58 protein-coding genes and 1 tRNA gene (1 of these 59 running past the window's edge) are annotated in these 56111 nt (G+C 62.9%); 44 read left to right on the top strand and 15 right to left on the bottom strand.

What is annotated here, in order from left to right:
• The 15 genes from sucD to ccsA all read left to right on the top strand — a co-directional run.
• Positions 1 to 645 carry the 3' portion of a succinate--CoA ligase subunit alpha gene (sucD, locus tag VGM51_18610; protein HEY3415051.1) on the top strand. The gene continues 228 nt to the left of window position 1, outside the view, so only the last 645 of its 873 coding nucleotides appear in the window; the start codon falls outside the window, past its left edge; it ends in the stop codon at positions 643 to 645.
• Positions 646 to 765: 120 nt separating this feature from the next.
• A complete protein-coding gene (locus VGM51_18605) occupies positions 766 to 1776 on the top strand; it encodes a malate dehydrogenase (protein HEY3415050.1) in 1011 nt (336 codons plus the stop codon).
• A 64-nt stretch (positions 1777 to 1840) separates the two neighbouring features.
• Positions 1841 to 2941, top strand: a complete 1101-nt coding sequence (locus VGM51_18600; GenBank protein ID HEY3415049.1) for an AAA family ATPase — start codon at positions 1841 to 1843, stop codon at positions 2939 to 2941.
• Complete coding sequence (locus VGM51_18595; GenBank protein ID HEY3415048.1) at positions 2932 to 3585, top strand: hypothetical protein; 654 nt, start codon at positions 2932 to 2934, stop codon at positions 3583 to 3585. Before VGM51_18600 ends, VGM51_18595 begins: the two co-directional genes overlap by 10 nt.
• A gap of 90 nt (positions 3586 to 3675) precedes the next feature.
• Complete coding sequence (sdhC, locus tag VGM51_18590; GenBank protein ID HEY3415047.1) at positions 3676 to 4104, top strand: succinate dehydrogenase, cytochrome b556 subunit; 429 nt, start codon at positions 3676 to 3678, stop codon at positions 4102 to 4104.
• Complete coding sequence (locus VGM51_18585) at positions 4104 to 4496, top strand: succinate dehydrogenase (protein ID HEY3415046.1); 393 nt, start codon at positions 4104 to 4106, stop codon at positions 4494 to 4496. The genes sdhC and VGM51_18585 overlap by 1 nt, the downstream gene beginning before the upstream one ends.
• Positions 4497 to 4573: 77 nt before the next feature.
• Entirely contained in the window at positions 4574 to 6316 is a 1743-nt protein-coding gene (gene sdhA, locus VGM51_18580) for a succinate dehydrogenase flavoprotein subunit (GenBank protein ID HEY3415045.1), read from the top strand.
• A gap of 43 nt (positions 6317 to 6359) precedes the next feature.
• Entirely contained in the window at positions 6360 to 6551 is a 192-nt protein-coding gene (locus VGM51_18575) for a hypothetical protein (GenBank protein ID HEY3415044.1), read from the top strand.
• A complete protein-coding gene (locus VGM51_18570) occupies positions 6548 to 7072 on the top strand; it encodes a mismatch-specific DNA-glycosylase (protein ID HEY3415043.1) in 525 nt (174 codons plus the stop codon). Before VGM51_18575 ends, VGM51_18570 begins: the two co-directional genes overlap by 4 nt.
• Before the next feature lie 47 nt (positions 7073 to 7119).
• Complete coding sequence (locus tag VGM51_18565; GenBank protein ID HEY3415042.1) at positions 7120 to 7593, top strand: peroxiredoxin; 474 nt, start codon at positions 7120 to 7122, stop codon at positions 7591 to 7593.
• Positions 7594 to 7753: 160 nt separating this feature from the next.
• Positions 7754 to 8137: a hypothetical protein gene (locus VGM51_18560; GenBank protein HEY3415041.1), complete on the top strand. Its 384-nt coding sequence runs from the start codon at positions 7754 to 7756 to the stop codon at positions 8135 to 8137.
• Positions 8138 to 8147: 10 nt separating this feature from the next.
• Positions 8148 to 8846: a succinate dehydrogenase iron-sulfur subunit gene (locus VGM51_18555; protein ID HEY3415040.1), complete on the top strand. Its 699-nt coding sequence runs from the start codon at positions 8148 to 8150 to the stop codon at positions 8844 to 8846.
• A 23-nt stretch (positions 8847 to 8869) separates the two neighbouring features.
• A complete protein-coding gene (locus VGM51_18550) occupies positions 8870 to 9481 on the top strand; it encodes an ABC transporter ATP-binding protein (protein HEY3415039.1) in 612 nt (203 codons plus the stop codon).
• Entirely contained in the window at positions 9478 to 10137 is a 660-nt protein-coding gene (locus tag VGM51_18545; GenBank protein HEY3415038.1) for a heme exporter protein CcmB, read from the top strand. Before VGM51_18550 ends, VGM51_18545 begins: the two co-directional genes overlap by 4 nt.
• Positions 10125 to 10817: a cytochrome c biogenesis protein CcsA gene (gene ccsA, locus VGM51_18540; GenBank protein ID HEY3415037.1), complete on the top strand. Its 693-nt coding sequence runs from the start codon at positions 10125 to 10127 to the stop codon at positions 10815 to 10817. Before VGM51_18545 ends, ccsA begins: the two co-directional genes overlap by 13 nt.
• Before the next feature lie 280 nt (positions 10818 to 11097).
• Here ccsA and VGM51_18535 read toward each other — a convergent pair whose 3' ends face one another.
• A complete protein-coding gene (locus VGM51_18535) occupies positions 11098 to 12708 on the bottom strand; it encodes a DUF4127 family protein (GenBank protein HEY3415036.1) in 1611 nt (536 codons plus the stop codon).
• An 82-nt stretch (positions 12709 to 12790) separates the two neighbouring features.
• Positions 12791 to 13972 (bottom strand): AGE family epimerase/isomerase, encoded by a 1182-nt coding sequence (locus VGM51_18530; GenBank protein HEY3415035.1) that lies wholly within the window; start codon positions 13970 to 13972, stop codon positions 12791 to 12793.
• Positions 13973 to 14181: 209 nt separating this feature from the next.
• On the opposite strand from VGM51_18530, the gene VGM51_18525 reads away from it, so the two are divergent.
• From VGM51_18525 to VGM51_18500, 6 genes are all read left to right on the top strand, one after another.
• Positions 14182 to 15546 (top strand): replication-associated recombination protein A, encoded by a 1365-nt coding sequence (locus tag VGM51_18525; GenBank protein ID HEY3415034.1) that lies wholly within the window; start codon positions 14182 to 14184, stop codon positions 15544 to 15546.
• 62 nt (positions 15547 to 15608) lie between these two features.
• A complete protein-coding gene (gene mnmA / locus VGM51_18520) occupies positions 15609 to 16688 on the top strand; it encodes a tRNA 2-thiouridine(34) synthase MnmA (GenBank protein ID HEY3415033.1) in 1080 nt (359 codons plus the stop codon).
• A gap of 104 nt (positions 16689 to 16792) precedes the next feature.
• Positions 16793 to 17221 (top strand): YtxH domain-containing protein, encoded by a 429-nt coding sequence (locus tag VGM51_18515; protein ID HEY3415032.1) that lies wholly within the window; start codon positions 16793 to 16795, stop codon positions 17219 to 17221.
• Positions 17222 to 17298: 77 nt separating this feature from the next.
• Entirely contained in the window at positions 17299 to 17655 is a 357-nt protein-coding gene (locus VGM51_18510) for an STAS domain-containing protein (GenBank protein ID HEY3415031.1), read from the top strand.
• Positions 17652 to 18080 carry an ATP-binding protein gene (locus VGM51_18505; protein ID HEY3415030.1) on the top strand — a complete coding sequence of 143 codons (429 nt, stop codon included), beginning with the start codon at positions 17652 to 17654 and terminating at the stop codon, positions 18078 to 18080. Before VGM51_18510 ends, VGM51_18505 begins: the two co-directional genes overlap by 4 nt.
• Complete coding sequence (locus tag VGM51_18500; protein ID HEY3415029.1) at positions 18077 to 18886, top strand: SigB/SigF/SigG family RNA polymerase sigma factor; 810 nt, start codon at positions 18077 to 18079, stop codon at positions 18884 to 18886. Before VGM51_18505 ends, VGM51_18500 begins: the two co-directional genes overlap by 4 nt.
• A gap of 7 nt (positions 18887 to 18893) precedes the next feature.
• Here VGM51_18500 and VGM51_18495 read toward each other — a convergent pair whose 3' ends face one another.
• Complete coding sequence (locus tag VGM51_18495) at positions 18894 to 20714, bottom strand: ABC transporter ATP-binding protein (protein HEY3415028.1); 1821 nt, start codon at positions 20712 to 20714, stop codon at positions 18894 to 18896.
• Positions 20715 to 20810: 96 nt separating this feature from the next.
• Between VGM51_18495 and VGM51_18490 the strand changes: the two genes are divergently transcribed.
• Positions 20811 to 21551 carry a PD-(D/E)XK nuclease family protein gene (locus tag VGM51_18490; protein ID HEY3415027.1) on the top strand — a complete coding sequence of 247 codons (741 nt, stop codon included), beginning with the start codon at positions 20811 to 20813 and terminating at the stop codon, positions 21549 to 21551.
• 7 nt (positions 21552 to 21558) lie between these two features.
• Positions 21559 to 22347, top strand: a complete 789-nt coding sequence (locus VGM51_18485) for a mechanosensitive ion channel domain-containing protein (protein HEY3415026.1) — start codon at positions 21559 to 21561, stop codon at positions 22345 to 22347.
• Between the two features lie 24 nt (positions 22348 to 22371).
• Here the strand turns inward: VGM51_18485 and VGM51_18480 are convergent, their stop codons facing one another.
• Complete coding sequence (locus VGM51_18480) at positions 22372 to 24972, bottom strand: alpha-L-arabinofuranosidase C-terminal domain-containing protein (GenBank protein ID HEY3415025.1); 2601 nt, start codon at positions 24970 to 24972, stop codon at positions 22372 to 22374.
• Between the two features lie 186 nt (positions 24973 to 25158).
• Here VGM51_18480 and VGM51_18475 point away from each other — a divergent pair, with 186 nt between their 5' ends.
• The 3 genes from VGM51_18475 (at position 25159) to VGM51_18465 (ending at position 27585) form a co-directional block, all read left to right on the top strand.
• The gene (locus tag VGM51_18475; protein HEY3415024.1) at positions 25159 to 26031 is read left to right on the top strand and encodes an anhydro-N-acetylmuramic acid kinase; all 873 of its coding nucleotides are present in this window, start codon (positions 25159 to 25161) and stop codon (positions 26029 to 26031) included.
• 206 nt (positions 26032 to 26237) lie between these two features.
• The gene (gene rpmE, locus VGM51_18470; GenBank protein ID HEY3415023.1) at positions 26238 to 26450 is read left to right on the top strand and encodes a 50S ribosomal protein L31; all 213 of its coding nucleotides are present in this window, start codon (positions 26238 to 26240) and stop codon (positions 26448 to 26450) included.
• Positions 26451 to 26673: 223 nt separating this feature from the next.
• Positions 26674 to 27585 carry a DUF1385 domain-containing protein gene (locus tag VGM51_18465; protein ID HEY3415022.1) on the top strand — a complete coding sequence of 304 codons (912 nt, stop codon included), beginning with the start codon at positions 26674 to 26676 and terminating at the stop codon, positions 27583 to 27585.
• A 33-nt stretch (positions 27586 to 27618) separates the two neighbouring features.
• Here VGM51_18465 and VGM51_18460 read toward each other — a convergent pair whose 3' ends face one another.
• From VGM51_18460 to VGM51_18450, 3 genes are read right to left on the bottom strand one after another with little or no spacing between them, the layout of a single operon-like run.
• Positions 27619 to 27891, bottom strand: coding sequence for a DUF5655 domain-containing protein (locus tag VGM51_18460; GenBank protein ID HEY3415021.1), 273 nt, complete (start codon positions 27889 to 27891; stop codon positions 27619 to 27621).
• 37 nt (positions 27892 to 27928) lie between these two features.
• A complete protein-coding gene (locus tag VGM51_18455) occupies positions 27929 to 28252 on the bottom strand; it encodes a CPBP family intramembrane glutamic endopeptidase (GenBank protein HEY3415020.1) in 324 nt (107 codons plus the stop codon).
• 24 nt (positions 28253 to 28276) lie between these two features.
• Entirely contained in the window at positions 28277 to 28870 is a 594-nt protein-coding gene (locus tag VGM51_18450) for a hypothetical protein (GenBank protein ID HEY3415019.1), read from the bottom strand.
• A 154-nt stretch (positions 28871 to 29024) separates the two neighbouring features.
• Between VGM51_18450 and prfA the strand changes: the two genes are divergently transcribed.
• The 14 genes from prfA to VGM51_18380 all read left to right on the top strand — a co-directional run bounded on the left by prfA (position 29025) and on the right by VGM51_18380 (position 42756).
• Complete coding sequence (gene prfA / locus VGM51_18445) at positions 29025 to 30092, top strand: peptide chain release factor 1 (protein HEY3415018.1); 1068 nt, start codon at positions 29025 to 29027, stop codon at positions 30090 to 30092.
• Between the two features lie 5 nt (positions 30093 to 30097).
• Positions 30098 to 30460 carry a preQ(1) synthase gene (queF, locus tag VGM51_18440; protein ID HEY3415017.1) on the top strand — a complete coding sequence of 121 codons (363 nt, stop codon included), beginning with the start codon at positions 30098 to 30100 and terminating at the stop codon, positions 30458 to 30460.
• A gap of 4 nt (positions 30461 to 30464) precedes the next feature.
• Entirely contained in the window at positions 30465 to 30734 is a 270-nt protein-coding gene (locus VGM51_18435; GenBank protein HEY3415016.1) for an acylphosphatase, read from the top strand.
• A gap of 146 nt (positions 30735 to 30880) precedes the next feature.
• The gene (locus VGM51_18430; GenBank protein ID HEY3415015.1) at positions 30881 to 31678 is read left to right on the top strand and encodes a PEP-CTERM sorting domain-containing protein; all 798 of its coding nucleotides are present in this window, start codon (positions 30881 to 30883) and stop codon (positions 31676 to 31678) included.
• 449 nt (positions 31679 to 32127) lie between these two features.
• Positions 32128 to 32637, top strand: a complete 510-nt coding sequence (locus VGM51_18425; GenBank protein ID HEY3415014.1) for a TadE family protein — start codon at positions 32128 to 32130, stop codon at positions 32635 to 32637.
• A gap of 2 nt (positions 32638 to 32639) precedes the next feature.
• Positions 32640 to 33701 carry a Tad domain-containing protein gene (locus VGM51_18420; protein ID HEY3415013.1) on the top strand — a complete coding sequence of 354 codons (1062 nt, stop codon included), beginning with the start codon at positions 32640 to 32642 and terminating at the stop codon, positions 33699 to 33701.
• A gap of 12 nt (positions 33702 to 33713) precedes the next feature.
• Complete coding sequence (gene cpaB, locus VGM51_18415) at positions 33714 to 34622, top strand: Flp pilus assembly protein CpaB (GenBank protein HEY3415012.1); 909 nt, start codon at positions 33714 to 33716, stop codon at positions 34620 to 34622.
• Positions 34623 to 34672: 50 nt separating this feature from the next.
• Positions 34673 to 36289 carry a pilus assembly protein N-terminal domain-containing protein gene (locus VGM51_18410; protein HEY3415011.1) on the top strand — a complete coding sequence of 539 codons (1617 nt, stop codon included), beginning with the start codon at positions 34673 to 34675 and terminating at the stop codon, positions 36287 to 36289.
• A 64-nt stretch (positions 36290 to 36353) separates the two neighbouring features.
• Positions 36354 to 37664 carry an AAA family ATPase gene (locus VGM51_18405; GenBank protein HEY3415010.1) on the top strand — a complete coding sequence of 437 codons (1311 nt, stop codon included), beginning with the start codon at positions 36354 to 36356 and terminating at the stop codon, positions 37662 to 37664.
• Positions 37665 to 37690: 26 nt separating this feature from the next.
• Positions 37691 to 39025: a CpaF family protein gene (locus VGM51_18400; GenBank protein HEY3415009.1), complete on the top strand. Its 1335-nt coding sequence runs from the start codon at positions 37691 to 37693 to the stop codon at positions 39023 to 39025.
• A 39-nt stretch (positions 39026 to 39064) separates the two neighbouring features.
• Positions 39065 to 40018, top strand: a complete 954-nt coding sequence (locus tag VGM51_18395) for a type II secretion system F family protein (GenBank protein HEY3415008.1) — start codon at positions 39065 to 39067, stop codon at positions 40016 to 40018.
• Between the two features lie 4 nt (positions 40019 to 40022).
• Positions 40023 to 40958 carry a type II secretion system F family protein gene (locus VGM51_18390; GenBank protein ID HEY3415007.1) on the top strand — a complete coding sequence of 312 codons (936 nt, stop codon included), beginning with the start codon at positions 40023 to 40025 and terminating at the stop codon, positions 40956 to 40958.
• Positions 40959 to 41140: 182 nt separating this feature from the next.
• On the top strand, positions 41141 to 41341 hold the full coding sequence (locus VGM51_18385) for a hypothetical protein (GenBank protein ID HEY3415006.1): 201 nt from the start codon (positions 41141 to 41143) through the stop codon (positions 41339 to 41341).
• Complete coding sequence (locus VGM51_18380) at positions 41257 to 42756, top strand: transposase (GenBank protein ID HEY3415005.1); 1500 nt, start codon at positions 41257 to 41259, stop codon at positions 42754 to 42756. Before VGM51_18385 ends, VGM51_18380 begins: the two co-directional genes overlap by 85 nt.
• A 54-nt stretch (positions 42757 to 42810) precedes the next feature.
• On the opposite strand, the gene VGM51_18375 is transcribed toward VGM51_18380, so the two are convergent.
• From VGM51_18375 to VGM51_18350, 6 genes are all read right to left on the bottom strand, one after another.
• On the bottom strand, positions 42811 to 44139 hold the full coding sequence (locus VGM51_18375) for a DUF4434 domain-containing protein (GenBank protein ID HEY3415004.1): 1329 nt from the start codon (positions 44137 to 44139) through the stop codon (positions 42811 to 42813).
• Between the two features lie 76 nt (positions 44140 to 44215).
• Entirely contained in the window at positions 44216 to 45220 is a 1005-nt protein-coding gene (locus tag VGM51_18370; protein HEY3415003.1) for a substrate-binding domain-containing protein, read from the bottom strand.
• Positions 45221 to 45240: 20 nt separating this feature from the next.
• The gene (locus VGM51_18365; GenBank protein HEY3415002.1) at positions 45241 to 46386 is read right to left on the bottom strand and encodes an ABC transporter permease; all 1146 of its coding nucleotides are present in this window, start codon (positions 46384 to 46386) and stop codon (positions 45241 to 45243) included.
• 6 nt (positions 46387 to 46392) lie between these two features.
• Positions 46393 to 48729, bottom strand: coding sequence for a beta-L-arabinofuranosidase domain-containing protein (locus VGM51_18360; GenBank protein HEY3415001.1), 2337 nt, complete (start codon positions 48727 to 48729; stop codon positions 46393 to 46395).
• A 141-nt stretch (positions 48730 to 48870) separates the two neighbouring features.
• Positions 48871 to 48945 (bottom strand) — tRNA-Ile (locus VGM51_18355).
• Between the two features lie 35 nt (positions 48946 to 48980).
• Entirely contained in the window at positions 48981 to 50261 is a 1281-nt protein-coding gene (locus VGM51_18350) for an LptA/OstA family protein (protein ID HEY3415000.1), read from the bottom strand.
• 71 nt (positions 50262 to 50332) lie between these two features.
• Here VGM51_18350 and ispE point away from each other — a divergent pair, with 71 nt between their 5' ends.
• Together ispE and VGM51_18340 are read left to right on the top strand one after the other, a co-directional pair.
• Positions 50333 to 51217, top strand: a complete 885-nt coding sequence (gene ispE, locus VGM51_18345; GenBank protein ID HEY3414999.1) for a 4-(cytidine 5'-diphospho)-2-C-methyl-D-erythritol kinase — start codon at positions 50333 to 50335, stop codon at positions 51215 to 51217.
• Entirely contained in the window at positions 51214 to 51975 is a 762-nt protein-coding gene (locus VGM51_18340) for a nucleotidyltransferase family protein (GenBank protein HEY3414998.1), read from the top strand. The genes ispE and VGM51_18340 overlap by 4 nt, the downstream gene beginning before the upstream one ends.
• Here VGM51_18340 and VGM51_18335 read toward each other — a convergent pair.
• Entirely contained in the window at positions 51972 to 52952 is a 981-nt protein-coding gene (locus VGM51_18335; protein HEY3414997.1) for a PHP-associated domain-containing protein, read from the bottom strand. The two genes, VGM51_18340 and VGM51_18335, sit on opposite strands and share 4 nt — an antisense overlap.
• Before the next feature lie 6 nt (positions 52953 to 52958).
• Positions 52959 to 53636, bottom strand: coding sequence for a hypothetical protein (locus VGM51_18330; GenBank protein ID HEY3414996.1), 678 nt, complete (start codon positions 53634 to 53636; stop codon positions 52959 to 52961).
• Positions 53637 to 53858: 222 nt separating this feature from the next.
• On the opposite strand from VGM51_18330, the gene VGM51_18325 reads away from it, so the two are divergent.
• Together VGM51_18325 and VGM51_18320 are read left to right on the top strand one after the other, a co-directional pair.
• Positions 53859 to 54470, top strand: coding sequence for a sigma-70 family RNA polymerase sigma factor (locus VGM51_18325; protein ID HEY3414995.1), 612 nt, complete (start codon positions 53859 to 53861; stop codon positions 54468 to 54470).
• A 44-nt stretch (positions 54471 to 54514) separates the two neighbouring features.
• On the top strand, positions 54515 to 55927 hold the full coding sequence (locus tag VGM51_18320) for a zf-HC2 domain-containing protein (GenBank protein ID HEY3414994.1): 1413 nt from the start codon (positions 54515 to 54517) through the stop codon (positions 55925 to 55927).
• The last annotated feature ends 184 nt before the right edge of the window (positions 55928 to 56111 follow it).

Raw genomic sequence — 56111 nt, 5'->3', positions numbered from 1 at the left:
CGCTTTGCCCCGGATGCGGTGCTCGAAGCCGTGGACGCCGACATTCCCCTCATCGTGCTCATCACCGAGGGTATCCCGATCAACGACATGATCATGGTGTACAACCGCGTGCAGCGGTCGAACTCGCGCCTGGTCGGCGGAAACTGCCCCGGTGTCATCTCATCCGGAAAATGCAAGATCGGCATCCTGCCCGGCCATATCCACTCCGTCGGTCCTGTGGGGCTTGTCTCAAGGTCGGGAACGCTGACGTACGAGATGGTCAAGCTCATGACCGACGCCGGGCTTGGCCAGACATCCGTCGTTGGCATCGGCGGCGACCCCATCCTCGGAACGTCCTTTGTGGACGTCCTCCCATTGTTTGAGGCCGATCCGGAAACCAAAGTCGTGGTGATGGTTGGCGAAATCGGGGGTTCCGATGAAGAGGACGCGATGGACTACGTTCGCACAATGACAAAGCCGGTCATCGGCTTCGTCTCCGGGCGCACTGCGCCGCCCGGCAAGCGCATGGGGCACGCGGGCGCCATCATCAGCGGCAAGACGGGCACCCCGCAGGCTAAGGTCGATGCGCTGAACACGGCAGGGGTACGCGTTGCGGACACCATACAGGAGATTCCTGTGTTCGTGCGGGAAGCTCTGTCCTCCTGAAATGTCAAGGTCGATAAACACCCGAAAACCTCCTTCCAATTTGAACGGTGCGGCGGAATGTTCCAACAATTGATTACAGTAATATCGATTTACGCTTAATCAGCAAAGGGGCACAGGGAAATGTATCTGACGGACAAGAAGGTAGCTATTATGGGTGCGGCCGGGGCCATCGGCTCGAACCTCGTGCAGGACCTGCTGTCTACCGGAACCGCGAACAACATCTCGATGTACGATCCCTTCGCCCAGGGGTTGGAGGGCGCGGCGGAAGAAATATACCACTGCGGATACGCCGGCGCGCGCGTCACTTACACGACCGATGTTGCGGAAGCGCTCTCAGGGGCGGCGTATATCATCTCGTCGGGTGGCGCGCCCCGCAAAGAGGGCATGACCCGCGAGGACCTTCTGAGGGGCAATTGCGAGATCGCCAAGGGCTTGGGCGAGAATATCAAGCAATACTGCCCAGCCGCCGAATTCGTCGTGGTGATCTTCAACCCGGCGGACATCACCGGGCTGACCACGCTTGTGTATTCCGGGCTTCCGGCGGGCCACGTCAGCACTCTAGCCGCGTTGGACAGCACCCGATTGCAGACGAGGCTAAGCCAGCATTTCGGCGTGGCGCAAGATGATGTCACCGGATGCCGGACCTATGGCGGGCACGGTGAGCAGATGGCGGTGTTCAAAGGCGGGATCGCGGTGCAGGGCGTTTCATTGCCGGCCATCCTGGCCGGCGCAAAGGTCAACGGCAAAGCGCTTTCGGCGGCGGAGTGGGCCGGCATCCAGGAACACACGCGAACCGGCGGCGCGCGCATCATCAAGCTGCGCGGCAGATCATCCTACCAATCCCCAAGCCACCAGAGCGTTGAGATGCTGCGGGGCCGCATCAATGTGGGCGGCTACCCCTGGCCATGCGGTGCGTATTTCCGCGACGGCGAGTTCGCCAAGGTGATGATGGCGGCGGATGTGAAATTCACCCCGTCTGGTATCTCTCCCGTGGCGCCCCAGGGGCTGGACGACGATATGGCGGCTCTCCGGGAGTCCTACAAGCACGTAGCGGCGCTGCGGGACGAAGTGATCGCCGCGGGCGTACTGCCCCCGGTGAGTGAGTGGGGCAAGCACAACCCGAATCTGTAGTCAGGAGAAGGCTGCAGGGGCGGGGCAAATGGCGCCCGGCCCGTTCCCCGATTCCTGGACGTTCATGAATATATACGTAGCGGCAACTCGGCAGAACGATGGCAAGACGGTGACCGCGCTGGGCCTTGTGCTCGCGCTGCAGAAACGCGTGTCCAAGGTGGGCTACGTGAAGCCCGTCGGACAGCATTACCTGGAAGTGAACGGTGAGCGGATTGACAAGGACGCCGTTTTAATTCAGGAGGCGGCCGGGCTGGATTTCGCACTGCAGGACATGAGCCCTGTCGCTGTGCCGCGCGGGTTCACCGAGGCATACCTGGACAATCCCCACCGCGATGACCTGATTCGACGTATCCGAGACTGCTATTCGCGGGCGTCGGCGGGTGCGGATATCACGGTCATTGAGGGAACGGGTCACGCGGGTGTTGGCTCCGTATTCGATCTTTCCAACGCGGACGTGGCCAAATTGCTGTGCGCGCCGGTACTGATCGTTTCGGCGGGCGGGATCGGCCGGCCGATCGACGAGATATGCCTGAACAAGGCGGTATTCGATCGCGAAGGCGTCCCAATCGCCGGCGTAGTGGTGAACAAGGTCGAGCCGTCGAAATACGTCAAGATCAACAGGTATGTCACGATGGGGCTCCAGAGGCACGGGTTGAAGGTCTGGGGCGTCCTGCCGTACAACGAGGTGCTGTCCAGTCCAAGCATTGAGCAACTGGTAGGTGACCTGAGCGCTGAAGTGTTGTCCGGCGCCGCCGAAATGAAGACCCCGGTCCGGCATTTTGTAATCGGAGCGATGCCGCCCCACGCGGCGCTTGATTATTTCCTCCCAGGTTCGCTGCTGATTACGCCGGGCAACAGGGATGACCTCATCATGGCGGCCCTCAGCCAGCGCGCGGCCGAGCATGAACAGAGCATGGCGGGCATAATCCTTACATGCGGAGAGCACCCGCATCCATCCGTGATGAACCTGGTCCGAAAGTCGGAGATCCCCATCGTCGTCGTGCAGGAGGATACGTTCGAAACGGCCAGCCGAATGCACGGCCTGATCGTCAAGATCCGGAGCGGCGATACCGAGAAGATCGCCGAACTGGAGCGGTTGACGGAGCAGTACCTGGACGTGGATGGCTTGCTTCAGTGGCTGGGAGACCATCCGGGGTGTCCGTAAGCGCAGAGGCGACGATCGAGACAGCCGAGCTTGTGTTGCGCAGGATCGCCGACAACGTATCGGCATTGGACGGAACCCAGCCGGGCGGTGCATTGCTCGGCCCCAGGCTGATGATCGCTGTCGCCTCCCGATTGCCGGATGCCGATCGGCTCGTCCGTGCAGGCGTCGCCGTCGAGTTGCTTCGGCGCGCGATTCTGATACACCGCGCCCCGCAGTCTGAGGAAGGCTGGCGTGCGCGGGATGTAACGTGCCTTTCGGGGACCCTGCGCGGGGACATGCTATTCGCGGAATCATTCCGCTTGCTTTCCGAGGACGGCGAGCCGCGCCTCGGCACCGTATTATCCCGGGCGATGGCCGCTGTGTCCGAGAGCGAAGCCGTGTCCGGGTCCGGCGGCGATCCCGCGTTCCGGATCCGGCGCGCCGCCGAATACTACCGCGGTGCAGCGGCCACCGGCGCCATCCTGGGCGAAGTGGACGCGACTGACGCGGATGCCCTGGCCGAATGGGGCCATGCGGTGGGGGAAGCGCACGAGCGAGCGCTACTGGGCGAATCCGTGATTTCCCCGCCCGGCCCAGCCGTGGTGTCGTGCGAATTGTGCGAATGGGTGCTTTCCGCGGTTGGCGCCCGGGATCGCGTGCCATGATGCGGTATTCGCGCCCGCCGAAGCGCTATCGTGGATTTGGCGCAAGCGGCGCCATTAGAATACTGTAGCGTCTGTCGAGGAGAGCCTCTTATGTACAAGCCCCGCGAAGGGCAGTTGTCCTGGTTTGGTCACCGCATCAGCGGGCTGGCCATATTCCTTTTCCTGTTCGGCCATATTCTCAGCACGTCTGTCATCGTGTGGGGGCCGCACGGACCGGATATGCATGCCAAACTGGACGCATTTTACCGATTGCCCATATTCACACTCGTCTTCCATCCCCTCCTGTTCGCCGCCGTCGCGTTTCATGCCCTGAACGGCATCCGCATCGTGATCATCGACTGGTGGAGCAAATCCACCGGGGTTCAGCGCAAGCTGTTCTATGCTGAGATCGTCCTCTTCGCCGCTCTGATGCTGACGGCGGTGAGGTTGATGATCGTCCCGGAATGGAACGCTTATCAGAACGCGAAGGCCGGCGGCGTTGCCACTGCCAGCGCGCAGGTTCAGGGAGGGATCCGATAATGGCCACTACAACCCGGACACAGCGGCCCAGACCGAGCGGCGCGTTCGAACTCCAGGCTTGGTTCTTCATGCGGGTCAGCGGCCTCGCGCTCGTTCTTCTCGCCCTGACTCACTGGACCCTGATGCATTTCATTAACCGGTTGAGCACGGAAAACGCAGCGTGGATCGTCGGGCGGTATCAGAATGTGGCGTGGCCGCTGTTCGATGCGACGATGCTTCTGTTCGCCATGCTTCACGGGACGAACGGTGTTCGCTATGTGATCGAGGAGTACATTCACAACCGCCCGCTGAACGTCCTAGCGAAGGCTGTTCTTTTCACGGCTTCGTTTGTGTTCATCCTGTTCGGACTCATCACCATCTTCATGCTTCCGCACGTAAAGAACGTGGGCTAGGGACGCCACGAGTGTATATTCACGCCGCCGCCGGAGGGTAGCAGGGCCGGACGCAGGCTGAAGGCTGAGAGTATAATATGGCTTTAGATACGTATCACAAATTCGACGCAATCATCGTCGGAGCCGGCGGCGCCGGATTGTATGCCGCCCTTGAATTGAGCCGCCAGGGCGTCAATGTCGCCGTCCTCAGCAAGCTCTATCCCACACGGTCGCACACCGGTGCCGCGCAGGGTGGAGTGAGCGCCGCCCTCGGGAACCTCGAAGAGGATTATCCCGAGTGGCACATGTTCGATACCGTAAAGGGTGGCGACTACCTGGTGGACCAGGACGCCGCGCGCATCCTCGCCGAGGAGGCGATCGTCACCGTCTACGACCTGGAGCACCTCGGGCTCCCGTTTGACCGCACGCCGGAAGGCAAAATCGCCCAGCGAAGATTTGGCGGCCACTCCCGGAATTTTGGCGAGGCCCCCGTGCGCCGCGCGTGTCACGCAGCGGACCGAACGGGGCATATGATCCTCCAGACGCTTTACCAGCAGTGCATTAAGAACAACGTTACCTTTTTCGACGAGTATCAGGTCACGGACCTGATCCTGAAGGACGGGGTGACGGCCGGCGCGGTGGCGATTTCCGTCTACGACGGGCAGATACACCGGTTCCACGCGAAGGCGGTGCTGTTCGCCAGCGGCGGGTTCGGCCGTATGTGGAAGGTCACCAGCAACGCGCACGCTCTCACGGGCGATCCGGTCGCCGTGTGCTATCGCCGCGGGATTCCGCTGGAGGATATGGAGTTCTTCCAGTTCCATCCCACCGGGATGTACAAGATGGGCATCCTGCTGAGCGAGGCGGCGCGCGGCGAAGGCGCCATCCTCCGCAACGGCAAGGGCGAGCGGTTCATGGAGCGCTACGCGCCGACGATGCTGGACCTCGCTCCGCGCGACATGATCTCCCGCTTCATTTACCTGGAAATCCGGGAAGGGCGCGGAATAGACGGCAAGGACTTCGTTCACCTTGATATGACCCACCTCGGCGCGGAGGCACTGGAGGCCAAACTGCCGGACATCACCGAATTCGTTCGGACCTATTTCGGCATCGATCCCGCCAAAGTACCCGTTCCGATCCAGCCTACCGCGCACTACGCGATGGGCGGAATCCCGACGGACGTCGAAGGCCGCGTGATCATGGACCCGAAGAACACCCCGTTGCCGGGAGCGTTTGCCGCCGGCGAGTGTGCCTGCGTAAGCGTGCACGGCGCGAACCGCCTGGGCACCAACAGCCTTGTGGACATCCTCGTATTCGGACGGCGGATGGGAATCGCCGCCGCGGAGTACTGCCGCGGCGCGGACTGGGCGGCCCTTCCTGAATCGTCCGACGAGGACACTCGAACTCAGGTGGAGCGCCTCCTGAGCAATACGGGTCAGGAAAGCGCCGGCGACATCCGGACGGAGATGCAGCGCGAAATGATGGACAAATGCGGCGTCTTCCGGAACGGAAAAGATCTCGAAGCCGTACGCGGCACCGTGAAGGACCTTAAGGATAGGTACCGGCACATCAGCGTCGGTGATAAGGGGCATACCTTCAACACGGACCTGCTGGAGGCCCTGGAACTCGGCTACATGCTGGATCTGGCCGAGGTCACGATCGAAAGCGCGCTGGTGCGCACGGAAAGCCGCGGCGGACACGCCCGTGAGGACTACCCGAACCGCGACGATGCCAACTGGCTCAAACACACGCTGGCCTATAAACAAGCGGACGGCAGTATCCGGATGGATTACAAACCGGTAGTCCTTGGTACGTTTGAACCGAAGGAACGGAAATACTGAGAGCGGGTTGAGGACCGCTGCTGGAGGGCGTGAAGAGACCGCAATGGCAGTTGAGCGTCGGGCAAAATCACCGCGACGGGTGGCGGGTGTCATCGGGCTGTTCTTCCTGGCATACGGCGCGTATGCCAGGTGGTTCACAGCGGATCAGCATACGTTGTACGCGGTGGCTTCGTGGGCGCTAGGGCTGGTCTGGCTGATCCTGGCGATTATGTGGAGCGATTCTGACCGGCCGTGACTGAGATACGGACACTGCCCGATGTGATAGCGCCCGGGTTGGATATCCTCTTTGTGGGGATTAATCCGAGCACTTTCAGCGCGCAGGTGGGGCACCACTTTGCGCGGAATACGAACCGATTCTATCGCGCGCTGTTTGAAGGCGGGCTCACGCCGCGACTCTACGCGCCCTCCGAAGATGGGGCTCTGCTGGACGTGGGCATCGGCATCACGAGCATCGCCGAGAGGCCGACCGGGATGGCCCAGGAGTTGAAGGGCGGCGAGTTCGCTGCGGGGCGGGAACCGTTGCGGCTGAAGGTGCGGACCTATCGACCGCTCATCGTCGCCTTTGCGGGCCGCATGGCCGCTACCGGGTATTTCGGCGCGCCCAGACCTGTCGGCGCGCAGGATGATATGATCGAAACGGCGCGGGTTTTCGTGGCGCCTTCGCCGAGCGCTGCAAACAAGGCGCATCATCCGGATGCGGACCTCTTCGCGTGGTATGCGCGTTTGAGGGAGTTTCGCGATCAATTGAAGATATAGCATCTCCCGTTAAGAGTGGCGGGAGCGTGACAGGAGGAGAGGACATTATGGCAATAGCAGTTGGCGCGAATGCGCCGAAATTGGCGATTTACAGCGATTCTCGCGAGGTGGTAAACCTGCCCCTCCCCGGTGAGGTTGCCGTGCTGGCGTTCTTCCCGGCGGCATTCACGGGTGTCTGCACAACGGAGATGTGTTCTTTCCGCGACGCGATGGCGCAGTTCAACAGCCTGAACGCGAAGGTATTTGGGGTGAGCACGGACCCGCCGTTCACATCGGCCGAGTTCAAGAAACAGAATTCGTTGAACTTCGCCCTTCTATCGGACTTCAATCACGAGGCCATCGAGGCGTACGGTGTCGAGTTCCCTGAACTCGCCGGCATCAAGGGCTACACTGTGGCCCGGCGCTCCGTGTTCGTGATCGGCAAGGACGGCAAGATCGCGTGGTCATGGCTTTCCGATACGCCGGCGAACGAACCGGACTACGATGCGGTGAAGAAGGCGGTCGAGGCAGCGTCGCGCTAACAGGATCACTATGCCGACGCAGTTCTGTACGACGCACAAGAATGTGGAGACCCTGCGCATCTGCGGACGATGCGAGCGGCCGTTTTGTCCGGATTGCCTGGTCGTCACTCCGGTTGGAGGGCGCTGCCGGGAATGTGCCCGAGGTCCGCGGATTGCGCGGTTGAAGATTGAGCTCTGGCGGTGGCCGCTGATTGCTTTGACGGCGGCCATCGGCGGGGTGGCCGGCGGCCTGGTCGTCGGTCTCGGCGGATTCTTCATCCTGCTCATCCTGTGGTTCGGCGGGATGTGGCTGGCCGGCGTGATCCTGGCGGTCTCCGGCCGGAAACCGGGGTGGCCGCTTGCCGCTGTGGCCATCGCCTTCATCGTGCTGGGCGTTCTCGGATCGGGCGCGGTGGACGGGGCAATGGGGTCGCTGAGGAATCCCGCGGATTACGCGTCTCTGGGCGCCGCGGTAAGGGACGGATTGGTCGATGGAGTGCTGACGCCGTTGAATTGGATCGCGGCGGGGATTATGGCGGTTGCGGCGTACAACAGGCTGCGGTAGGAAGGTTATTATGCAAGTTACTTTGAAGATTAAGCGGTTCAACCCTGAGAAGGACAAGATAGCCGCGTTCAAGGAATATTCCCTTGAAGTGGATCCCACGGACCGCGTCCTGGATGCGCTCAACGCCGTAAAGTGGTATCAGGACGGTACTCTCGCCTTCCGCCGCTCGTGCGCCCACGGGATCTGCGGCTCGGACGGTATGCTCATCAACGGGCAGAACCGCCTCGCGTGCAAGGTCCTCATCAAGGATATGGGCAGCAAGATCACCATCGAACCGATGCGCGGTCTCAGGGTTGTGAAGGACCTTGTGGTGGACATGGAGCCGTTTTTCGACAAGTACAAGTCCATCAAGCCGTACCTGATCGCGGACGATCCCGCGCCGGTGGTGGAACGCAAGCAGAGCATCGAGGACCGCGCGGTTTTCGATGACACCACGAAATGCATCCTCTGCGCTTGCTGTACCACCGGGTGCCCGGTCTTCTGGGCCGATGGCCGATACCTGGGGCCGGCGGCTATCGTCCAGGCGCACCGGTTCATCTTCGACAGCCGCGACGACGCCGGCGCCGAGCGGTTGGAGATTCTGAACGATCGCAGCGGCGTGTGGCAATGCCGCACCATCTTCAACTGCACCGAGGCGTGCCCGCGGGGAATCGACGTGACAAAGGCGATCGAGGACGTAAAACGGACGCTTCTGTTCAACAAGATATAGCGGGCGGCGGGCGCGGCGAACCCTTGGTTCCCGCGCCCGTTCTGCACGTTTCCGACCTGCATAAGCGGTTCACCGGGCGTCGCGTTCTGGATGGGTTGTCGTTCCAGGTAACCAGCGGGGAAGTTGTGGGAATAAGCGGCCCCAACGGCTCCGGAAAGTCCACTCTGCTGCAATTATTATGCGGGCTCCTGCGCCCCTCAAGGGGCGGCATCACGTACCGCGGCGCTTCCCAGTTGACGGCACTGGAAGCGCGGCCCCTCATCGGCTTCTCTTCCCCCGCGCTCAGCCTCTATGACGACCTCAGCGCCGCGGAAAACCTCCGTTTCTTCGCCGATTGGCGCGGCGTCCCTTGCGATCCCGCAGCCCTTCTGGCGCGTGTGGGGCTGGACCCCGCGCGGCGCGATCCATTGCGCGCCTATTCCTCCGGCATGCGCCAGCGCGTCAAACTGGCCTGGGCAATTCAGCACAACCCGCCGATCTTGATGCTGGACGAACCCGGCTCCAACCTCGACGAACCCGGGCGCGCCGTTGTGGCATCGCTTGTTGCCGAATGGAGCCATCGCGGCTGGGTGATGATTGCCAGCAACGATGAAGAGGAACTGGCGCTCTGCACGCGGAGGGTATCACTGGGATGATGCGCGCGGCGCTGGCGTTGGTGAAGAAGGATGCGCTGGCGGAGAGCCGCAGCCGAACGGCGCTCAACGCGTCGCTCCTGTTCGCGGTGACCTCGCTGGTAGCCGTCGCGTTTTCGCTGGGCCCCAGGCGGGTCGCGCCATCCATCCTCGCGAGCATCCTGTGGGTGGTGATTTTCTTTGCGGCGACGGCGGGCCTGGCGCGCTCGTTTGTAGCGGAAGAAGAGAGCGGAACCGCACTCGCGCTGCGTATGGCCGGCAAGGCGCACGCGGTCCTCCTGGGGAAGCTTTTGGCCAACCTGGGCCTGATGCTGGTGCTCGAAGCGGTGGTGCTGCCGCTTTTCCTGCTGCTGATGGCGCTGCCGATTGCGAACTGGCGGGGATTTGCGTGTGTACTGTTGCTGGGTACAATCGGATTGAGCGCTGCGGCGACGGTTTCGGCGGCGCTGGTCGCGAAGGCGCGCGGACGAGGCGAGTTGTTCGCGGCGATCGCGTTTCCGCTGCTGATCCCGGCGCTCATAGGCGGCATTCGTGGAACGCAGGCGTGCCTGCCCGGCTCGCGCGCCGCGCTCGACGGTCCGATCGAGCTGCTGATCGCATTTGACGGCCTGTTGCTGACGGTCGCCTTTCTTGTCTTCGAGGTCCTATGGGAAGAATGAACGCGGGCCTGCGCATGGCGCTGGCGCTTCTGCTGCTGGCGGGCATGGCGGGCGTTATCGTGATGGCGTTTTTCGTGGTGAAGGCGCCCCCGTCGCCGGCGGACGGAGGGCAGTTCAACGCGCCCGATGCGACACGCATTCTGTTTTTCCATGTGCCATGCGCCGAGCTTTGCTCCGTGGGGTTCCTGCTGGCTCTGTTCTATGCCGTACGATACCTGATGACGCGCGATCCGAGGCATGACGCCCGTTCCATGGTGGCCGCCCGTCTGGGGCTGTTCTTCGGCGTTATGGCGCTTCTGATGGGGATGGTCTGGGCGAACGCCGAATGGGGCGCGGCCTGGAACTGGGACCCGCGGGAAACCGGGCTGGCGCTGGCCCTGCTTACGTATATGGCCTATTTCGCTCTGCGGAGCGCGGTAGACGACCCGGAGCGCGAGGGCGCCCTGGCGGCGGTTTATGCGGTGCTGGCGTGCCCGACCGCGCTGTTCCTGATTTTCGGCCTGCCGAGGATGATGCCGTCTCTTCACCTGCGGCCCGGCGAGGCGAGGCTTCCGGGCACGTTCGGGATGACCATCGGCCTGAGCATAATGGCCTTCATAGGCCTGTTCTTCTGGGTTCACACGCTTGAGACCCGCATCACACTGCTCGCCTGGAAGCGGGAAGGGAGATTGGAAGGATGAACGCAGCACTTTCGGCTTTCGGCGCGGCGTGCCTGGTCGTGTGGATCGGCCTGTGGGCGTACATAGTGGCCCTCCAGAAGCGGGTGGACCGGCTCGAAGACCTGGAGTAATCCGGCATTCAGGGTGAGGCGACGCGATGCGTCCCTCAATCCCCGATGCTCATTACGATCTCAGGCAACGGCTTGCGAGCCATCGGCTGAAGCCGACGGCTGAGCAGTGCCGGCGCCGCCGCCGAAGAGCGAACGGCCGACGTTCAGCGTTGAATCCTGAATACCATCCCCTAGTCCGCGGCGTGTTGTTGAGCGGTGCTGCCCTCGACGCCAACGCATACGTCCAGACCGACCTCGAACGTCCGGTTCCAGGGCAGTGTTACACGCCGCAGTTCCCAGCCTTCGGGGCGCAGCGTCGGATCCGGGCTGCTGCCTTGGCCGGCAAACCACTCGCTGAACGCGTGTGAGCCAAGCATCTCCAGGCGGCGCTCGGCCTCGGCGCGGAGGGTCTCAACGGCGGCCGGCGTCAGTTTATCCCAGTCTTCCGATCCGGCGCGGGCGTTCTCGATCTCCGTGCGGATGACGGTCTGGTAGCCCCAGTCTTCCAGCAGGCGGTGGAAAAGGAAGGTCTGGTGCGCTTCCTCGCGCTTCAGCGGATCGCCTCCCTCAACGTGATGCAGGCCCAGTGTGCGCATCGTCGCGTGGGCAACCACGGTTCCGATCGTATTCGCAGCGGTATTCCACCCGCCGTACGCGGCGAGCTGCGGATATCCGATGAATTTGGGCAGCAGCGGAACCAGAGCCGGATCCGCGCCGTTGCAGTAGGCTACGTCAGCCACGGCGACCTGCATGTAGCCGGCGTAGAATTTCAGCGCGGCCAGAAAATCGGGCAGGTTACGCGCGGGTGTTTCCACCGTGCGCGCGGTGGCCGCCCACGGCGGATAACTCTGCGCCTCACCGGGCGTGTTCACAAAGAGCATTACGTCGGCGTCTCTTGGCCCTTCGACTGTCACCCCGCCCACGCAGTAGATCTCGCCGCGAACCGTCTGACCCAGCGGCCGGTCCTCGAACAGCGCGATGATCTCGTCGCCCCGGGTGGAGGCATACCGCGGGAAAAAGCGAGGCGTGTAGCCCGCCAGTTGGCACGCCGCGCGCGCCAGCAGTACAAGGCCCACTTCGTCCGCGCCCGGGTACACCACAACCTTGTCGTTGATGTTCAGCGACTGGATATCGGAGCGAAGGGTGCGCTGCTCGCGGGCCGGCACCCCGTATTCGCTGGCGTCGTCCTGGCTCAGGAAAAGGAAATCGAGAACCCCTTCGGCGGCCATCCGGATTGCGGAACGGTTGACCTTGTGATTGCGGTCGCGCCGGTCGAAGTAATCCGCCACCATTTTCGAGTCAAGTTCGGCCTGAAGCGCGGCCAGTTCGGCGCACTCTTCCGGAATGTTGAGGCGCTCCACGCGATCGAGCAACTGCGACACCCGGAATATCTTCTTGCCGTATGCGCTCCAGTATTCGGGCTCCTCCGTCGCGGAGTTGGAGTCGGAGGTTCGCATGATGATGTTGAACCCCAGGAGCGGGATGTCCGGCTTGCGACGCTTCGCCTCCCGGATGACATCGAGCCGGCTGATGACCTCCTCCGCCGTTTCATATCCAATGCGGCTGGGGATGAGGCCTCCATAGCCCAGCATGTCGATGGACACCACGGCTGCATCCACGGAGTCGATGTTTGCGAGGAACCACTGCGCCATCGCTTCGGGGTTGCCGGGCGAGCGGAACGTGGGCATAAACTCGGCCGGCGGCATGACGAGTTCCACTCCGCCGATGGGAGCAACGTAACGCGGATACCAGGCGTTGCAGGGGCGCTCGTCGAGCGGCATCAACAAGATTCTGTTTGGCATAGTGCGATTTCCGGTGGGGCTGTAGTTTGCAGACCCGGGGACAGGCGTTGCGGCCGTTTTGCCCCCACGTCCGCGCGATTCGCTATTTCCCAAGGTGTCCTTCCAAGAGTTGCCAGCAGTACCACTGCATGCGCGGGAGGTGGAACGGTCCTTTCCACATGTTGCCCTTCAAGCGCGTGGAAACGGTCCCGTCGCGATGCAGGTATCCGAACCAGTCGCCGTGCAGACTGTCCGGGAAGTGAGCATACGCCCAGTTGTGCACGGCCTCGTGCCAGCGAGCGTACCTGGAATCGTCGGTTAGTTCGTAAGCCAGCAGCGTGGCGATGACGGCCTCGTTGTGCGGCCACCAGAATTTCATGTCGTGCCAGTACTCGGTGGCCGGAGCGCCCTTCGCGTCGCGGTAATACAGGATGCCCCCGAATTCCTTATCCCAACCTATCTGGTACGACCAGTCTATTATCTTTGTACCTAGTTCGATGAGGTGAGCGTCCTTGCTTCGCAACCGCGCTTCCTCAAGGATAAACCAACCACACTCCAGCGAATGGCCGGGTGTCACCAGGCGGCCGTCGAAGGTGTCGATAAACTCGCCATTTGGCCCCACGGCTTCGAGGCAGCACTTGAACTCCGGTTTGAGAAAATCCCTTTCGATTTCGGCGATGGCTTCATCGATGACCTGCGTACAGATGGGATCGTTGACGGCTTTCCGCAATTCCTGGGCTGTTACGATCAGAACCATCGGCATCGCAAGGCCCTTCATCGGCCGCGTATCAGTGTTCGTTTTCGGTTCCAGAAGTCCCGGAGTGCAGTGATAATGCAGCATCAGCTTGAAGAGGTCAAGAGCCTGCTGCTTGTACTTGTCGTCGTTGCATGCCGTGCCGTAGGCCGCGAGGGCGATGACGGCGAACGACTCCGAAAACAGGTAGCGCCGCTTGCGGAGCGGTTTGCCTTCACGGGTCACCGAGAAGAACATGCGGCCGTCCGTGTCGAAGCAGTGGTCGTTGATGAAGTCGATGCCGAGCTTGGCCAGTTGGAGCCATTCCGGCCGGCGCTCGACGGTGTTGTACAGTGTCGAGAGAAGCCAGGCGAACCGTCCCTGAAACCAGACGGATTTGTCGCTCTGGAGAATGGCGCCGTCCTGGTCCAAAGACGTGATGTAGCCGCCGTATTCGCGGTCTACGGCGTTCTTGATCCAGAACGGCAAAGTATCTTGTAGAAGACCGTCACGGTAGGTTGCGACGAGGGCCTGCCTGCGTTCAGGGGTCATGGATGCGTCCCTCCCAAACTCTGTGCGCGCTTCAAAGGATTGGCGGCCTCGCGCACCTGTGCACGCTCAGTTTAAGGCGGCGGCCCGCGGCGAGTCAACCGCGCGGGCCGTATTCGGGGATTCCGGAACCGGGAATTGGCTCGCTCGACGGGCCCGGGTTGTTTGGCGGTTCGGCGGGTGATGCGTGCGGACAGGGCTATAATCAGCGTGTGAGAGCTGTCGAAACACCGGAGGACAGAGGCTTATACACCAACGACGCGGATGCGCCGTTGGCGGCCCGCCTTCGTCCGCGCACACTGGACGATTTCGTGGGGCAGGACGACGTCCTCGGCCCCGGGCGCTGGCTCCGCCGCGCCATCGAAACCGACCGCCTTCACAGTGTGATCCTCTGGGGCCCGCCCGGCACCGGCAAGAGCACGCTCGCGGGGGTAGTCGCCAACCTCACCAATCACGCGTACGAACCATTTTCAGCGGTCACGGGCGGCGTTCCGGAGCTGCGCAAGATCATCGAGCGGGCGAAAGGCAGGCGCTTCCACGGGCAGCAGACAATCGTCTTCATCGACGAGATTCACCGCTTCAATAAGGCGCAGCAGGACGTCCTGCTCCCCCACGTGGAGGACGGGACGATCACGCTGATCGGCGCGACTACGGAGAACCCGTTCTTCGAGGTGAACCCGCCGCTGCTCTCCCGCGCCCGCCTCGTGCGATTCAACGCGCTGAGTGACGCTCACATCCGCCAACTGGTGGAGCGTGCGATAGCAGACGAGGAGCGCGGACTGGGCGGCGAACACGTTGACCTGGACGCCGACGCGATGGAACACCTGGTGAACGTGGCGAACGGGGACGCGCGCGTCGCGCTGAGCGCGCTCGAGGCGCTGGCCGACGCCGCGGATACCGATGCAGATGGCCGCCGCATGGTGCGCCTTGCCGACGTTGAAGAGGCCCTTCAAAGACGGATGCTGCCGTCCGGGAAGAACGGCGACGCCCATTACGACGCCATTTCGGCGTTCATCAAGAGCATGCGGGGCAGCGATCCGGACGCCACGGCGTATTGGCTGTTGCGCATGTTGGAAGCGGGTGAAGATCCCAAATTCATGATGCGCCGCATCCTGGTCCACGCGGCGGAAGACGTGGGGCTGGCGGATCCACAGGCGCTGGTGGTGGCCTCGGCGGCGGCGCACGCGCTGGAGATGGTGGGGTACCCCGAAGCGCGTATCCCGATGATGGAGGCCGCGCTGTATATCGCTTGCGCCCCGAAAAGCAACAGCGTGGTGGTTACGATTGGGCGGGTGCTTGAAGATCTGGAGAACCAGCGGCACGAACCGGTCCCTCCGCACCTGCGCGGCACCGGTTACAAAGGGGCCAAAGCACTGGGCCACGGGGTCGGCTACAAGTATCCGCACGATTTCCCGGAGGCGCAGGTGGAACAGCGCTATCTACCGGAGGGTCTACCCTCTAGTGAGCCGTATTATGCGCCGAACGAGCGAGGGTTCGAAGCGCGCGTCAAAGCGAGGTTGGACGAGTGGCGTTTGCTGAAGTCACCGCGAAGCCGCGAAGACCAGAAGAACGACTGATAACGCTCCGCATGACGGTTTACGGTGGAATGACGCTGTGCAGCGGAAATAGGTGGAGTTGAATGGCGCGGATAGTTTGCGCGATGAGTGGCGGGGTGGACAGTTCGGTGGCGGCGGCTTTGCTGGTTCAGCAGGGGCACGAGGTCATCGGGGTGACCATGCAATTATGGCCGGAAGGCGTCGAGGGGGCGGAGCAGGGTTGCTGCGGCCTTTCGGCGGTCGATGACGCGCGCCGCGTGGCGGCCAAACTGGGCATCCGGTATCACGTCACCAATTTCCGCGAGCTTTTCAACGAGCGCGTGATCACCGATTTCATAGACGAGTACCGCCGTGGCCGAACGCCAAATCCCTGCGTGCGGTGCAACCAGTTTGTTAAATTCGACGCCCTTCTCGAACGTGCGAAGCAACTCGGCGCCGATTACGTGGCGACGGGGCATTATGCGAAGGTGAAGTATGACGGCGACCGGTCCCGCTGGACGCTGGAGCGGGCGGCGGCCCGCGCGAAGGACCAGACCTACGCGCTCTACAATCTAACACAAGACCAGTTGGCCCACACCCTGCTTCCCCTCGGCGATCTGCCTTCGAAGGATGATACGCGACGGCTGGCGGCAGACCTGGGGCTGTCTACCGCGGACAAGCCGGACAGCCAGGAGATCTGCTTCATCCCGGGCAATGACTACAGGGAGTTTCTGCGGACGCACGCGCCGGACGCCCTCGTTCCGGGGGCAGTGGTGGACCTCAGCGGCGCCGTCGTCGGGGAGCACGAGGGCGTGGCGATGTATACGCGCGGCCAGCGAAAGGGCATCGGAGCCCACGGTCCCGAGGCCCGCTATGTGATCGACGTCCGACCGGAATCCAGGGAAGTCGTCATCGGCCTCGCCCCGGCCCTGATGGCATCGTCCTTCGTGGTGGAGGGCATGAACTGGTTATCGTACGGCGGCCCGGACGATCTGCCCGAAGGGATCACCGCCAAGATTCGATACAACATGGCCGACCGTCCATGCCGGCTCACTCGCGGAGATAACGGGCTGGAGGGCGAATTTGTCGAGCCGGAACGCGCGATTACGCCCGGACAGAGCGCTGTATTCTACCACGGTGACGTCGTTGTGGGCGGGGGAGTTGTGGCAAGCGTGGGCGCTTGATGACCTGTGCCCGGTTGCCGGAATCCGCGCCGGATTGGTAAAGTCTCTATAACCCCAATTAGGATTCCGGCGGGCAAAACCGCCATTTACGGAGGCAATCACCTATGAATCCCGAAGACAATTTTGAGTTTGGGCCTCTGCCAAGTGATGATTTCGAGGTTAGTCAGTTCCTGGCCGGTTTGCTGGCGGGAGCCGCGATTGGAGCGGGGCTTGCCCTGCTCTTCGCTCCCAAGCCGGGAGAGGAAGCCCGGCGAGACGTTGCGAGCGCGTATGCTTCGGTAGCGGATTGCGCCGCGGAAGCCGTTGATACGGTTCGCGATCGGGTGGCCGCCTCGCTGGTCGAGGTTCGCGAGAAGACCGCGGAAGTGGTGGAAGAGGCACGTTCGACGGTTGAGGAATGGATATCGAAAAGCAAGCAGACTATTCTGGAGACGCGCGAACGCCTCGATGGCGCCGTTGACGCCGGGCGGGAAGCGTATGAGAGCCGTCGGGCGGAACTGGACGCGCAGTTGGAGTCCTCTCCGGAGGACTGACCTGGGGCCGCTCGGGATGGGCGGCGCGCGAAAGATACGAGAGATCAATCAGCATACACACGGGAGCAGAAGGCGCTATGGATTTTACCGTTATTGCACAGCCCCCCAACGAGGGCGTATCCGTTGTCACGGTTCAGGGTGAGGTTGATGTTTATACAGCCCCGAGGCTCAAAGAAGAGATTCACCACAGCATCGATGCCGGGTGTACCCACCTGGCAATAGATCTGTCCGGTGTGGCATATATGGACAGTTCCGGCCTGGGAGTCCTCATCGGGGCGCTCAAGCGCGTTCGGGAAGAGGGAGGAGATCTCATCCTCTCGGCGCCGAACCCGCGCATCGCGCGCATCATGGACGTGACAGGGCTTTCCAGAATTTTCAACGTACACTCTGCTACAGATGAGGCGGTCGCAACGCTGAAGGGCACACTGAAATGAGCGAGCCCGTATCTGAAACCCCTCTTGTTGTTACGCTGAGCATCCCATGCCGCGCCGAGTACGTTGGCGTTGCGCGTTTGGCCATCCTGGGTGTGGCAAGCCGCCTCGATTTCAGCTATGACGAAGTCGAAGACTTGCGCCTGGCGGTCGGCGAAGCGTGCGCCGGTGCGATTGACCACCTCGGTGACGGCGGCAGCGACGCCACATCTATTAACCTCCGGTGCGAAATAGCCCCTGCCGAGCTAACCGTGGTGGTTGGTTACAGCACCGGTTCGAGTGGCGAGGGGAGCAAGGTCGAGAAAGCGGATCCCGAGAACATCGGGGCGTTGCTGATGGAGATCCTGGTGGACTCCGTGGACATTTCCCACGATCCCGAGGGCGGCACTTCCATTCGCCTGGTTAAGATGGTACACCCATCATCATGACGGACAGCACCCAAGAACGTCCGACAGCCGTGAGGCCGGATGCCGCAGCGCCCGGTTCCGCGGTTTCTCGTGGAAAGGATGTCGGCGATCTATTCGCCGAATACTACCAGACGAGGGATCCGGGGCTGCGAGACAGGCTAGTGGTGCTCCACATCAGCCTCGTCCGTTACCTCGCCGGCAAATTCGCAAACCGGGGCGAGCCGGTTGAAGACCTCATCCAGGTCGGAACTATCGGCCTGATCAACGCCGTGGATCGATTTGACCCCTTGCGAGGGAACAGGTTCAGCACATATGCCGCGCCGACCATCGTCGGCGAGATCAAACGTCATTTCCGCGACAAAGCGTGGAACCTGAAAGTCCCTCGGCGGCTCCAGGAATTGAACCTCGCCACCGCCAGAGCCGCGGAAGCCCTCACACAGACACTCGGACGGTCGCCCACGATTGCCGAGATCGCGAGACACCTGAACGCATCCGAAGAGGAAACGGTGGAGGCGATCGAACTCGGTAACGCATACGAGACGATCAGCCTGGACAGCCGCATGGAAAACCAGGGCGAATCGACCGCGCTGACCCTCGCGGAGTTCATCGGCGGCGAAGATGAAGCGCTTCTGGACGTTGAGGCGTTCGACGATCTGCGCGAGGCCATTCGAAACCTGGACGAACGCGAACAGAACATCATCGCGCTGCGTTTCTTCAGCGACCTTTCGCAGACCGAGGTGGCGCACCACCTGCGCATCTCCCAGATGCACGTGAGCCGTTTGCAGCAAAGGGCCCTGAGGAAACTGAAGACGCTGCTGGCGAAATGAGCGTGGGTTACAGCTCGGAGATTCCCGGCTCGTTGTAAGGCCGTCTCACGGGAGGCGCCTCGAACTGCGTGTGGTACAACCGCGCATAGAGTCCGTTCAAGGCCATCAGGTCCGAATGGCTTCCCCGTTCCACGATGCGCCCATCGTCGATGACGATGATGGCATCCGCCCGCTGGATGGTGCTGAGGCGATGCGCGATGACGACGGCAGTTCGGTGCTCCAGAAGGCGGTCCAACGCCGACTGGATGAGCCGCTCCGATTCCGAATCCAGCGACGATGTCGCCTCGTCCAGGACCAAGATGGGAGGGTCCCGAAGTATAGCCCGCGCGATGGCGATGCGCTGACGCTGTCCACCACTCAACCGAACCCCCCGCTCTCCGACTTCGGTCTCGTATCCCTGCGGGAGCCCACTCAGATAGTCGTGGATGTTCGCGGCGACCGCCGCCGCCTCGATCTCTTCATTCGTGGCGCCCTCGCGGCCAATGGCGATATTGTCCCGCGCGGTCCCGGAGAACAGGAACGTGTCCTGCAGCACGAGGCCGATCTGCCTGCGCCAGGACTCGAGGGTCCAGGCGCGTATGTCGGCGCCATCCACGCGCACGGCGCCTTCGGAGGGGTCGTAGAAACGGGCGAGGAGATTGGCCATCGTCGATTTTCCCGCGCCGGAAGGCCCGACCAGCGCGACGGTGCTGCCGGGTGGCACTTCAAGCGAGACGCCGTGAAGAACGGGCTGCCCGTGGTCATAGGCGAAGGAGACATTGTCAAAGGTGATCGTCCCACGCGGCCGTGGCGCGTCAGTCGAGCCGGGAAGAGACCGGACGTCCGGCTGAGTGTCCAGTATCTCGAAGACGCGCTCCGTTCCCGCAAGGCCCCTCTGAAGGGTGTCGTTGAAGATGAACAGCCGTTGAAGCGGCGTCCTCATGAACATCAGAAGGTAAGTGAACAAGCCGATCTGCGCAATGTCCAACCGTCCCTTCACAATCTCACGGATGCCGGCCACCGCCAGGATGACCATCGCGATCTGAACGCTGCTTTCCGCCGAGACCGACCAGAGCGTCTGCAATCGCAAGCGCTGCAGGCCGAGCCGAAGCGCTTCGCTGTTCTGAGCGCGAAAGCGGTCCTGCTCGCGCTTTTCCGCGGAGAACCCCATCACCACACGGATCCCGGAGATAGTCTCCAGCATCTGCGCCGACACCGCGCCCAACTGGGCCTGTACCGCCCGGCTGACCGTGCGCATCCGTCGCCCAAACAGAGCGGTGCCAAGGAAAAGAAGCGGCCCCATTACCGCCGCAACGAGGGCCAGACGGGGGCTGATCCAAAGGAGCACCGAGCCCAGGACTAGAGTCTGGATAACGTCGGAAGGGAAATCAACCGTGGACGACGTGACGAGCAGCTGCATTGCATCCACGTCCGCGGTGATCCGGCTCATCAATTGGCCGGTGGGATGCGTTTCATAGAAGCGGAGTGAGAGGTTGGTGAGATGCTCCATAACGCGGTTTCGGACGTCGAAAACCGCGCGTTGGGAAACCGCGCCCGCCACTACCGCGCGCAATGCGTTAAGGCACGAGGCAGCCACAGCCACCACGACAACGACAGCCCCCCAGAACAGCGTATCCAGGACCACGCCGTGGGCATATTTCGCTCGCGCGGAAAGGTCGTGTGTGACGGCGGCGAAATCCTTCCAGGTGTCGAATTCGGCGAAGATGTGCTTGAACACGCTTCCGGAAACGAGGATGAGTCCGGTGGACGCGAAAACGAGCGCCAGCGCCAGAAATAACTGAGCGCGGTAGGGCCGCAGAAACGAAAGGAAACGGAGGAACAGACGCACAGGCACCCCTTCAGGCCGGCTGGCCACGCTTGATTGTATGTCACGCGGCTTGTGGCGTCAAGCCTCGGCGCCATGGCCGTCCTATAATGAGCGAGTATGGCCGGACCTACAAAACTGACACTCAGCCCGACGAAGATATCCGCGTATCTGCGTTGCCCGCGGTTCTACTGGTTCCTGTACCATAAGAAGTATCGGCGGCGGCCGCACGGAGCGCTGTCGCTGGGCGCTAACCTGCACCGGAGCCTCGAACTGATCCATGCCGGGCCGGAACGACCATCACTGGACGATCTGCTGCTCCATTTCCAGAGCACCTGGACAGGCGCCGGGTTCCAGACGGCCCAGGCGGAGCGTGAAGGGTATGCTGCCGGGCAGGCGATGCTGGAGAAGTACCTTTCCGAAGCCCCACCGCCGGAAGCGATGCCCGAAACGTTGCTGCGCGAAAAGATGCTGCGCCAGGACCGCGGGGCGTATATTCTCACGGGCCGGGTGGACCGGGTGGACGAATGGCCGGACGGAAGCCTCGACATCGTGGACTACAAGAGCGGTCGGAGCGAGGTAACGGATGAACAGGTCCGCGCCGATATCGGCCTGATGGTTTATGAAACCCTTGTGCGGTCGATGTACCCGGGCCGGCCAATTCGCGTTGCGATACACGCGCTTCGTCCGAACCAGCGCGTCGACGTGATGCGCACGCCGGAGGAGTCCGCGGCGGTTTGCGAATTGCTGGACGACGTTGCGCGCGCCATCGCGGGGGAGACCATGTGGACCGGGGTGAACGTGGAGGAACGTTGCGTGGGCTGCGACTTCGAGGCGTTCTGCCCGGATTGGAGGCACTGAACAAACGATGAGATGGCCTTTCGAATCCTCACCGAAGGCGGTCCTGGAGATCGTAACGGGGCGCGGCCTGCATATCTTCGTGGTGTTCGTCTTCGCCTTCGTGCTGAATGCGCTGCTGCGCAGGGCAATTCTGGCCGGCATCGAGCGTGCCACAGGGGCTGCCGATGACGCGGTTCGCTCTGCCCGGCTGCGTACGCTGGGCGGCCTTGCGTCCAAAGCGAGCGGCCTCGTCATCTTCTTCGTCGCCTCGCTGATGGTGCTGGGCGAGTTCGGCGTGGACACAAAGGCCGTCGTGACGGCGACCGGTGTGTTCGGGGTGGCGATTGCCCTCGGCTCCCAAAAGCTCGTTCGAGACGTGATCGGCGGGTTCTTCATCCTGGTGGAGAACCAGTTCAGCGTGGGCGAAACCGTCACCCTGGGCGGGCCCGCCGCGACCGGGGTCGTGGAGGATATGGGGCTTCGCGTCACGCGCCTGCGCGATGACGTAGGCCGCCTGGTTATCGTTGGGAACGCGGACATAACGTCGGTAACCAACCATTCGCGGGGCCCGCTCACCGTCGTCGTCGATATCCTCCTTCCGGAGGACGTGGACGTCCCCGCAAGACAGGCGGCCATGGCAAAAACGGTGGCCGCGCTGCCGCAAGACGACTGGGCGGAGGCGCCGCGCGTCCTCGGCCTCGTCGATCCGCCCGCCGGAATGGTGAAGATACGCGTTTCGGGCCGCGCCGTTCCGGGCCGGCAGAACGACGCGGAACGTCAGATTCGCGCGGCGCTGCAAGGCGTCAAAGAGGCGTAAGTTCGGGAATCCCGACTACGGCCGTCATGCGTCCAACCCCAGCGCTATGCGAGCCACGCGGACCGCGTCGATGATGTCCACCCTCCCTGCCGACGCCCCGGTTGAGACGGCGTCCAGGCGGCGTATGTTGTCCGGCGTAGCGATCGCCAGGCCGCCGACCAACCGGAGCGCGAGTATCGCCTCGTCAACCGTGTAGGCGGGCCCATTGATCGCGTCCACGCGGATGACCGACACCGAGTATGCCGGGAAGTCGTGGGTAAAGGTCCGCGCGACTCCCGAGATGCTGATGGCTTGTGGTGCGACCTTCGTCGGCGTCGCCACCGTGTTGATGTCCGCGGGGAGCCCGGTCAGTATCTGCCCCGTCGCCAGCCCCGCCACACCGACGGCGCCCGGCAGGTTAACGCTCAGTTGTTGCACGTCCGCACCGGTATTCACAACTTTCAGGATCACATCGCCGTTGGACAGATCCCGGCTTGCCGAGGCGAAGATTGGAACAAGGGCCGGATTGTCATCGGTTGCCTGGTTCACCAGAACTCCGTCCAAATAGCATTTGATGCTCGTTCCGCTGACTTCGATTCGGATGTCATACCATTGGCCCGTCTGCACGGTGACGGGCGCCGATTGGCCCAGTTCCGACTTCGAGCCGTTGTACGCGCGCTCTATCGTCGTGCGGGTGTTCGACCAGCCCCCGATGTTCCACCACAGGAAGTTGTTGTGGTCCCGAACGTGGAACATGATGAGAAAGCCCTCGGAGCCGCCCGTTTTCATCGCCTGCAAAGTGTAAGTGTAATCCGTCCACGCCGTGCTCCCCACGGTGTCCCGACAGTCGATTGAATTGCTGGACTGCTGAAGCACCCCGCCGGCCGTCGACCATGTTCCCCCGTCCGGCGTCCAATCGGAGGCGCCGTTCGCGAAATCGGTCTGATACAGCACGTTCGTGCCGTTGGTGACCTTGACGTTCCGGTATTGCGCCTGCGTGACCCACGTTCCCACTCCGATGGCGCCCTGGGGCGGACCGGGGGTGGACGGAGTCTGTTGCGCGACCACCTCCACCGGCAGCACCACGTCTCCCAGGTTGCCGGCGAACATCGTCTGCATGTAGTACGATGGCGAACCGAAACTCGTCAGCGCGTCGTAGCCGATGAGATTCGTGCCCCACTGGCTGGCCCCCGGGTTGACGTTCACCAGTAGCGGCGCATAGCTCGCCATCGTCACGACGTCGGCGTTGCGCTCGAGTCCGGTCAGGTAGGCCGCGTCGCTGAGCGCGGATTTGAGTGTCGGAGTAGGGCTGCCCTCCGTGGTGGCCCACTCGCCGACAAAGACTTTCGGGGCGGTGCGGGGGTAAGCGTCGTAATTGCGGGAGGCCCCGAGCATGTTCGCAAAAGACGCATAGATGTGATCGTCCACGAGGTCGGGCGTCCGACTCGGAACGTCGCGTCGCGTCGCGATGATTTGCAGCGTTGGATACTTGGCCCGGATAGCGTCGTAGAACTTGGCGAATCGCGCGCTATAGGTGGATTGAGGGTCGAAAAAGTCCTCGTTGCCGATTTCCACGTAGCGCAGGGTGAACGGCGCCGGGTGCCCGTCTGCGGCACGGCGGGCGCCCCACACCGTTCCGGTGTCGCCTGTAACGTATTCGATCTCGTCGAGCGCATCCTGCACAAGAGGCGTTACGTCGCCGGTGGCGGCCAGCCAGTCGCGCCCGTCCGAGACGCCCAGCAACGGTTCCATGCCGAGGTCTTCGCACCATTCGAGAAATTCCAGGAGTCCCAGTCCGTCACTCGAACGGTAGCCCCAGGCGCCGGGGTGCCCGGAGCGCAGGTCGATGGGGCCGATCGTCGTCTTCCATTGATAGTGCCCGGGATCGAGGTAATTACCGCCCGGAAAGCGCAGAAAAGACGGTTTCATGGCGGCCAGCTTGTCCATCAGGTCGATGCGGTTGCCGTTTGCCCTGTCCTTATAGGTGGGCGAAAAAAGGGAGACCAGGTTAAGCCAGACAGTGCCCGGGTTCCTGGCCGAGATCACAAACCGGGCGGCCGAGGTTGGCGCGACGCTGGCGGTGTTCAGCGTGACCGTATACTTCCGCCACACAACGTCTATGCTGGGCACCTGTGCGCTGGCAAACACGATGGACCCATTGGGAGACTCTATGTCCACGGTCAAGGGACCGGTAAACCCGCCGCCCGCCTTGGCGTAGAAGGACGCGCGGTAAGACGTGTTCGGTTTCACCGGGATGCCCCACCAGCCGTCGTTGGCGGCGCCGACGCGAGTGCCCGGGGCGGCAATCGCCAACTTGAGGCACGTCGTGAGCGACGTGTTGATCGGTTGTACCGTCTCGAGGGAAATGGATCCCGTTCCGCCGCCATCCTGGACCGCGGACCAGTGGACCGGGCTTGCGGTGTCGTCCTTGAAGATGCGGTTTTGAATCAATTCCGCGTACAACCCGCCGTCGTACGCGTGATTGATCTCCTCGGTCATCAGGCCGTAGAAGCCCGGATTTATGGCCGCGCCGGGGCGGTCTACGTGCACGGTGAGGCTCCCCGGCGGCGTTTGGGCCCCGGCAGCCGTCGGAACCAGCAGCGTTAGAGCGAGCAGATAACGTCTTCCTATGCGAATACTTGCCACTTCAGCATCCTCCCATCCACGAACGCAGTGAGCCCGCGAACCCCTGCAGCCTGCAATTACCTCTATTGTATCGCTCTCAACACTCGGGATTGGAGGCGTCGTTGCCGGCGCCCGATGCAGCGCGGTATGATTCGGATGCATCGTTACCCGACGTAATCGCCGGCCGGGCGCCAAAGGAATACCCTCATGCCGATATATCGAGAAGAGCAACTCAGGGGGCCGCGGCGGGTTATCGGACTTTCGTTGAGCGGCGACGGCGGGGCCATTCTCGCGAGCGCCGTAGTGATTTCGGGCCGGGGTGACGAGATTCAGGCGCACCCGGCCGCATTCGTCAGCGTTCCGCTGGACCCTGTGATGACCGCCGCCGTCCGAGATGCCTGCCCCTCCGCGACGACTGGCGCGGCCACGCTCACGGTTCTCGACGCGGCGCTTGGCCTGGCGTATGCGGATGCCGCCGTGCAGGCGAGGGCCGAGGCGGGCTGGACGCGTAAGGATGTGGACGCGGTGGGTTCGCGTGGGGCCGCGGCCTGGGTGCAAGTATCGCCGGCGGAACTCGCGGGCGCCTTCGTGACAGGCGTAATGGAATTGGGAGATGCAAACGCGATCGCCGAATCGCTCGGCGCGCCCGTTGTGAGTGGCTTCGCAGCCCGCGACATCGCCGCGGGAGGACGCGGAGCGCCGATTGAGGCGCTGGCGGACTACCTCGTCTTTCGGGATGACGCGGTGAGCCGCTATATTCAGCGGGCGGAACAACCCGTTGCGGGTATCTGGCTCCCGGCCGGCTGCGGTCTTGACGATGTCGGCGTCGTGGCGTCGGGTTCGCTTCCGGCGCTTCCGGACGAAGGAGTCCTAATCCATGGAGACCCGGACATGCCCCCGGACGCGACGCAGTGGCGGCGGCAGGCGCCCGTTTCCTTCGGGTGGGTCGGCGAATCGTATGATGCCGCCGTCTACGCTCTGCTGGCGGACCGGACGTTGCAGGGGCTGCCGGGAAACCTCCCTCAGTTGACCGGGGCGGGACGCGCCGTTCCGCTGGGTAGCGTAACGTTCGGACGCTAGCGCTAAAGATGGCCTGACGGCGGGGTAGGGAGGGCTGGGCATGAGGTTCCCGGCCCGCGCGGTTGGCAAATCGATCGCGTTCGTGTTAGAATGGGAACACCGTGGCTGCCGTGAGCGTCTATCTATATGGGCGTTACGGAGGACACTTCGTTTTGTGTACGCCCGGTGTACTGGTGGGCTGATACCCACCGCGAAAGGACACAACAATGCCTAGAGAGGGGATTCACCCCAAGTATCACACTGTGATGGTTCACTGCGCTTGCGGAAGCGATTTCGAGACGCGTTCCACCATCGCGGGAGACAAGATAAACACGGAAATCTGCAGTTCCTGCCACCCGTTTTACACCGGCAAGCAGAAATTGATGGATACCGAAGGCCGCGTAGACAAGTTCCTGCAGCGCTACGGCCTGAAGAAATAACAACCAGTGTACTATCCCTTGCCAGGGTGGAATATCCTGGTAGGCGGGCCGAGAGGCCCGGACACGCCGCAGAGTAGGCCGCCAACGTGATGATGCGAATCCCGTCACGTTCGGTATGTACCCTCTGCGGCTCCTGTTTTTGGCGGAATCACTCAGCCACGAAGGCACAAAGACACAAAGTCGATCTTTGCGTCTTTGTGCCTTCGTGGTTATTGGAGCAGAGATGGCGAAACCGGTATTCTACGGTGGGCAGGCGGTCATCGAGGGTGTCATGATGCGCGGGCCGCGTCACGTCGCCGTTGCCGTTCGGCGTGAAAGCGGTGAAATTGACACCGTTGTCCGCGAAGCGCAGCCGTGGTTGACCGCGCACCCGGCCTTCAATAAAGTGTTCCTGCGGGGCGTGTTCGCGCTCGTGGACTCACTGCGCGTCGGGGTTTGGGGCCTGCGCTGGTCAGCCTCACGAGCCCTGCTTGACGCTAAGCCCGCCGACGCGGCCGCGCCGAAAGCGGTGGAAGGCGATCCCGCCATTAAGGGCACTATGGGTATCGGGCTGCTGATCGGCGTGGCCCTGTTCATCGTTCTGCCAACCGTGCTTGCCGGCGCCCTCCGCCATACGACGAACCCGTGGACCCTCAACCTCGTTGAAACGGTGGTCCGCCTCGCACTGTTCTTCGGCTACATCGGCCTCATCGGCTTCATCCCCGGAATCCGGAGGGTGTTTCAGTTTCACGGCGCGGAGCACCGGACGATCAACGCGTGGGAGGCGCATGCGCCGCTGACGGCGCAATCCTGCGGGCAATTCAGCGTTGTGCACCCGCGGTGCGGGACCTCCTTCATCATGTTCGTGCTCATCCTCGCCAGCGTCGTGTACGCATTCCTGGGCTGGCACACTCCGCTTGTGCGCCTGGCTATTCGCCTCGGCACGCTGCCGATCGTGGCGGGCGCTGCGTACGAATTGCTGCGCCTGGCGGGCACGTTGAGGGGCAGTGCCGTGATGGCGGTGGTCACCTGGCCGGGGCGCTTCACCCAGCGGTTCACCACCCGGGAACCGGATGATTCGCAGACCGAAGTGGCCATCGCCGCGCTGAACGCGGTGTTCGACGCGGAACGGGAAGGCGAGCGCTCATTGGCCTAGGTGGCGCGCCGACGGCGTAACACTCGCCGGAGGTCAGCCGGCGCTGTCGTATGCCTTTCGGATCCACGCGAGCAGTAGAGCGTCGACCTGCCCGGGATCCGTCAGCTTCACCAGGTGGCTGCACATTCCTCCGGGGGGCATTTCCACCAGTCGCTCCGTGCCCGGAACACCCTTCATGTTCAGTCCGACCTCGACCCGTGTGTTTGTCGCGGGGCCGATCATGGCGAACTGCTTCTTCCGCCGAAGCGCGAGATAGGTCTTCTTGGGAGCGATCTCGAAATCGCCGAATCCGTTGATCTCGGCCATTAACCGGTCGTCCTCTGTCAAGTCCATGGTGTACGAATTACCGCCCGCCCGCGACCACTGCTCCAACGGCCAGGAAGTAGAAGATCATCACGTCCTGCAGGAAGTGGATGAACCACGGCCAGAAGAAGCCTTTCGTCTCGACCATGCATTTCCCGAGGAACCAGCCGAGCAGGGTCGACATCGCCACGCCAACGATCCCATTCGGAACGCCATAGTAATGGCCGATACCGAAGAATGCCGCCGTAAGCAGGATGGCGTGCCGCGTGCCGACTGCGGGGATCAAGGGGGCCAGAAGCCCGCCCCGATACATGGCTTCCTCGCCAAAAGCATTCATCGCCGCCAGCACGAGGATCATCGGCAGGACCCAGGCGGCTCCCGCAAGCGCCTAGGCCGCAGGTCGCCCGGCGATGACGAGAAATGCCAATGTACCGAGGCTGACACACAGCGCCGAGATAGCTCCGAGGCGGTTCCAGCCGATTGGCTTGTCGATACCCAGCCACCGCACGGGCGCCGCGGGAGCGTTAGGATGGCCTCTTACCAGAAAGACATCCGCCGGCCGGAAGCGCAGCAGGAACAGCACGGCAATCATTGCGCCGGCGGCGCCGACCCGAAGGATCTGCTCGCCCAGCATCTGTCGGCTGAACCCTCTACCTGAAAACAGGCCTTGCCACCACCCCGAACCGCCTATGACGGCGCTCAGGTATCCTGCCGAGAGCAGCGCGAAGAGCATCACGCAATACAACCTGAGGCGACGGGCGGGCGTGAGGACGTAACCGGCCAGGATAATGGCCGCCAATACCCCCAGTTTGGCCGTCAGAAGCCAGGCTGGTCGGCTGCCCGCGACGCTCTGGTAGATAATGTCGGGCAGGATGGAAACAGCCAGGGTAACCGCCCAGGCGGCTATGACGGATTCGCCGTTGGCCGGGGGGCTGTTGCCGGATCCGGCCGGGCTGACGCTGTCGGGTGGAACTAAGCGCATTACGTATACCCTCAAACTCACACACTGCAGCCAGCAATCTGACAGTATGATAGTCATTACCGGCGCCGGAAGGGGCGAAGCTCCCATCAGACCGGGTCCACTGTTCTTGCCCAGTACGTGTACAATACATACGGAAGGAATGGTGTAGTCCGTTATGTATGAGCGTCTTGAAGAGGTAGTAGCTAAATACGAGGAACTGGAGGCCGCGCTGGGCGACTCAGAACTCACGCAGGATGTTGCTGAGTACCAGAAGGTTGCCAAGCAGCATGCAGACCTCGAACCAATAGTGTCGACGTATCGGGAGTACCGCTCGCTTGCCCGGCAGCTTGAGGAAGCGCACGAGATGTCCGAGGCGGACCCGGAAATGCGGGAGATGGCCGAATCGGAAGTCGAATCCCTGCAGCCCCGCATCGAAACGGCGGAACGGGCGCTGCGCCTCATCCTGCTGCCGACGGACCCAAATGATGACAAGAACGTGATCATGGAGATACGGGCCGGCACGGGTGGCGAGGAAGCCGCGCTGTTCGCCGGCGACCTCTTCCGCATGTACGCAAGGTTCGCGGAGCGCCGGCGCTGGAAACTGGAGATCATGGACCAGCAGGAGACCGGCATCGGCGGGTTCAAGGAAGTGACGCTGAATATCCAGGGCAAGGGCGCCTACAGCCGTCTCAAGTTCGAGAGTGGCGTACACCGCGTCCAGCGTGTGCCGGCGACCGAGAGCGGAGGCCGCATCCACACCTCGGCGGCCACCGTGGCGGTATTGCCCGAGGTCGAGGACGTGGAAGTCAATATCAACCCGGACGATATCCAGATCGACGCGTTTCGGGCCAGCGGAGCGGGCGGACAACACGTCAACAAGACGTCGTCGGCGATTCGCATCACACACAAGCCATCCGGGATTGTGGTCGCATGCCAGGACGAACGCAGCCAGTTCCAGAACAAGGACAAGGCGATGCGCATGCTGCGGGCAAAACTGTACGACGCCCAACTGGCCGAGCGTGACGCCGCGCATTCCCAGCAGCGGCGACTGCAGGTGGGTTCCGGCGACAGGAGCGAGAAGATTCGCACGTACAACTTCCCGCAGGGACGCGTTACCGACCATCGCATCAACTTCAGCATCCACAATCTGCCGGCGGTGCTCGACGGCGACCTGGAAATGATGATCGACCGGCTTGTGGCGGAGGACCAGGCGGACCGGCTGCAGGGAAACGGGGAGGAGTAAAGAGCATGCCGAGCGAACCACAATTGTCACTTGACACTTTTCCGAACCCTTATCCGGAGCGGGATTACAATATCGACTTCACCTGTCCCGAGTTTACGTGCCAGTGTCCGATGACTGGGCAGCCGGATTTTGGCACCATCCATATCTCGTATACGCCCGACGAGAAATGCGTTGAGCTGAAGTCCCTCAAACTCTACCTCTGGTCGTATCGGACCGTGGGAGCGTTCCACGAGAAGGTCACGAACCAGATCATGGACGCGCTTGTCGATGCGGTCCACCCGAGAAAGGCCCGGGTGGTGGGCGATTTCTACGTTCGCGGCGGGATCAAGACGGTGGTCACGGTGGAGCACGCCGGGAACGGGGCGTGAGCGCGTGGAGCGCCTGCACGCCATCGTCCGGGGGCGGGTCCAGGGGGTCGGGTTCCGATACTGGGCCTTGCGCGAGGCGCGTTTCCTGAACCTCACCGGCTGGGTGCGCAACACTCCCGGAGGCGCGGTGGAGGTCATGGCGGAAGGCGCGCGCGATTCTCTGCTAAGCCTGCTCGCCAGCCTGAGGGATGGGCCGTCCAATGCCGATGTAGAGTCCGTAGAGCCTCGGTTTGGCCCGGCCACCGGCGAGTTCAGCGACTTCAGGATCGTTTGAAAGCGATGATTGCCTGCTTGGTTGGCAGGATTCTTGCACGTAATGAGGTGTACTACCCTGGATTCAGGATAAAGGCAATCCGTAGGCTCGTCGGCCCTTGGGCAGGCCGTATCAGCCGCGGAGCTCAGACCGGAAGGCATAGAAGTATGATTCGTACCATCACAGGATGCGTGCTTGGCGTCATGATTATCGCTGCATCGCCGGCGCGCGCGAACTCCGTATTCGACACGGGCGGCTTCGAGGCTTACGCCCTCGGCCCCGTGGCGGGCCAGAGCAACTGGCAGAATGACTCTTCCGCGTCGCAGCCGGCGCCGACTATCTATGAGGATGCCTTCACAGAGCAGGAATATGCGCCGGGGAAACGGCACAACAAGGTCCTCAAAATCGATCCGACCGGGCTGACCACCGGTGATTTTTCCGGCGCCTACCTGCCGTTCGGCGAGGACATCTACGCCGCCGGATTGCACCAGATCCCGATTGAGTTCGATCAGTTCCGTGGAACGCTCAGCCAGGAAGTCTACGTACTGGAGGCGGCCGGTTCACTGTTCGACTCCAGCTACCTGGCCGACGAATACGGCCTGGAGACGACCCCCAACCTGCATCCAACGGGCGATGTGAGCGACAGGGGCATTCCGCTCACCGCCGGAAGCTGGCAGCATGTGAAATTGCTGATCGACATGGATGCCCAGCAGGTATTCGCTTCCGTGGACGGCCTGCCCCCGACAACCAATCCGCAGCACTTCGACTTGGGCGTCCCGCCGGTAAAGCAGTTCCGGGGCATCGGGTTCCGCGTCTACGGTACGAACCGCGGCACGCCGAACGGACCCAACTACTTCGACAACGTTGTGGTCGGCAACACGGCTGTCCCGGAGCCGTCAACCCTGGCGCTCCTCGCCGCGGCGCTCGGGCCGCTCGGTTTCATACGGCGGCGCCATCGCGTGTAGCGAACGACAATTCCGAATATTGAAGCCCTGGGCGCCTCTTGCAGGCGCCCAGAGTGTCTTTTTGGGTATATGGAGTCGGAAAGAATTGCGACTACGCCCGAGTTGGATTTGGTACTATTGTCGTAATGCTTCGCTGTGGCGGCAACGCAAAGATGTGTTATACCGATTCGCGTGGAAACTTGTACAGTCCTTGTGGCCGCCGGCCCGGATGACAGGTGACTCCCGGCGAACGGCGTGATGGGCGACGCCATGGGCTGCGGGGTAGAATTGGCAGTATCTTTGTGACGCCTGAAAGCGCCGAAGGGGCGGGCGCCCGGCGGACTGACATCCGCAACAGCTTTCAGAACAGATGGGTCCCTCGATGGTCGAAAGAGAGTCCTGCGCGCTGGCGACAGCCGCCGGAACGGCCATCATTCACTGGCTTACGGCTGAGCGGGGTGGAAACTGGCATGAAACATTCCGAAATTCGCGTAATTGAAAAGCGGCGAGGCTCGCGCGGAGCCGCAATCGTGGAGTTCGTCCTAGTGGCGGGCCTCCTTATATTCCTGATGTTCGGGATCATGGAGATGGGCTTCATGATGTCCAACTCCCTGACCGTGTCGTCCGCGGCGCAGCAGGGTGCGCGCGCCGCAGCCCTGGGGGGAAACGGCAAGGCGATAGAGACGTCCATCTACAATGCCGCGAAGACCCTTCGCGAACCGCGGGATTTCTCGGTGGCATCCGGAAACACCATCCTGGAATATGCGCCGGAAGACAGCCAGGACTGGCAGGCCTGGGATCCGAGCAAGGCTCCCCCCGACGCAAACAAGGATCAAATCCGCGTCACCGTGACGTACGAGTACAAGTACATTACCGGCAATCTGCTCGGCGGACTGGGTAATCTGCTGAGCGGCAAATCCGGGCAACCAACGGACCACCGCACCCTGACCGGTGTGTCGGTGGTGCGTTACGGAGGGTGATAATGGCTACCCTGGCTACCCGACGAGGACCGATCCGCGCCGCCATCCTGATTCAGGTTGCGATGCTGATGGTCGTGATGCTGGGCTTTGCGGCCCTGACGACGGACTACGGGCTACTTCTCATACGTCAGCGCGCGCTCCAGAACGGGGTTGATTCGGCAGCTCTTGCGGCCGGCCCGGAGCTGGGGGATCCCAATACCGGCGCGGTGTCCATGCAGCACGTTTACGATTACGCGGCCGCGAACCGCATTCCGGTTTCATCCGTGGTCATCAACAACGGCCCGAGAGATCTGCCGCGGACGCTGAAGGTCACTTCGACGGACACGGTTGCGACGGTGTTCGCCCGCGTGCTGAACCCGCGCAACCGGTCCGGGCAGGTATCGGCGTCTGCCTGGGTTGCAGCCTATCCGGTAACCAAGGCGTGGCGCCTCCGCCCCTGGGGAGTCAATTACGCGTTCTTCAACCCCGAGAATACCGGCGCGGTTCATTTCAATGAACCTGCCACGTTGGCCCTCACCCAGAACACGGATGAGGTGCCGAACGGCCTCGGGGACAACCAGACGTTTATCAACCCGTTGGACCTGGGGGCCGCGGACGCAACCGGTTCATACACGAACTACATCCGAAACTGCTCTCAGGGTTACGACCAGCCGATGGCCGTCGGAGGCCGGGGGAACGTGGTGATCGGGCACCCCGGCAGCCTTGAAGACATCACGTTTGCTACCGCGCAGGGTGTCAAGAGCGGCGCGCAGTCCATATTGACCCAGGCCGGCGCGTCCGCCTACCAGCGAGACACCTGGGATAACCCTGGGGACAGCCCACGGTTGGTCATCCTGCCGGTGATAAACCGGCTGGTCGCCTCCGGCGGGGCGAACTCCGTAAAATTCGCGCGGATTGAAGGCTTCGCGGCCTTTTACATCGAAGACATGTCCGGTAACGAGATCAGAGGCCGCTTCGTTCATTACTCGTTGAAGTACAACAATCAGGATCCAAACGTGGTTGACCCCGACAGTTATAACTATGGACTCTACACGTTTCACCTCATTGACCCGAACACTAAGTAGGAGCATATCACGATGGCAAAGATCAACCAGGCGACATCGTTGGGGCTGGCCGCGGTATTTGGGCTGGCAACAGCCGGACTTGTTTATTACTACGTTGGGCAATCGCGCGGCGCCGGCGGGCAGGCGCAGCCCGAACCGACCGTTCAGATCGTCGTGGCGCGGGATACCATCTCGCCCCGCGCGACCATCAAGCCCGAAATGCTGACACAGCGGGCCTACGCCCTGCGAGGGCTGCCGGACGGCGCGATTCGCGATTTCAATGGCGCTATCGGCCGGGTTGCCCTGCGGCAAATTCCATCCGGCACGGCAGTGACATCCGATTCCATCGCGGACAGGGGACCCGGCCTCGGCATGTCATACAGCATCAAGGACAACCGCCGCGCGGTTGCGGTGCCGATCGACCCGGTGTCGGGAGTCGCGGGCTATTTGAAGCCGGGCGACCGCGTGGACGTCCTCGCGACGTTTTCCGGGCACGAATCGGACGTTACCCGTGTGGTATTGCAGGACATCGAATTGATGGCGATCGGGAACCAGCCGGCGACCACCGCCAATGTGAAGGATAAGCCCAACGCACCGGCGGAGGCCGTGACCGCCACCCTGGCGGTCAATCCGGAACAGATGTCGGTCCTCGCGTTGGTGACGGCCCGGGCGAAGATACAGCTCGCATTGCGTTCGCCGGACGACCACGCGTATGTCCCTCCGGCGTCGATCACCACGACTCAGGTGTTCGGCGGGCCCGCGCGCCCGACGGCGCCTCCTGCGCCAGCCGCCGCACCGGCGGCTCCTCCCGTGAGAACTGTGGAGATTCAGCCCAGCCCGGCGCCACGGCCAACGCCCCGCCCCGCGAGCAAGCCTCCAGTTGCGCGAAGGTCCGTGGAAGTAACCCGCGGAACAGAGACCAAGGACGTTCCCGTTCAGTGATCTGGGTCCGTTCCACCCACGCCGGCCGGGAACAATCAGGATACATACCCATGAAACCAAACTCAGCCATTCTCTGCATCTCAGTTTTTTGTCTGCTTTCCAGCGGTCGACCCGCCGCGGGTGCGAGCCCGGTCATTACACCGCCTCCCGCCGCATCCAGTACGCTGTCGCTGACGGCGGGCCAGTCGCGCCTGTTGCGCTTCCCACCGATCAGTCGTGCGGCTATCGGAAACCCCGCCGTGGCGGACATTGCGGTCCTCTCCGGCGGTGAAGTGCTTCTGAACGCCAAGGGCGCCGGCGAAACCCTGCTCTACGTTCGCAACGCGAAGGGCGCGGCAAGCGTGAGCGTGACCGTTGTCGCACCACCGGTTGCGGTTGTTGATGTGGCGGGTGAGATCAACCGGGCTCTGGACGGGTCCGGAGTATCGGCCACGTCCAGTGGCAACGCCGTTGTCCTTCGGGGAGAAGTGGATACGCCCGAGGCAGAGGCCAGGGCCATTGCTGTCGCCAAGGCTTACACGAACAATGTGGCCTCGATGGTGACGGTATCGCGTTCGGCAGCGTCGTCGATGGCGGACACACTGACCGGCGCATTGAAGCCGATGGGCGTTACGGCCCGGGCTTCCGGCCCCGCGGTCCTCGTCATTGAGGGAAGCACCAGTTCCGAGAACGCCGCCACCGTCGCGAAGGTGATTTCGCAGTTGGCGTCGGGCTATCAGATCGTGAATCTGGTAAAGGACAACGTAGCAGGCAAACAGATCGTGGTGCACGCCCGGATCATCGCGGTAGACCAACTGGCGCTGCGCGAGATTGGCCTGGATTGGGGCAGCCTCCTCCATGACAGCAATGGCAACGCAACGGGGGTGGGGCAGCCGATCATTTTCGGTGAGAACCGCGCTCCGGGGGTGAACCTCGACGAGGCCGGCCCGTTGAAGAGATTGACGAATATCGGCGCGACGCTGCAGGCGCTGGAACAGGGGAATCGCGCGAAGACGCTTTCGGCTCCGGACGTGCTCGTCCAGGATAACCACAACGCAAGCATCGTTGTTGGCGGCGAGATCCCGGTTCCCGTCCCGCAATTGGGATCCGGCGGCGCCGGAACCATCGTCGTGCAGTTTAAGGAATACGGCGTGAAGCTCAACGTCACTCCGCGCGCGCTGGAAGGCGGCGCCGTGAGCATGCATGTTGAACCTGAAGTGAGCACACTGGACCAGACGAACGCGGTGTTCCTGGCGGGCTTCCGTATCCCGGCCTTCCGCGTGCGGAAGGCGGCGTCGGACGTGACCGTACAGTCCGGCGACACCCTGGTGATTGGCGGATTGCTGCAGGACGAGGACGTAGACCTGATTCGCAAGATTCCGATCCTCGCGGACCTCCCGTTGCTAGGTGATTTGTTCAAGTTCCGCTCGAAGTCGCGGGTCCGGACGCAGTTGGTGATCCTTGTGACGCCGGAAGTCCTGGCGCCGCTTGCGAAGCCGCCCGTACCGGAGCTGGCGAACCTGAAGGCGGACAGCGTGGTCCTGCCGCCAGTGGTGGCGCCCCTGAAGCCATCCTCCACCGAGCCGCCGGCGATGCCCGGCCTGTCCGCCCCCGGGCGGACGCCCATTCCGATGCGCAACTCAAAGACGTTGGCCGAGCGAGCGGGCCTGGCTTACAGGCAGGGCTAGGGCACGTTGTCGCAAAGGCCCCGTGAAATCGGGTCCTTCGCAGGTTCAGGGAGCCGATCCGAGTATGTATTTCGATACACAGACAAAACCGTCCGCGCCGCACGCGGGCGCCGGTGCCGTCGCGCAGTTGCCTTTGGAACGCCGGCGAATCGTAATAGCGGAGCGTGACCCCCGGACGCGTGAACGCTTGCGCCACACGCTGTTCGAATTGGGTATGGACATCGCGGGCCTCGCCGGAGACGGGCAGGAAGCCGTGCAGATGGCATGCCTTCTGGCTCCCGATTTCGTACTCCTGGACGAATCGCTTCCGATCCTGGGCGCCTTGGACGCCGCGCTGGCGATGCACATTGCCACCCCCGAAGTTGCGCCAATACTCATGACGGAACGGCAGGGCCCCGCGCAATTGCGCGAGGCGATGCAGAACGGCGTGCGCGACGTCATCGGGAAGCCGCTGGACTCCGCGGAACTGTACGATTCGCTCAAACGGTTGAGTGATATCCACATGTCGCACCAGTCAGACGCCTTCAAGGCTCTGCTGGACCCCACCAAGCTCCCCAGTGTGTACTGTGTCACGGGCGGCAAAGGCGGAGTCGGAAAGACGATGGTCGCAACCAACCTGGCGCTCGCGCTCTGCGACACACGGGAAAAGACAATCCTGATCGACCTCTACACGCAGTTCGGCGACGTGGCCTCGGCGCTCAACATGAAACCGCAGCGCACACTGGCCGAATTGTCGCCGATTGTGGACGATATTGACTCCGCGCTCCTAGCCAGCTACACACAGGTCCACTCGTCGGGCCTTAGGGTGCTGTTCGGTTCCGATAGCCCGCTTCCTCTGGATGCGATTACCCCGGCCTGTCTGGACCGGCTGATCCAGGTGCTGAAGCGCGAATACAAATACGTGGTCTTCGATACGCCGCCTTACCTGCACGCAACGACATTGCACGCCCTTTCCCTGGCGAATGCGGTTCTGCTGGTCTGTAATCTCTTCGACTACACGACGATTGCGGACAGCAAGCAGCTGTTCGACACGCTGAACGGCGCTTATGTATCCAGCGACCGCCTGAAGCTTATCGTGAACCGCGTCAGCGCGCAGAACAAATTCCAGTTGACAGACGTGGAGGAGACCTTCGGCCAGGAGGTTTTCGCGCAGATACCCAACGATCCCAAGGTGGTCGCGCTTCTCAATACGGGCTATCCGTCGCACGACACCATCTCCGGCACCCCGTTGGGAGCCGCGGTGTGCAATCTCAGGGAGGCATTGGTGAATCCGATCGGCGGTCGAGCGACTCAGCTGACCGGAGCGGAAGCGGCGAAGCGAACGCGAACGCGTGGATTTCTAGGCGGGCTCAAACTGATGGTTAGCCGCTCATAGCGGGTGGGGCCATCGCGAGGGGGAATATGGCGGACCTATACGAAGAACGGGAATTTGGCGGGCTCACGCACACCGAGGAGCCGTCGGGCGATTTCCTGACACCGACGGAAATCTCGTCGTTGAAAAGCACTGTCCACGCCCGCCTGATGGACGAGGTGGAATCAAGCCACCTGCAGGCAATGGATGACGAAGCGCTGATGCATCACGTCACCGCCGTCACGGCCCGCCTGATCAATGAGCGTCACCTCGCGCTGCCCTCCCGTGTCGTCGAGATGCTCCGCAAGGAAGTGCTCTACGAACTGCGCGGGCATGGACCCATCCAGCCGCTCCTTGACGATCCTTCGGTCTCTGAAGTGATGGTCAACGGCAGCGACAGCGTTTACATCGAGCGCTATGGGCGTCTGGAGAAGAGTGACGTTCGCTTCCAGGACGATAACCATGTCCGCCGCATCATAGAGCGCATCGTGGCGCCGCTCGGGAGGCGAATCGATGAGAGCAGCCCCATGGTGGATGCCCGTCTGAAGGACGGCTCCCGCGTCAATGCGATCATCCCTCCGCTTGCTCTGAACGGGCCCGTCCTCACGATTCGGAAGTTTTCGCGGAAGCCGTTCAGCAGCCAGGATCTGGTGAGGATGGGCACCTACAACGAATCGATGGAACGCTTCCTCCAGGCCGCCGTAGGCGCCCGCCTCAACATCATCGTTTCCGGCGGCACAGGCTCCGGCAAGACGACCACACTAAACGTGCTGACGTCGTTCATCCCCGAAAATGAGCGTATCGTAACCATTGAAGACGCGGCCGAACTGCAGCCGCAACAGGAGCACGTTGTGGCGCTCGAAAGCCGGCCCGCGAACATAGAGGGCAAGGGCGAAATCACGATTCGCCAGCTCGTGCGAAACTCCCTCCGTATGCGTCCTGACCGCATCGTGGTCGGCGAGGTCCGCGGCGGAGAAGCGCTTGACATGCTGCAGGCCATGAATACGGGCCACGACGGCAGCATCAGTACCGCTCACGCCAATGCGCCGCGTGACACCCTGGCCCGCCTCGAAACGATGGTCCTGATGAGCGGCACAACGCTGCCGGCGCGCTCCATTCGCGAGCAGATATGCAGCGCCGTGCATCTGATTGTGCACCAGGCGCGCATGCGGGATGGGACGCGCAAAATAACCAACGTGACGGAACTGGTGGGCATGGACGGCGACGTCATCGTGCTGCAGGATATCTTTACGTTCGATCAGTCCGGGATGGACGCGGATGGCAACGTTCGCGGGCAGCACGCGGCGACCGGAATCCGTCCGCGGTGCATCGACAAGATTCAGGTCGAGGGTTTCTCGCTCCCGACCGGGATATTCGGCTCGTAATTCGCCGGCCCGGCGCATCTGTTCCGGGCACCTTGAACCATGGATAAAACACTCACAATCCTGATCTTTTTGCTGGCGTGCGGAACCTTCTACGCGCTGATAACCGCCTTCATGCGCAAGGAACCCGCCCAGCGCCAGGGGCTTGAGGCACTGAAGGGCCCGTCCGGATCGCCGGAAGCGTTCGTCGAAGGCGCGTCGAGCCGGCGTGAAGCGCTCGGAAGGGCATCGCGCCAGTGGCGGCGATTCGACCAATACCGGTCTTTGGAGCAAACTCTGGAACGGGCCGGTTGGAACCTGACACCGGTGGAGTTCCTCATCGTCGCGTTCATTGTGGCCGTCGTTTGCGCCGTGGGTGTGGCCTGGTGGCAGCACAGCGTTCTGTGGGGTGGGCTTTCGGCGGTAATGGTGGGCATCGTCGCGATGGTGGCGCTGGAATACGCCAGAATCCGCCGAATGGCCCGCTTTGAGGCGGCTCTTCCGGAGGCGCTGGAGTTGATGGCGGCGTCACTCCGCTCCGGCCAGGGCTTTCAGCGCGCGTTGCAGGTAACCGCCGAGGATATGCCCAGCCCGGTTAAGGAAGAGTTTGGCATGGCGGTGCAGGACATCACCATAGGCCATACGGTTGAGGAGGCGCTGCAATCGATCTGGAGGCGAGTACCTTCGTACGAGATGGAGTTGATCACAACCGCGATCGGCATCCAGCTTCAGGTGGGTGGAAACCTGTCCGAGATACTTCAGAAGATCGCCGATACCCTCCGCGAGCGCGCGCGCATCCGGGGGGAGATCGCCACGCTCACAGCCGAAGGGAAGCTGTCTGCTGTGATGGTCTTCGCCATCCCCATCCTCCTGTTCTTCTGGATGAAATCCGCGAACCCGACCTATATGGCGCCGTTGTTGAACACGGACATCGGGCGAATGATGCTGCTGATGGCGGCGATTTCCGAGTGCGTTGGCATGATCATCATCTGGAAGATGGTCTCCATGGAGGTCTGAAGCAATGTTGATCTGGCTTATCGCAATCACGTCATTCGTGGCGGTGGCGTTCCTGGCGTCCGCCCTCACCTCCGGCGCCACCGTGACGCCCCGCGCACGTCTGCACAAACTCGACAGCACGCCGGCCTTCGGAACGCCTCCCAGGACGCGCGCCACCGACACGCCGTTTGGTGAGCGCGTGGTGCTGCCCACACTGCGCAGACTCGCGCTCGTGGCCGAAAAACTCGGCCTGGCGGCTGACGCACACGTCATGCAGGGCAAACTGGAGGCGGCCGGCCACCCCACGATCTTCGGCATATCAATCGGCGTACGCGAATATATGGCGGTCAAACTGATCTGTTATGCCCTCGCGGTAGTCGTGCTTCTGGCCCTTTTGCGCAACCCCCTGCTGGACGGGCCGCTCGGGATCGGAGTAGCCGGCCTGATCACGATCGTCATCGGGATGTTGCCTACGCTGGTGGTCGATCACCTTGCCGACGCGCGAAAGCAGGCGGTCCTGAAGTCGATGTCGGACATATTGGATCTCCTGGTGGTGAGCGCGGAAGCCGGCCTGAGCCTGGACGCATCGATGGGTCGCGTGGCGCAGAAGAAGCGCGGTCCCCTCGCGGATGAGTTCGAGATGGCGCTTCAGGAAATGCGGCTGGGCAAATCGAGGGCCGACGCGCTGCGCGGGATTGCCCGGCGGACCACCGTGCTCGAGGTAAAAATGTTCACCTCGGCGATCATCCAGGCGGAAAACCTGGGCGTGAGCATCGCACAGGTGCTGCGCACACAGGCGGAAACCCATCGGGAGCGGCGTAGTCAACACGTGCGGGAGGCCGCCGCGAAATTGCCGGTAAAGATGATGCTGCCGCTGGTGTTCTTTATCCTGCCTGCGATCTTTGTTGTCCTTGCGGCGCCGGGCTTGATGGGCATCCTCGCTGCGATGCCCGGCAGGTAGCACCGGTAACTTCTGGAGCACTCGGGCCCGGCCGTGAGGCCGGGCCTCTCTAGTTTGGCTGTTGACTAGATATGTTGTTTGAACAGTGTGGCCAGGTGCGTTTGCGCCTGGCCATTTTGTGCATCACATGTTATCTAGTTAGGGTACTAGACATGCCGATAATCATCTGTAAGGAGGAACATATGGGGTACCCAACCAAGATTCAGGTCATCAAACGAAAAGCCAGCGAACAGTGGTACGTCAACTTTCCGGCCGCCATCGCACACGCCATGGAGTTCGACAAAGGCGAGACAGTCGAGTGGATCATCGAGGACAAAGGACAGATGGTTCTCAGGCGACGCCACGTCCCCGAATCGGCGGTAAAAAAAACTCCGCTGCCCTGACCCCTTGCATCGACGACCTGCTCCTTCAGTGCCGCCCCGCCTTCAAACAACGCAGAACCTTCGAACACGGACGGACCCTGATGTACAGCATACTCGCCAGCCTCGGACGCCACACGCTCTCCGGACTTATCTGCACGTCCGGCCAGCAGTTCGTCGACTGGTCAGCCGCCTACCGTTTGTTCGAGAACGAACGGTTCGAGCCGGACCTGTTATTCGCGCCTGTGCGGCGCGCGGTTCTGAAACACATTCCCGAAGGCTTCCCCGTGGTTGCGGCAATAGACGATACGCTTCTGCACAAGAAGGGAAAGCGAATACACGGCGCCGCCTGGCGGCGTGATCCCCTGGGCGCGCCGTTCGGCGTCTCCTTCACCTGGGCGCAAAGACACCTGCAGACCGCATTACTCCTGCCCGAACACGGTTGGACGGGGCAGGCACGGGCGCTCCCCGTCGATCTCGTCCACGCCCCCACGCCCAAACGGCCGCGACGAAACGCTTCCGAAGAAGAATGGCGTCGCTACAGAGATGCCCAGCAGCGAACGCGGCTGGGTGAGGTGGCACGCCAGAGGATTCACCATCTGCGATCCACCCTCGATGCCGATCCTGGCGGACAACGGCGAACGCTTCTTCTGGTCGGTGATGGGGGCTATACGAACCGTTCCGTCTATCGCGACATACCACAGAACACGGTGCTCATCGGGAGGCTTCGCAAAGACGCCAAGCTCTACGCTGTACCAGACGCGGCGCAAGGTGTCGGTCGACGCCGACTCTATGGTGATCGCCTGCTCACACCGGAGATGTTGCGCCAGGAGGAGAGTATCCCCTGGAAGAAGGTCAAGGCTTTCGCGGCGGGGAAGATGCATCTGTTCCGGGTGAAGGTGCTCAGTCCGGTCCGTTGGAAGCCGGCAGGAGGACGAAACCTGACCGTGATCGCGGTACGCCCTATCTCATACAGACCGCGCAAGAGCGCGCGGCTCCTCTACCGGGATCCTGCTTATCTGGTTTGCACAGAACCCCACCTGTCCCTCCAGAAGATCCTTCAGGCTTATGTCTGGCGATGGGACATCGAGGTGGCATTCCACGAGGAAAAGTCCCTCCTCGGACTTGGAGAGGCTCAGGTGCGCACTCCGAGTGCCGTACCACTGGTCCCGGCGATGGTGGCGGCCTGCTATGGCATACTGCACGCTGCCGCAGCCCAGGCCGGAGTCGATGTGTGCGGGTTGCCTCTGCCTAAATGGCGGCGCGAGCCAGCGCCGCGGCCTTCGACTGCTCGCCTTGTCAATCAAGTACGCTCCGAACTCTGGGGAAAGGCGCTTGGAGTTCATTTTGATGGCTTCGTGAATAAAATACCGCAAATGCGAAGCCACCTAAATTCACTACCAAGCCTTAGCCATGCAGTACTCTATGCCTCCGGATAGCCAAACAAGAGGGGCCCGGCCGTGAGGCCGGGCCTTTTGTCATGTGCGGCGGGCTTAATTCGACTTAACGGTCGCCGGGACAACGACCGGCGATACCGGTCCCACTCTGCGCGAAACGTTTCCGGCGAAATCATAGGCCTGGACCTCGTACGAGGCGCGGGGCGGTTGCGCCGTCGGGCGGTCGATGTACGTTGTCTGCGGGCCCTTTCGGTTGGTAAGGCCTTTGGAGCCCTGTTGCCGGCTTACGCGGACGCCATTGCGGAACACGTAATATCCGCAGATGCCGACGTTGTCGGTCGAAGCCTCCCAGGTCACGCGGACCGTGCCGTTCGCCTGCCTGGCCGCCCGCAGATGCCGCGGTGTGGAGGGCGGCACGGATTCCAGTTTGCCCGTGCGCACGTAGCCGGCATATGTCTTCTGCCAGCCCGCGTCCACGTTGTTGGGGCTGTAGTAGTGGCTCCAGGCGAACGTGATGCTGCCTTCGACGTAAGGTTGCACGCCCTTGAGCTGCCGGACGAAACGATTGAGGGTGGCGGAGGTCCAGTCGTCCTGATAGAACGTTTCGGTGTCGGACCAGAAGACCAGGCCCGGCTTGGTGTCAACGGCCTTCCGAAGCGCGGCGAACCATTGTGCGAAGTTGTCCAGGGTGAGGCCGCCGGCGCCGACGCAGTCCTGCGGCGCGAAGATATCGCCCCTGCCGAGCGCGCAAGACGCGAATACCCTCTCCCAGAATCCGCGGTACAGGGCCGGTGTGCCCAATCGGTAGTTCATGAACGGGCAGAGCATGACCGGCATGCCCGGGTTCAGGCTCTTGAGGTGGCGGACACTTACATCCAGTGCTCCGGACAGAGTGGCCGCCTTGGACGGTGATTGCGCGCTGATGTTGTCCACTTCCCATACCCAGTACCAGCCGTAGAAGGCCCTCGGATACCGGGCGTGGTACCGGTTGTACAGCTCATCGGCGATGCGGTTGCCTTCTTCCATCTGGGAGTTCAGCCACGCCGAATCATACGAACCCCTGGCCCACCAGTCCCCGTGGAAATTCAGGCCGACGAACACCCGGATGCCGGCTTTCTCGGCGTTGCGAAGGCACGCGCCCAGAGGATCGGTGTTCGGCTCCACGAGATGGTAGCCGGGCAGCGACGTAGGGTACACGCATGTGTGCGTCTTGCCATCCGCGACCGCTCCGAACACCATGTAGCGCATCCCAAGCGCCTTCATGTACCGGAACTCGGCCAGCCAGGTAGCGTCCGTCCAGTTGCGGCAGAGGTAGTCCTGTATGAAGGTCCCGTTCGCGATCGGATGCGCCTTCGGAGGCGGCGGCTTTGCGATGGCGGCCGCCGCCAGGGAGAAAATGGCCGCGCAAATGGCCGCCGGTTTCATCGATATCACGTTTCGGTCTCCCTTTGGGGATGGGGCGAGGGCGTCCGCGCGGCATTCGGGCGGAACGGCGTCGCCACTACTTCCGGATTGCTTCCAGTGGGACGAGGATATCGCCGCCCCTGGCGGTCTCCCCGTTCAGTACGCCCACGGCCATCCGCGCGGCGTAGCGCCCCATCAGGTCCGGATGCTGTTCAATGGTGGCGAACATCTCGTGGGACGCCAGGGCGGACTGAACGTCGGGGATGTTATCGTAGCCTACCACCGTGAGTTTGCCCTTGCTGCCAGCCTCGGCGATGGCCTTCATCGCGCCCACCGCCATCTTGTCGTTGGCGCAGAACACTCCCTTGAGATCACTGTGCTTTGCCAGGACGTTCTGCATCTTCTGGTACGCCTTCTCGGTATCCCATTCGGCGCTCTCGGAGGCGGTGACGTCCAGTTTGCCCGCCACGGCGGACGTGAATCCCCGGCGCCGCGCCTCGGCGTTGTCCGCGCCGCGTATGCCTTCGATAATCGCAACCTTGCCTGTGTTGTTGAGGGCCTTGAGCATCTCCTCGCCCGCCAGCCGGCCGCCTGCCTCGTTGTCCGCCCCAACATAGCCGTCGCTAACGAGCCGCTGAGCGCGGGCCGCCGCCGCGTCGATCCGGTTGTCCACGTTGATGATCAACACGCCCGCTTTCTGAGCGGCAACCAGCGCCGGAACGATGCCCTTGGAATCCGCCGGAGCGATACAGATCGCGCGGACGCCCTTGCCGACCTCCGTCTGGACGAGGGCGACCTGCTTTTCGTAGTCCATTTCCTCGGGGGGCGCCTGGATCTCGGGTCTGGCGCCCATTTCGCGCGCCGTCTTCTCGAACTCCGCGATCATTGGACGGAAGAACGGATTGTTCCGCGTCTTGACGATCAGCACGATGTCGTACGGCGCTTTTGCCTGTTTGACCGCGTCCAGGGAGGCGACCGTCACCACGGGCCCCTTTCGGGCGGGGAGCGCGCTGAAACCGCCGCCGGGTGTTGGCTGCTCCTTTCCACAGCCGGCCAGCGCCACCGCTGAGACGACGCACAGTGGTACGAGTGTTATTCGCATGTTCCTGTCTCCTTGAATCGTCACTGGCGCGCCTTGCGCACCTGATCGATGAGTACTGTCAGCACGATGACACCGCCGAGAATCACCGCCTGCAGCGTGTCACGGACGCCGCACAGCACGAGCCCGGCTTCGATGACGGTGATGGTGAGCGCGCCGACGAGAGCGCCGACGATAGAGCCCTGCCCCCCGCTCAGACTTGTGCCGCCGATGACGACGGCCGCGATCGCGTCCAGTTCGGCTCCGGTCCCCGCGCCCGTGTTCGCGGTGCCGAATTTGGCTGTGACGAGGACGGCGCCGATGCCCGCGCCCAGACCCGAAAGCGCGTACGCCATCGTCTTGTACGCCGCCACATCAACGCCGGACAGCCGCGTCGCCTGTTCCGACCCGCCGATGCTCATGACATAGCGTCCTGCCCTGGTACGGGCAAGCAAGACGGCGGCGGCAATGACGACGACCAACGTAATCGTGATGAGCGGCGCGCCCTGGCCCAGCGCCAGGAAGCGTTGGACGCGCGCCGGCACGCTGCTGCTGTCTGTCGCGTATAGCGTGAGGCCGCGGGCCGCGCTCATCATCCCTAGCGTCATCACGAAAGCCGGTATCCTGCCTACGGACACCATCAATCCGTTCGCCATCCCGCAAGCGAGGCCAATGAGCAATGCGATGGCGATGGCGCCCTCCATCTTCACCCCGCCAGCCAGCCCGCGCGAGAGCACGAACGTCAATCCCGCCTCCGCGACGAGAAATACCGTTGCGCTGAGCGCCGTCTGTTTGCTGCGGGTCCTGGCGCGCGAGTAAGCCCTCCAGGCGGCCAGCAGCGCGATGGGGAGCGCCACGACGCTGGTCAGCCAGAGCGGCAAAGGACCGTTCATGGCCAGCGCAAGCCCCGCGCCGGACAGCGCGAGCACGGAGCCGACCGACAGGTCGATTCCGCCGGTGATGATGACAAACGACATCCCGACCGCGAGCACGATGTTTCGCGCGGATTGCTGCAGGATATTCGGCAGGTAGCTCTCGCGCCAGAACGTGCCCCGGAATCCCGGGTGCACGGAAAAGACGGCGCATACGAGCGCCAGCATCAGCCAGGGGCGCAGTGCGCCGGCGAATGATCGGCCCTGGCGAGCGAACCGGCCGGCTGTCGCGGCGGATTTAGCGGTGTCGGTGGTCATCTCTCGTCAGGGCGCGAACGCCTGTAATTCCGCGCAACTGCTGAATGCCTGCCTGGGCTGGTCTCCACATGCCGGGCGTCCCACCACGCGGATTGCAACGGCATCCACCGGCGGAAACGCCACGGAGAATTTCTGCCCTTCAGTCAGGTGCGCGTTGTCGGTCGCCGTGGTGTCCGGATAGGAATCCAGCGTAGCCACGGTAATCCACGGCCCGTTGGCCTCTGTCCGGACCTGGATTCGGGGTTTGCCGGCGGATGCATCGAACCACCCGCCGTTGTTGTACACGGCGCCGTGGGCGTAAGTGGCGCGGCCGATGCGAACCGCTTTCGGCAGGGTGAGCGCATACCAGTCTTCGTCCGCCATGGCGTCATTCCACGTGACCGATCGGGTGGTCACATCGTCGTCCGCGATATCGGCAACCTGATTGCCGATCCGCGAGACCGACACTTTGGCCGCGTAGAACAGGGATCCGGACCCGCCGTGAAGCTGGGCATGTCCGGGGCGCGCAATCCAGACGGCATACCGGCTGGCGCCATCCTGTCCGGCGAAAGAGAATGGGATGAGGTTGAGGTCACGGTTGGCGCCCGCGACGCTGCCGGGCGTGCGAAGGGCGATCTGGCTGCCCAACGCCTTCGACACGGTGGCGGTCGCTTTGAGTTGGGACGCGTTGTCCGCCGCCAGCGCCACCTGCTTCAGCATGCGGATGTTACCGTTCTGCGCGGTGTCCACGGCATAGACCACGGGACCCCGCATAACGGCCTCGAGCCCGTCGTTGCCATGGTCTCCCCTGATCAACCGGGCCGGCATCGGCAGATTGAGCGATACGCTGTCGCCGCGCTTCCAGCGGCGATTGACGACCGCATACGAGCCCGGGCGGACCCTCGCGGCGGCCAGCGGGCGGCCGTTTACCGTGACCGATGTACCGCGCGCCCAGGACGGGATACGCAGGCGCAGCGGGAATGCTCCCGGCGTCTCCGGATTCACGGTCAGCCGGACGCCGCCGGAGACGGGATAATCGGTTTCCTGCCGCACGGCAACCGTGCCGCAGGGCAGACGCGTCCGGATGGTCGACGAATTGTAAAGGTTGATGACGAGACCGCCGTCCGCACTCTTCATGGCGGCGATCGAGGGCAGGAGCGCCACTCCGCGCGCCCCGCTGGACAGGCAGCAGGTGGTGTTCGGGCTGTATGCCTTCCGGCCTTCCAGGGGTGTGTAGTACGACCACGCCTCGCCTGTGGGCTTCTGAGCGGCCAGGAGGTGGTTGTAGATCGTCAATTCCATCTGGTCGGCGTAGGCGGGATCACCCGTGAGCCGCAGGAGCTGCAGGTTCATCTGCTCCCATGTGACGGTGACGCACACCTCGCCAACGTTGGAGCTCTCGCCATTGGGGAGCACATGGTCGTCCCGGAAGTACTCTCCGGCCGAGGCGGTGCCGGTAACATACCGCCGATTCGCCACGATGTCGCTCCAGGCCGAGATCGCGTCACGCCGGAGCGCGCCGTCCTGCGTAACGCGGTGCATTTCGATGAGCCCGTTGAAGTTGGAGAGCATTTCGTAGGCTTTGCCGTTTCCCACTTTGTCCACCCGACCGAATTTCTGCAATGAGGAGACAACAGTGGGGCCCCCGGGCGCATCATAATTGGCAACGATGTACTTCGCGAAGGTGAGATAACGGCCGTCTCCGGTGGCCCGGTAGAGAAGCAGCATGGGCTCAATCACGCTGCACGAAGCCATACCCATGTGCTCGCCGGCTTTGTTGATGTCCCGCTTGCCCGGCCCGAAAGTGCGCACCAGGAGGTCGCCCACGCGGCGGCTGGCCTCCAGGGCCGATTTGCTGTGGGTGTACTGGTAGTAAGTGAGGAGGCCGAGGAGGTCGTATTTGTGCGCCCAGACGTCCCATGCGGTCCATCGCTGCGCGGGCGGATACGTTCCGAGGTAGCCGTCCTTTTCCTGCGTGTGGATCAGGCGCGCGGCAACTCGGTCGATCTTCGCCTTTAGCGCATTGTCTCCGGTAGTTGCCCAGACCAGTGTGGCGGCGTGCAGGAATTTGCCCACGTGTTCGCCCTGCCATACCTGGTGTGTGCCGTCGCGGTTTTCGAACGCGCCCAGGAGATCCTGTTCGTCTACGCGCAGAAGACGATTGCGTTCGTTGACGTCGTAGCGGGCGCCCAGAAGGCCGCCTGTGAATTTCACATCCCCCGGAGGGAGCGGAACGAACGTGTCCTGTACCTTCGCCGTGCCCACGCGGGCCAGCCCGTCGGGGTTCTGTTGCGATCCGGCCCACGGGCACAATGCAATCAGGAGGATCGATGCGGCCAGTGGCGCCTTTGTCTTCGTCGACATGTTCTACTCTCCGGGAGGTAAGTTTTGAGTCTGGGGCGTTTGTTCAGGGTTTGCGACGGTCTGGCGGGCTGTCCCAGCCGGTAACGAGCGTGGGAACCGAGCCGGGGCCGAAAGGAGTCGATTGCCTGAATATGAGGGGATTGGTGGGCCCAGCAGGATTCGAACCTGCAACCAAATCCTTATGAGGGATCTGCTCTGCCGCTGAGCTATGGGCCCGACATCACCATTCTACCACCTTAGCGTACCGCGCATCAACGAGGCGGGGAAGCCGAAGCCTCCTCCTCCTTCACGAAAAATGTCGCCTTCACGTTCGGCGCCTCCAGCCATTCCGCCCCTTCCTTCACGCCCATTTTCACGGATGGCGCATCGAATGTCTGGTTCTTCTCATCCTTGCCGTGAACGTTGCCCGTGATGGTCACGATCTCATTGGCGCCGTCGTAGGTCCCGGATTCGCCGGTCACGACCTGGTTCTTGCGCGTAACGGTGATCGGTCCGGCCGCTTCGGCGCGCTTTTCCCTGTAGTAATACCTGACCGACTTGCATGCGATGAGCAGGGGCTCCCTGATGCTCGCTCGGACGCTCTTGGGGTCCGCCGTCGGCGCCGGCAGGACAGCTACCTTCACGCCGTTGGCGCCTTTCAGCACTGCTGTCTTCGCGTTGAAATCCACCTCGGCGGTGTCACCTTCAATGCGGTTCTTCGGGTTCTCGACCACGATATGGCCCGAGACGGTAGCGGTATTCTCGGCCTTTCGGTAAACGATCTTGTCCGCGCGGAACGACGTGTCACCCTGCGAGGCGGCAACATTGCCCTCGTACACGCTGGTGTCGTTCGCCTGGTTCCAGCGCAGGAAGTCGGCGTGCGTGAAGCGCACTTCCTTGTACTTCGGAGGCGCGGACTGGCCCGTGGCGGAGTTGGCGAGAAAAGTGGCGAGAATCGCCCCCATCCCCAGTTGTTGCGTCAGTTTTCGCAGCATCGGCGCCTCCACTTGCGCGGCGGCGGACACGCCGCGGCCGGTAATCTCGGACATTTTGGTGTTCGTCTCAACGCTTTCGGCTCGCACGAATCCGCCTTTCCAGGCGATGACAACCGGTTCCGGGCAGCGTACGCGATCTTCGTGCTCCCGCCAGTCGATGCGCGACGTGTGCGCCGTCACGCCGTGCGATGAAAGCGTCAGGCCTCCGGTGACCAGGAGGGTTGCCGTGTCGTCGTTGTACACGGCGCGGGCGGCCGTGATGCTTGCCGCCGGGCGCTCATTGCGGTACAGTGTGCCACGATCGATTCCGACAAACGTTGTCGTGTGCCCGTCCGCTGCGACGCGGATGTCGCCGGCGTGAATACGCCAGATCCTCCGTCCATTATGGCGTCCGACAAGCGTCGCATCAGGCACGTTGGCGACGGTTACGTCGGCCGGGCGTTTCGTGATCGACGGCGGCGGCGGATCGTGGCGATGCAGCCAGACCGGCAGATACACGAGCCCGGCGATCGCCGCAACGCCCGTCAGGGCGAGCAGCACGCCGGAGATTCTTGCCAAGGGCGCTCTCACTGAACCATGATAACACATTGGCAGGCCGTGCCCGCAGGCGGAATGCCACTGGAGCCACTATGACGGTCACCGCTCTCGCCCCCGCGAAGATCAACCTGACGCTGGAGATCCTCGGAAGCCGCGCAGACGGCTACCACGAACTCCGGAGCGTGATGCAAGCCATCTCCCTTCACGACACCCTCACCCTGGAAGACGCTCCGGGCGAAGGCATCATCGTGTCGGGCGGCAGTCCCGACGCGCCTCCGGACGAATCCAACCTTGTCTATCGCGCGGCGACCGCTCTCGCCGGCGCCGCCGGCGTCGAACAAGGGGCGCGCATTGCCCTTCGGAAGCGTATTCCGGTGGGCGCGGGCCTCGGCGGCGGCAGCTCCGACGCGGCAACGGCCCTCTTGGCCCTCAACAAACTGTGGTGCCTCGATTGGCCTGCGGTCCGTCTTGCGGAAATCGGCGCCACGCTGGGCTCGGATGTGCCGTTCTTTCTGACGGGTGGGACCGCGCTGGCGGAAGGGCGCGGGGAAACACTCACCGAACTGCTACCGCCCGCCCAGGTTTGGCTGGTTGTCGTCTGGCCGGGCGTGAAACTGCCAACGCCACGCGTTTACCGCCGGTACGATGAGTCGGCTGCCGGGGTGACGCGCGCGCTCGACCGTTCGCGGCAGATGGTGTCGGCTCTGTTGGCCAACTCAGCGGAAGGCCTCGGGGCGTGTCTGCAAAACGATCTCGAAGCCGCAGCGTTCGGCCTCGCCGCGCCGGTGCAGGCGGCGAAGGAACGACTGGTGGAAGCGGGGGCTGTTGCGGCGTCGATGTCCGGCAGCGGTTCATCGGTTTACGGCCTCGCCCGGGACGAGCGGCACGCCGGCGAAATCGCTGAACGGATTCGGCCTGCGGGGTATTGGACGTCGGTTTGCCATACGGTCCCGCTGCCGTACGAGGGAGAATCATGACGGGGAAAAGTGTGCCGGTGGTTGTGCTGGCGGGAGGTATGGCCAAGCCGGAGGTGCAGGCGGCCGGGTGGCCGGCCCTTCGCGCCCTTGCGCCGGTCGCGGGGCGGCCGATGGTCGCATGGGTCCTCGATGCGCTTCGTGCGGCGAATGGTGTCCGGGAAATCGTGGTGGTAGGTCCCGATGAACTGTCGGCGGTGATCGGTGACGCCGCGTTGCTCCCGGTGGGCGAGGGGATGTGGGACAACATCGCCGCCGGACTGAGGCATTTCCCGGACGAACGTGTGCTCCTCTCCAGTTCCGATGTGCCGCTGTTGACGCCGGCTGCCGTGGATGATGTGATCGGGCGCGGGATGGAGATCGACGCCGATTTTGTGTACCCGATCATACGCAAGGAGCAGAACGAAGCGCAATGCCCCGGCCTCAGCCGGACCTACGGCACGCTCGTCGAGGGCACTTTCACCGGCGGCAACCTGATCCTCGTTCACAGCACGAGACTGCTGGCGAGCGACGAGCTCATCAGGAAGGCGTTGGCGGCGCGCAAGAAGCCCCTGGAGCTGGCGAGGCTCATCAACCTGCGCCTCGTCCTCAAGGTGATGCTGAAACGCGCGCGCATCTCCGAGCTGGAAACACAGGTCACTCGCGTTCTCGGCGCCACGGCCCGCGCACTGGAAACGACATATGCCGAGATCGGCGCGGACCTGGACAGCCCGGAAGAGACGCCGATCATTGAAGGGCTGATGGCGAAGCGGCGAGGTTAAAACCGCTTGCGATACAGCACGCCTGTGCCGGAGTCGATCTTCAACGCCAGGCTTCCCCGGCGCAGGGGGACGCGAAGCATCGGCGTGTAATCCTGGTGTACGCTCGATTGGAAGCCCAGGGGCGTCCATGTGAGCCACCGGCCGCTCCGGGTGATACCCCTCGTACGCGCCGCGAATGCGGGGCAGTCGCCAGGTTGCGTTCGACCGCTGTAGAGGGCGTCCCGAATCGCGTCCGGGGTCGGAGCGCAGTCGCGGAGGATCGTATAACACATCCCCACCATCTTCGGGTCATGCGCATCGGACGCGCCGAACCGAGGCTTGGTGACGGTCATGTAGAAGGCCGATCTTCGGTCGTTTGCGGCGGCCTTACGCACGAGGTAAGCCGATTCCTCCGCCGAGTTCATCGTCTCCACTCCGTCGAACGGCAGCGAGTTCGCGAGCGGTCCCAGCGAGTCCTTGTCCATCGGATGCGCGGCGATCGCGAGGCCGCCCTGACTGTGGACGCGGCTGATCGTTTCGGTCGCGCTCAGCAGGCTCGGTATGGGTGTGTGGATGTAGAGCGCGATGATGTGGCCGTCCGCGGAAGTGATCTCCTCGCCCGGGATGATGAAAAATCCCGGCGGCGCCTTTCCTTCACCGCGGAGCACGGCCAGGTCCGCCTCCGCTTCCTTCAGGCCGTCCATCGTGTTGTGATCGGTGATGGCGATGGCGGTCAGGCCACGTTGAACCGCCTGGATGATGATGTCGCGGACATTCGCCCGGGAGTCCGGCGAAAATCGGGTGTGAACGTGCGTGTCGATCGCCACGGCCGCCGGATCGAGTTGGAGCTGACGCGGGCGATGGATCGGGGCGTTGGCGATGTGGCGCGCCGAAATCACCCAGCGCTGCCACGTTGAGTGTGGAGGCGGACTGGGTTCGGCGTTCGCACCGCAGATCATCGCGACAATCGGCAACAGAATCAGGGCGCGCTTCAGCAACTTGACCTAACCTCCACCGTTCAGACGGTTCCTGCGGTTCTGGCCTCCGCCTGCGTTGCCGCGGCCGCCGCCGGAGGGCCGCCAGTACGAGCGGATGCTGTTGATGAACGTGCGCTGCTGCTCGGGCGAGAGCGTGCCGAATGACCTTTGCATCTTCATCACTTCGGGGTCGTTCGTCGGCGCCATCACCGGCTGATCCGGGGGCGGCGCCGCCGCGGGAGCCGACGCTGCGTTCGCGGGATCGAATTTGGGAAGGAAGATGAAAACGGGGCGCAGGCCTTCCTTCGCGGGCGCTTCATCGGGTGCGGCTCGAATGGCGACGGTTCGCGTACCATTGTCCACCGCCATCGGAACGGTAGCCAGGGTGTCGATGGTGGACGCAAGGCGGGCCGCCTGGTCGGGTCTGATGCGGGGGGCGATTTCAGGGCCGAGCCAGAGTGTTCGCCACTTCACATCCAGAACGGCGGCAGCCGTCTTCACGGCAGCTTCCAGCGGAACGCCGTGCAGATGAAGAGTGACTCGGCCCGCGACGCCGGGGCCAACGAGGATGCGAACCTTCGACTGCTGGGTCAGCGAGTTCGCCAGTCCGTTGATGGAGCCGTTGTCCAAATCTACGGTCACCTGGGCGCGGGACGCGGCGCAAATCGCCAGCGCCGCGAGGCTAGTCAGCAAGCGCACTTTCATATCTGCCTCTTGAGAATGAGTACACGGGACGACACGATGTCCCGATGATAGCGTGTGAAGTCATGATGCACACCGCTATTTGGACGCCAGCGACCTGAAAACCGTTACACTATCATTTTGAAGGATTTGAAACCGCGACGCCACTAAGAAACCGTAAAAGTTTACAGAACTCCGCCGAAAGAGTTCTATGATTTTGCGGTAATCGGAAAGGGCGCGCGCGGTTTGGATGGCATTATCGCTGTGTTCACGCGCACCAAGTTCATAGATGCCGGCCCGGACGCCGTTGCCATCGCCCGCTGCAAAGCGGGAGATACCGACGCGTTCGCCGAGATCGTGGAGCGTTACCAGGGCATGGTGGCGGGCGTGGTGTCGCGTGCATTGCGCGACCCCGAGGATGCCGAGGATGTGCGGGTGGAAGTGTTTGTCCGGGCGTTCCGGTCGCTCGGCGGCTTCCGGGCGGATGCCAAGTTCAGCACATGGCTGTACCGCATCGCCCTCAACACGGCGTTGCGTCACGCGGGAAAGGCTGCGAGGGATCGCTCCTTTCGAGTGGAACAGGATCCGGAGAAGCCGGACTTTTTGTCCACTCTTCCGGCAGACGCCGACGAAGGGCCGGAAGCGCTGGTCTGGAAGCGGATGTCGGCGGTGGCGGTTCGGAAGGCCGTGCATGACCTGCCGGAGAAGCAGCGAATGGTTATCGTTTTGCACTACTTCGAAGAGAAGACGTGCGAGGAGATTGCCGAGATAATCGGAGTGAACGTGGGAACCGTGTGGAGCCGCATCCATTACGCGGTGAAGCGGTTACGGGGAAGCCTGAATGAGGCGGGCGAGTGATATCGCTGCCTGGCGCTTAGCGATCGAATGTTGAAAGTCTTGTGATGTTCCACGAAACTCACAATCTGGCCGGGTATCTTGAGGGGGCGCTGGAGCCTCAGGTGGCGTCTCGGGTTGAGCGCCATCTGGAGTCCTGCGGCCGCTGCCGGTCGGCGTTGGCGGACATGCGTGTCGCCAAGAGACTTCTCAGCGCCACCGGCGAGACCATCAAGCCGATCCACTATGATCCGGAACTCTGGTCGCGGGTTCACGCTCAAATCGCCGCGCCGCCCCGGCAGGCTCCCATCCGTCCGCGATGGGCTCTGGCAGGGGGCGGACTCGCCCTTACCGCCGCCGCAATCTGCCTTGCCATCGTGATGAACCTCCCACGTCCGGGCGAGCATCCGGGCGCCAACCCTGCACACCCGGGCGTCCATTACGCCCAGAAGGGACCGGCGAAGATCGCGCAGGCTCCGCCGCGTTCGCATTCGGAAACCGGGCGTTCGGCGACCCCGCCCGTTCGGGGCGGGGCGCCTGAGCCTCTGCGCCCCCCAAATCCGCGGATCACTCCGGAAAGTGGAGAAGCCGCGCCGGCAGGCCCTCCCATGCCGACCCCTGCGGTTGTTCCAACGCCGGCGCCCGCCGTCACTAAAGAGCACACCCTGGTGGCGAACGCCGATACGGGCCGCGCAAATGTCCCGTTCGGGGCTGCCGGCAACGCTCATGGTGAGGTAAGCTCCCTGGCGGGCTCGGAGACCAAACTCCGTAATCGGGCAACGTTCGCCTCCAAGAACGCGATGAAGCTCGATAACCAGAACGCGCCGTCCACCACGGCGCAGGTCGCTCCTCCGCCGGTGGCGGAAGCCTTCCCGGCTGACAAGGGTTCATCGCGCGACGGCTTCGTCTCCCCGGTGGCTGCGCCGACAGGTGGCCGCAGCAACGATGGCCCCGAAATCGTGGCCGCTGAAGCTCCGCCGCCTCCCTCGACGCTAGGTCTCTCGGGACACGTGAATGATCGCGCGCTTACGCTCAAGGCCAGGGCGGCGCAGCCGCTCACATCGTATCAAGCCGGGATTCCCCGCGTGGGCACCATCACGGCGCGGACGGGCGTGTCAACGGTCGAGGCGCACCGGCTGTACGCGGATGCGGACCAAGCGTTTCGCGCCGGAAAGGATGAAACAGCGTCCACCTTCTATGCCGAGGCGATAAAGTCCGGCCTGGACTCTGTTGAGCGCCGCACCTCGGAAACACGCCTTGGCGATCTGGCAATGAAGTCGAACGATGCGATAACGGCCGTGAAATGGTATCGAGCGGCTTGCGCTCAGTTCAAAGACGCCGAGACGCTGACCAAACTGGGCGACGCTCTCGAGAAGAGCGGAGATGCGAAGGGCGCCGTGGCCGCTTACCAACAGGCCCTCACTATCAGCCCCGCGATGCCCGCCGCAAAGGAAGGCCTGAAACGCGTTAAGGCGAACTAACCGGTCGGAGGAAGGAAATGAGAAAATGGGGAAATGATCAAAGCTCATTTCAGGCTGGGTCGCAACTTGATCGGGTTTTCGGTTTTTGTCGATCAAATTGTGTGGTCATATCCCGTTTCGCCGTTAATCCGATTGGTGGCTATCAGTTGAACGCGTTCCGAGGAGGTGGCAGGGTTGCTTGAGC

The sequence above is a fragment of the Armatimonadota bacterium genome, from assembly GCA_036504095.1.
In the GTDB taxonomy this organism is placed as follows: Bacteria; Armatimonadota; DTGP01; order JAKQQT01; family JAKQQT01; genus DASXUL01.
Note: the sequence above shows the minus strand (reverse complement) of the source record. Positions and strands in the feature narration are given on the sequence as shown.

What these genes read in the sequence shown, in the direction of transcription:
- VGM51_18605 (HEY3415050.1), top strand. Translation starts at nt 766, where the DNA reads ATGTATCTGACGGACAAGAAGGTAGCTATTATGGGTGCGGCCGGGGCC.
- VGM51_18600 (HEY3415049.1), top strand. Translation starts at nt 1,841, where the DNA reads ATGAATATATACGTAGCGGCAACTCGGCAGAACGATGGCAAGACGGTG.
- sdhC (HEY3415047.1), top strand. Translation starts at nt 3,676, where the DNA reads ATGTACAAGCCCCGCGAAGGGCAGTTGTCCTGGTTTGGTCACCGCATC.
- VGM51_18585 (HEY3415046.1), top strand. Translation starts at nt 4,104, where the DNA reads ATGGCCACTACAACCCGGACACAGCGGCCCAGACCGAGCGGCGCGTTC.
- sdhA (HEY3415045.1), top strand. Translation starts at nt 4,574, where the DNA reads ATGGCTTTAGATACGTATCACAAATTCGACGCAATCATCGTCGGAGCC.
- VGM51_18575 (HEY3415044.1), top strand. Translation starts at nt 6,360, where the DNA reads ATGGCAGTTGAGCGTCGGGCAAAATCACCGCGACGGGTGGCGGGTGTC.
- VGM51_18565 (HEY3415042.1), top strand. Translation starts at nt 7,120, where the DNA reads ATGGCAATAGCAGTTGGCGCGAATGCGCCGAAATTGGCGATTTACAGC.
- VGM51_18555 (HEY3415040.1), top strand. Translation starts at nt 8,148, where the DNA reads ATGCAAGTTACTTTGAAGATTAAGCGGTTCAACCCTGAGAAGGACAAG.
- VGM51_18545 (HEY3415038.1), top strand. Translation starts at nt 9,478, where the DNA reads ATGATGCGCGCGGCGCTGGCGTTGGTGAAGAAGGATGCGCTGGCGGAG.
- ccsA (HEY3415037.1), top strand. Translation starts at nt 10,125, where the DNA reads ATGGGAAGAATGAACGCGGGCCTGCGCATGGCGCTGGCGCTTCTGCTG.
- VGM51_18535 (HEY3415036.1), bottom strand. Translation starts at nt 12,708, where the DNA reads ATGCCAAACAGAATCTTGTTGATGCCGCTCGACGAGCGCCCCTGCAAC.
- VGM51_18530 (HEY3415035.1), bottom strand. Translation starts at nt 13,972, where the DNA reads ATGACCCCTGAACGCAGGCAGGCCCTCGTCGCAACCTACCGTGACGGT.
- mnmA (HEY3415033.1), top strand. Translation starts at nt 15,609, where the DNA reads ATGGCGCGGATAGTTTGCGCGATGAGTGGCGGGGTGGACAGTTCGGTG.
- VGM51_18515 (HEY3415032.1), top strand. Translation starts at nt 16,793, where the DNA reads ATGAATCCCGAAGACAATTTTGAGTTTGGGCCTCTGCCAAGTGATGAT.
- VGM51_18510 (HEY3415031.1), top strand. Translation starts at nt 17,299, where the DNA reads ATGGATTTTACCGTTATTGCACAGCCCCCCAACGAGGGCGTATCCGTT.
- VGM51_18505 (HEY3415030.1), top strand. Translation starts at nt 17,652, where the DNA reads ATGAGCGAGCCCGTATCTGAAACCCCTCTTGTTGTTACGCTGAGCATC.
- VGM51_18500 (HEY3415029.1), top strand. Translation starts at nt 18,077, where the DNA reads ATGACGGACAGCACCCAAGAACGTCCGACAGCCGTGAGGCCGGATGCC.
- VGM51_18490 (HEY3415027.1), top strand. Translation starts at nt 20,811, where the DNA reads ATGGCCGGACCTACAAAACTGACACTCAGCCCGACGAAGATATCCGCG.
- VGM51_18485 (HEY3415026.1), top strand. Translation starts at nt 21,559, where the DNA reads ATGAGATGGCCTTTCGAATCCTCACCGAAGGCGGTCCTGGAGATCGTA.
- VGM51_18475 (HEY3415024.1), top strand. Translation starts at nt 25,159, where the DNA reads ATGCCGATATATCGAGAAGAGCAACTCAGGGGGCCGCGGCGGGTTATC.
- rpmE (HEY3415023.1), top strand. Translation starts at nt 26,238, where the DNA reads ATGCCTAGAGAGGGGATTCACCCCAAGTATCACACTGTGATGGTTCAC.
- VGM51_18465 (HEY3415022.1), top strand. Translation starts at nt 26,674, where the DNA reads ATGGCGAAACCGGTATTCTACGGTGGGCAGGCGGTCATCGAGGGTGTC.
- VGM51_18460 (HEY3415021.1), bottom strand. Translation starts at nt 27,891, where the DNA reads ATGGCCGAGATCAACGGATTCGGCGATTTCGAGATCGCTCCCAAGAAG.
- VGM51_18450 (HEY3415019.1), bottom strand. Translation starts at nt 28,870, where the DNA reads ATGCGCTTAGTTCCACCCGACAGCGTCAGCCCGGCCGGATCCGGCAAC.
- prfA (HEY3415018.1), top strand. Translation starts at nt 29,025, where the DNA reads ATGTATGAGCGTCTTGAAGAGGTAGTAGCTAAATACGAGGAACTGGAG.
- queF (HEY3415017.1), top strand. Translation starts at nt 30,098, where the DNA reads ATGCCGAGCGAACCACAATTGTCACTTGACACTTTTCCGAACCCTTAT.
- VGM51_18430 (HEY3415015.1), top strand. Translation starts at nt 30,881, where the DNA reads ATGATTCGTACCATCACAGGATGCGTGCTTGGCGTCATGATTATCGCT.
- VGM51_18425 (HEY3415014.1), top strand. Translation starts at nt 32,128, where the DNA reads ATGAAACATTCCGAAATTCGCGTAATTGAAAAGCGGCGAGGCTCGCGC.
- VGM51_18420 (HEY3415013.1), top strand. Translation starts at nt 32,640, where the DNA reads ATGGCTACCCTGGCTACCCGACGAGGACCGATCCGCGCCGCCATCCTG.
- cpaB (HEY3415012.1), top strand. Translation starts at nt 33,714, where the DNA reads ATGGCAAAGATCAACCAGGCGACATCGTTGGGGCTGGCCGCGGTATTT.
- VGM51_18410 (HEY3415011.1), top strand. Translation starts at nt 34,673, where the DNA reads ATGAAACCAAACTCAGCCATTCTCTGCATCTCAGTTTTTTGTCTGCTT.
- VGM51_18405 (HEY3415010.1), top strand. Translation starts at nt 36,354, where the DNA reads ATGTATTTCGATACACAGACAAAACCGTCCGCGCCGCACGCGGGCGCC.
- VGM51_18400 (HEY3415009.1), top strand. Translation starts at nt 37,691, where the DNA reads ATGGCGGACCTATACGAAGAACGGGAATTTGGCGGGCTCACGCACACC.
- VGM51_18395 (HEY3415008.1), top strand. Translation starts at nt 39,065, where the DNA reads ATGGATAAAACACTCACAATCCTGATCTTTTTGCTGGCGTGCGGAACC.
- VGM51_18390 (HEY3415007.1), top strand. Translation starts at nt 40,023, where the DNA reads ATGTTGATCTGGCTTATCGCAATCACGTCATTCGTGGCGGTGGCGTTC.
- VGM51_18385 (HEY3415006.1), top strand. Translation starts at nt 41,141, where the DNA reads ATGGGGTACCCAACCAAGATTCAGGTCATCAAACGAAAAGCCAGCGAA.
- VGM51_18375 (HEY3415004.1), bottom strand. Translation starts at nt 44,139, where the DNA reads ATGAAACCGGCGGCCATTTGCGCGGCCATTTTCTCCCTGGCGGCGGCC.
- VGM51_18370 (HEY3415003.1), bottom strand. Translation starts at nt 45,220, where the DNA reads ATGCGAATAACACTCGTACCACTGTGCGTCGTCTCAGCGGTGGCGCTG.
- VGM51_18365 (HEY3415002.1), bottom strand. Translation starts at nt 46,386, where the DNA reads ATGACCACCGACACCGCTAAATCCGCCGCGACAGCCGGCCGGTTCGCT.
- VGM51_18360 (HEY3415001.1), bottom strand. Translation starts at nt 48,729, where the DNA reads ATGTCGACGAAGACAAAGGCGCCACTGGCCGCATCGATCCTCCTGATT.
- ispE (HEY3414999.1), top strand. Translation starts at nt 50,333, where the DNA reads ATGACGGTCACCGCTCTCGCCCCCGCGAAGATCAACCTGACGCTGGAG.
- VGM51_18340 (HEY3414998.1), top strand. Translation starts at nt 51,214, where the DNA reads ATGACGGGGAAAAGTGTGCCGGTGGTTGTGCTGGCGGGAGGTATGGCC.
- VGM51_18330 (HEY3414996.1), bottom strand. Translation starts at nt 53,636, where the DNA reads ATGAAAGTGCGCTTGCTGACTAGCCTCGCGGCGCTGGCGATTTGCGCC.
- VGM51_18320 (HEY3414994.1), top strand. Translation starts at nt 54,515, where the DNA reads ATGTTCCACGAAACTCACAATCTGGCCGGGTATCTTGAGGGGGCGCTG.